Consider the following 57,671-nt stretch of genomic DNA (forward strand, 5'->3'; position numbering starts at 1 on the left):
AACTGATTTTTATTCACGTTCTTACATATTTTCAGCATAAAACGAATTAGAGAATCCCACAAGTGATAACGCCTTCTTTTACCAAAAACCTTTTTACTGTCTCAAAAGCTCTTTTATTTTATCATCAATTAAATTTTTTAAAGCTGTTAATTTCTGTTTATTTATCCTCTGCTTATCTGCTTCTTGTACCTGATAATTATAGAGCAGGCTTTGAATGGCTGGGAGCATGTTCTCCGGAAAATCCTCATATGCTCTCTCTCCTGCTTCCACTTTCGATAAAATACAGCCCTCTTTTAGATACCAATAAAAGCGCAGCATATTAAGCAGCGCGTACACAGGTTTATCCATATAAGTCATCAGACATTCGTTATAATCTGATTGTATCGAGGAAATAAAATCAGCTCTTGGAATTTGGGGGAACACTCTATCTGCCGGAGCCCCTTCCAGAGTGATCCCTCTATTTAACAGCACAGCAATATGTGCAGCCAAATCAGCATCATGCCCCTCACTCTTCTCTGTCACTTGCTTTTTATCTACTTCCATTCGTTCTCTCCAGTACTCACTATAGTGAAAAAGGTAGGAAAAGGGATGCTTCTCCTCCTTTAATTTACTTGCTAACAAAAAACTGACCTCAACCGGATAAGGATGCTTGGATTGAGAAAGAAATAACGCAGCCAGCCTCTGCTTTTGCTGTGTACTTAATGCTTTATTCAGTACAACCAGTAAATCAATATCACTATTTCCGGGCTGAAAGCTTCCCATTGCCAATGAACCATGCAGATAACAGCCAACAAATTGATCACCTGTAATTTGCTTTATCTCAGCCAGCAGATTATCTAAAAAGGATTGGACATATCCGGTAAATATATTTTCTCTCTTCATTTCTTTACCTTCCCTTCAATCATTTATCAATTCTTCATTTATCTAGTAAAATAAAGAAGAAACCATTACCGCAAACTATCCTATAAAAAAAGAGGGATTCACATGAATATAAGTCTTCGTCAAGAGCAACCAAAGGATTATCCAAAAACAGAAGCACTCATTGAACAGACATTTCGAAACGAAGAAATGAGCGATCAGCAGGAGCATCTTCTTGTACAGCGTATCCACAGGTCTGATGCCTTCATTCCTGAGTTATCCATTGTCGCAGTCAATCAGCAGAATGAAATGATTGGTCAAATCCTTTTTTCAAAAATAACCATTGAAAACAAAGATCAAGTAACAGAATCGCTTGCCCTTGCACCAGTATCCATACATCCAGATTATCAAAAACAAGGTATCGGGTCTATGCTGATGAACAGAGGATTAGAGAAAGCAAAAGAATCTGGATATACTTCTGTTATTGTACTTGGTCATCCGGATTACTATCCCCGCTTTGGGTTTAAGCCAGCCAGCTTGTGGGGAATCAAAGCACCATTTGATGTACCTGAAGAAGCGTTTATGGCACTGGAATTGGAAAAGGATGCTTTCAAAAATGTCAGTGGTGTGGTTCAATATTCAGAAGCCTTTTCGGAATAACAAATGCTATCATCAACTATATTGTTGTGTATTTAGCTGTTGAAATGAAATATCGTGGCGGGATATAAAGTGCTGATTTGAATGGGGGATTAAAAATACACAGTAAAAACATGACGCTGCCAAGAGAAAAACACAAAAGCCATTAACCACGATTTTTTTCATTTTCAAGGCTAATGGCTTTTCTATCAAATAAAGCATTTCTTAATAATTTATCTTTACTGCATAATAACCTGATTTGTAAATTCAATATCATTTGTAAAAACACCATCCACTCCATACATGATAACCCGCTGCTGTTCAACGAGCTCTGTCCGTTCATCCGTAAAAAACACATGAATCTCTTTCCCATGCTGATGCAGTTTATCAACAATATCCCTTGTAACATTACCTGAATCTACTCCAATAACATCCACATCTGCTGCTAATGCGTCCTCTAAATCAAATTTATCCGTTCCATATAAAAGCGTCAAACGGATTTCTGGCGCTAATTCCTGCAATTTTTGGAGACTTTTCTTTGAGAATGACTGAAAGCTGACATATTTGGGATCTAATAAATCATATTCCTCCAGCAGCTTGATTAATGGCTCCTCCATTTTCGTATCACCATTCACGAGATGCGACTCGAAATAATAATGTTCATTCTGTTCAAATGTCGCTGCTATTTCTTTTAATATCAGCTCTTCCGGAGCTTTTGATTCCGACATTATACGATCTCCAGTATCATGAAATGCAATTAATTCATTATCTTTTGTCATCCCTAAATCCATCTTTATCGAGTCTGCATTAGCATCCGAAGCATTTTTATAAGCTTTCTTTGTATCCTCATTGAGCATACTGTCTGCCCTGGGGTTAGCAATAATTTCTATATCAGCAGAAGCTGCCTCTGGATTCTCCGCTGCTTTCGCGTACAATGCCTCCGCTCCATACAATGCTGTTGTCTGGGGTGCGGTCGGCTTTGCTTCAAAAAATCCCGATATGATAAAGACTGCAATCACAAAACCGAGTAATATTCTACGCCATGGCATAGCGCTCACACCTGTAAAAGACAGCCCGGTCCGGATAATCTGTAATAATTGCTTTTACTTTTATATCGAGCAATTGTTTTAATGTATCCTTATCATTCACAGTCCATACACGCAGCAATCTCTTCCACCTGCCCCAAAGATAAATATGCTTTAAAAACGTATCCACTCCAATGTGCAGTGCTTCCAGGCCAAGAATATCGATATAATCCTCCGGGTGGGAAATCGGCTGGTTAATAATCCATGCAAGACGTGCATCACGGTCATAATGACGTAAACGAATCAATGCAGGCAAGTGAAAGCTGGAGTAAATTACACGATCCTTTATATCAGGAAATCTGTTTACATAGTCTATCAGCCTTTGTTCTATATTTTCATATAAATATTCGTCTGTTTTTAATTCAATATTCAATGCCGCTTCTGGATATGAACTGACTAACTGAAGCACTTCTGTTAAGGAGGGGATTTTTTCTTCCTCCCAGCTCTTGTCGTAGGTTGCGAATGATGAAAAGCAGGAATGACTTAATTGCAATTCCCGAATTTCTGAAAAAGTATATTCTGATACCGGCCCCGTCCCATTCGTTGTCCGGTTTAGCGTAGCATCATGCATCACCACAAACTCTCCGTCTTTTGTCATGTGTACATCTATTTCCAAGCCGTCTGCACCTGCTTCGAGAGCTTTCTCAAAGCTAAGCAATGTATTTTCCGGATATAGCCCCATCATACCTCTGTGTCCATATACTTTTGTCAATGTAATCCCTCCTTAGAATTAAGTTAATCTTAGATACTTAGCAGATCTATTTTTTTTGAAACATAAATCTTCTTAACTTCCGTTGTCTTACTTTAACACTTTTTCCCTTTAATCTGACCATTTAACTGATTATCTGCTCCTCCCTTCATCTAATTCCATTAAAGCATACCTGTTTCATGAAACGTTGAAATTTACCAAATCCACACCTACACTTTGCTTTCCATTCAAGTACTTTACAATGTCTTAATAAAATTCATATTTACTAAAAATCAATAGCAGAAATAAGAAAAAAAGATTTTCAGGGGAGCATTTATCTCTGCCCTGAAAATCTCTTATCCAATAAATAACTATTTATTTTAATGCCGACTTTAACTTCTTAAACCGCTCATCCAGCATTTCGTGAGCATGAACTTCCTGTGTTGCGGAAGCCTTTGCAGCGTAACTGGCAAAATTCAGTCCGGCTCCGAATATCTGTAGTGCGCCATCTCCAAGATTGCCATTTTTTAAATCCTCTATACCATCTCTTAAGAAATTATTGCTTTCATCTAAATGACAGTCAAATACCTCTTTTTTTCCTTCACTGGAAAGCTTTAAGTTTTCCAATATTTTATTTGCAGTTTCTTCTGATATACCTGCATCGACCTCACTTAACATATCATTAATCGGTTCCACAAGCTTTGCATAGACACTGTCGTACTCCTGACAATATTGCTTGATTTGTTCTCTGCGTTCTCTTGCTTCCATTACTGTACCTCTTTTCTTTTATGCAGGATTAAAATATTATGTAGCTGTCAATTCCTTATAAAAGCATGACATAGCTGCATATCCGAATCCTGAATCCATTGTTTTGATAACCTGATGTTTGCGTTGCGTGTCTCAGGACAGCAAAGTACTGCCCCTGGTAAATGCCTTCATGCTGTATCGTCATATTAAACAATTCTGATGCGGATTCATATTCTTCCCTATCTTAATACGTTTATTACTCTTTTGTGTAAAAACAAAAAGCGAATTCATTCATCTTTTCTGAGATCATACTTCACCATGCCTGAATTTTACGCTTCATTCCAACCTATCCATATCATTGTATCAAATTTTTTCATAAATTATCATGGTCTTACCCAGAGTTATGTGTTGAACACAATTTCGCTTCAATAATCAAATTCGCCCGAATTTCATAGTGAACATCCAATAAAAGTAAGTCTGCATTACTTCCAATGCAGGATAATAGTCCAATTCTTTATTTTTTCTCAACTTTACTTTGACTTTAATGTTTTAATTCGATAAGCTAACTATAGTAAAATATGGATAGGAGTAAAGACTATAATGAAAAAAACAGCTTTTAGAATTACCGGATTATTATTTTTATTGATTGCTACTTTAGGATTGGCGGCTTGCGGATCTGAAGAAACAGTTACCCTTCAAGGTGATCAAATGGGAATGAGCATGGAAGTTACACTCGATGCTAAAGATGATGAAGTAACACATCAAACCGTCAAAACAGATATACCTTATTCTACGATGATGCTTGAATCAAAGGAAGAAGCTGAAGAATTGGATGAACAAATTCGTTCAGAATTCAAACCATTTGAGGATATAGAAGGCATCGAATTTGAGATTAAATATGGAGATGACGCACTTACACAAACCATTTCTGTAGATTTAACAGCTGTTGATATGGAGGAATTAAACAGCATCCCTGGTGCCAGCCTTCCAGCTATTGAAGACGATGAGTATATTAGCTTAGAAGAAACAGTTAAAGAATTAGAAGATGCAGGATTGGAAGTAGTAGAATAATATAATTACTCACGTAACATATAACCGTACCGTGCGTGGTGCGGTTTTTCTTATGTTTTCTTCCAGTAACACTCTAATACTATCCTACCATTCTATTACTCATGGGAAACTCTTTTGACTTTCCCGTTTTAAAAGGTAGGGGAATAGTAAATATGGAAGCAGGGTGCATAGCTCCATATCTATACACCCTGCTTTTTTAATGCTCATCTATATCTTTCCCGTTACAAAAAAATCACTTTTCCCATCCATCGTTAAATTATTGAAAATTTCCCTTAACACTTCATCCGTTAATGGCACCTCGCTCAAGAAATGCAGGTCATCAAAATGACAGGATTTTTCTGCATCATGGGGATTGATCATATAGATGGTATATTCATCATCTGTGAAACGAAGCATTCCTAATACCTCATCCGTATGGAAAAGAACAAAATCACCATATTTTAATGTGTTATTTTGTTTTCTTTCAGCTATCCATTTTTGACAATGATTGAAAATATCCTGATCGATATCCTCCCACGGGAAGAATTTGCGATTATCCGGATCCTGTTCTCCTGTAAGGCCAGCTTCGTCTCCATAATAAATACAAGGAATTCCCGGAGCAATCAGTAAAAAGCTCAGCGCTAGCTTCAGCCTTTCCTTATCCTCTCCTAAAAAAGTATAAATTCGTTTCGTATCATGTGTACCAATATTATTTAGATTATTGAACAGGACATCCTTCGGATAATTTTCATGAAGCTGTGTCAGCCTTTGACAAAGCTCCTGTGGAGATTTTTCCAATTGCAGCAGGTCTAACACTGTATTTCGGAATGGATAATTCATCACACCGTGCAGATGATTTCCTAAAATATATTGACGCCGCTTTTCATAGGCAATTTTATTGGAAGCATCCTCCCAGACTTCACCAATAAGTACTTTTTCCGGATATTGGTCCAGCTTATGGCGAATGCCTGCAATAAATTCATCTGGAAGCTCATCTGCAACATCTAATCGCCATCCATCCACACCCAGCTTGCTCCATTTATCAATGACACTGCTGTCATCCTGGTAGATATAGTCTTGAAATTCTTTGTTTGATTTATCTACTTCCGGGAGGTCATCAATTCCCCACCAGGATGCATACTTATCAGGATATTCACTGAAGCTGAACCAAGGATAGTATGGACTATCCTTGCTTCGGTATGCTCCCTTGTCTTCTCCAAAAGTGCCGTCATAATTGAAATAGATACTGTTTCTCCCGACATGACTGAATACGCCATCTAAAATAACATGGATTCCTTCTGCATGAAGGTCTTCTATAATTTCCTGAAATAACGCTTCATCACCGAGCATTGGATCAATCTTCATATAATCCGCTGTATCATAACGATGATTACTTGCTGCCTGAAAAATCGGGTTCAGATAAATCGCATTGATGCCTAAATCCTTCAGATAAGGTATCTTCTGTCTGATTCCTTCTAAATTCCCGCCATAAAAATCCCAGCGCAGAATTTCACCATTAGACCCGCGTACATACATCGGAGTATCACGCTTATCACCATAGATAAAACTGTTCCGCTTCGGTTTATTTACCTTCCCGTCTTGATTTCCGTTATAAAAACGGTCCGGGAAAATCTGATAAAATACAGCTTCCCGATACCAATCCGGTGTCTGTTCTTCCTTTTCAAAGCAGGTTAACTGGTATGGAATGACTTCATGCTGCTCTTGATACAGCCGTCCTTCTCCTTTTACAGCTGACGCACCCCAATACGCTGTTAATTCCCCGCCATGATCATCCTTCCACTTCACAGAGAAATAATAAAAATACAGACCCTTTCCTTCATGAGGTGAATAGATACAGGAGAACCGATTGTCCCCTATATCCTCCATCTGATATTTTTCTTCCTCACGACTTCCATTTTCTTTTCGAATAATAAATTGTGCTTCTATCACTTGATTTTCATGGATATCCATAGAGAATGTAACCTTTTCTTCAATCTGTACAGCTCCAAATGGCTTTTTATATTCACTTATCCATGAATTATAATAAACATGTGGCATAATACTATCCTTTCTCAGTAACAAATGAATCTTTCGGCTCTATTTTCCAAATATCCTCAGCGTAACGACGGACCGTCTCATCAGAAGAAAATCTGCCTCCATTGGCAATATTGATTAAGCTCATTTTTTGCCAGAAGGTTTGATCTCCATAAGCTTTATCAATTTCCTCCTGTGCTTTTACATAGGAATCAAAATCACGCAGTAAGAAATACTCATCATTATACTTAATGAGTGAATCAAAAATCTCCCGTCCTTCATAAACGATATTTGGAATGGTTCCATCAATAAACGCATTTAAAACACGGCGGATAATTGGATTTTCATCATACAGCTGTTGCGCAGAATATTCCTGATTCTCATAATATTCATAGACCTCTTTCTCTGTGAGACCGAAGATATAAATATTATCATCACCGACTGCATCCCTGATTTCTACATTGGCACCATCCAACGTAGCAAGCGTAATAGCTCCATTCAGCATCAGCTTCATATTACTTGTACCGGAAGCTTCCTTAGAAGCAAGCGAAATTTGTTCACTGACATCTGCAGCAGGAATAATCTTCTCTGCCAGGCTGACATTATAATTCGGTAAGAAAACGATCTTTATACGATCTTTGATATCCGGATCATTATTAATTAAATTAGCTGCTTCATTAATACACTTAATAATTACTTTTGCATAATGATAGCTTGGTGCTGCTTTTGCTCCAAAGATAAATACACGCTTTTGCATATCTAAATCCGGGTTTTCCTTTAAATCCTGATAAAGCTTGATAATATGCAATAGATTTAACAGCTGGCGTTTATATGCATGCAGCCTTTTAATTTGAACATCAAAGATAGCATCTGTGGAAACTTTAATTTCCGTTGTTTCCAAAATATAATCAGCAAGTACCTGTTTGTTTATTTTCTTTGCTTCAGCTAATTTTTCTAAAACTGCTTGGTCCGATTGATAGTTCATCAGCAATTTTAAATCTCCTGAATCCTGTCTCCATGTCTTTCCAATCGTTTCATCTAATACGCTTGACATTGGTTCATTCACAATCTGCGACCATCTGCGCTGCGCAATTCCATTCGTTTTATTATTAAAACGGTCTGGATAAATAATATAAAAATCATGTAAAACAACAGATTTTAATAAATCCGAATGTAATTTTGCCACGCCATTGGTACTGTGACTGCCGATAATAGACAAATGCGCCATATGAACCTGTCCATTACGAATAATCCGGGTGCGTTCTACCAAATCATGCGGATGCAGCTCCTGCATAGTCTGTACATAACGCGCATCAATCTCTTCAATAATTTGATACATTCGTGGTAATGTGCGCTGCATTAAATCAATCGTCCATTTTTCTAATGCTTCAGCCATAATTGTATGGTTTGTATAACTCATTACTTTTACGGTGACATCCCAAGCCTGCTCCCAGGATAAATCTTCTTCATCAATTAAGATGCGCATCATTTCCGGCACACATAAGGCAGGATGCGTATCGTTAATATGGATAGAAATATATTCACTGAGATTAGAGATTGGCTTCTGAACCCGATTTTTATAGTGGCGGATAATACTTTGAATTCCTGCTGATACAAAGAAATATTCCTGCGTTAAACGGATTAAACGTCCATGTTCATTGGAATCATCTGGATAAAGAACCGCTGTTAAATCCTCCAGTTCTCTGCGTCCTTGGATACTTTGATATTTACCCTCCTCAGAATCAGGGATTTCTACAGACCATAGCCGCAGTGTATTCACCACATTATTCTCATAGCCTACCATTCCTGTATCATAAGGAACTGCCCGAAGTATACGTTCATTCTCGTACACCGGCTTTAATTTTCCTTCCATTGTTTCTGCTAAGTACACATGCCCGCCGACACGGACATCGACAGCTTTACTTTCTCTGCGTATCTCCCATATGTTCCCGCTCTGCAGCCACTCATCCGGAAGCTCTACCTGATAGCCGTCCACGAACCGCTGCTTAAAAAGTCCGTAATCGTAGCGAATTCCATTTCCATTCCCAGGAAGGCCGCAGGAAGCAATCGAATCCATAAAACAGGAAGCTAATCGTCCAAGTCCGCCATTTCCTAATGCCATATCCTTTTCCACTTCTGCCAGACTTTCTAAATTAATACCGAGATCTGTTAAAGCTTCTCTTGCCGTATCCAGCAATCCCAAATTCAATAAATTACTTTTCAGCATTCTGCCAGGTAAAAATTCAATTGAAAAATAGTAAACCTGCTTTTTATGTTTATCCACATAATACTTCCATGTATCTCTCCAAGCATCAGAGTAACGCGCCTTCACCAAAGCTCCTAATGTATAGAAAATCTCTTGCTTACTCGCGTCCTCCAGCTCTCTTGCATAATTCTCTCTCAGTCTCTGCTTTAATTCTTCTTTGAATACTTCTTTATCTAAAGCCATGTATTAAGCCTCTTTTCTGCATTATCTAAGTTCAGCTGCAAGCACTGCTTTTAAGAAATCAAATTCCAAACAAGCATATCACCTTTTTTCTTAAAAAAGCTGCTTATTCCACTTAAACTGATGCTGCTATGTGTTTTTTTCAATTTATAAGAAGGTGTTCAAAAAGCTCAAGGAAAATCACACACTGAACTTTTTGAACACACTTTTTCTATAAGTGCGTGTTCAAAAAGTCCGATAAATAGGACCAAGAAGTTCAAGGCGACGAGCTTTTTACGAACGGGCTTCCACAGGATGTGGTGACTTCTGTGTTGTCCACAAATGTTTTCGGTGGGACGAGTAATCGCAGTCCCAGGACGTGGACGGTCTTAACAGAAGTTCCTCTATGCTTTATAATACGTGAGTATCGGAAAAAGCTCGTCAACGCACTTCCGCAGGATGCGGTGACTTCTACGTTGCCCACACGACGTGGGCGTTCTTAGTAGAAGATCCTCTTATCGCCGTGTCATTTTTATTGGACTTTTTGAACATCCTCTATAATATTTCTTTGTAAAGCGCATGGTACTGTCCGCTGGATGTTTCCCAGCTGAAATCCTGTGACATTGCTGTATGCATAAGATTTCTCCAAACATCCTGCTCATCCTGATAAACATGCACTGCTTTTTTCAATGCGTCCATCATGTAGTATGGAGTAAATAAGGAAAAACCAAACCCGGTGCCTGTTTTTTCAATTGGATTATACGGTTCTACTGTATCCTTCAATCCGCCTATTTCATGAACCACCGGCAGGGTTCCGTAACGCATAGAAATCAGCTGTGATAACCCGCACGGTTCAAATTTAGATGGCATCAGGAACATGTCAGCTCCGGCATAAATCTTTTGCGCAAGTGTCACATCAAATGTAATATTTACTGCACACTTATTTGGGTACCATTCCGAAATCAATCGAAAATGGTGTTCAAATGATGGATCGCCGGTCCCCAGCAGAACAAACTGAACATCATATTGCAGCAGATTTTCCAGTTCTTCCAGGACAAGATGAAAACCTTTCTGGTGTGTCAGACGGCTGACAACCGCAATCACCGGGACCTCCTCCCGTACAGGCAGCCCCATTAACTCCTGTAATTCTTTCTTACAATCTTTTTTGCCTTCTAAGCTGGTTAAAGAATAGTTAGATTTCAACGCCGGATCTGTTTCCGGATTATTAATCTCATAATCTATTCCATTAACAATGCCGGACAGTTTTCCTTGCTCCTGTCTGAGAATTCCCTCTAAGCCGTTACCAAATTCCGCGGTTTGAATTTCCGCCGCATAAGAATGGCTGACAGTATTTACCTTGTCCGCATACACAATACCCGACTTCAGAAAGTTAATATCATTTTCAAAACGAATTGTTCCATCATGGTATTTCCTATCGCCAACTCCAAACAAATCAGATAGCACTTCCGGGTTGTATCGTCCCTGAAATTCAATATTATGAATTGTCAACACTGTTCGAATAGATTGATAAGCTTCCACCCAATGATATTTTTCTTTCAGGAGAAATGGCACCATAGCTGTATGGAAGTCATTTACATGGATAATATCAGGAATATAATCGACTGCTTCCATCATCTCAATCAGGGCAAGCTGAAAGAAAGCAAAGCGTTCTCCATCATCATAAAAACCATATAAATCATCCCGGTTAAAATAATACAGGTTATCAATAAAATAATAGGTGACATTGTCCATTTCTAAACGTTCAATACCACAATATTGATTTCTCCAGCCTACATCTATGGATAAAGCGCCTACGTGCTCACAGCGTTCCCTGTACGCAGCCGGCATCTTTTTGTGAAGTGGCAGTACGACTGCCACTTCTATATCTTTCTTTGCTAATTCCTTTGGTAGCGCACCAATCACATCTCCGAGACCGCCTGTCTTAAAAAACGGTGCACATTCCGCACTAGCAAATAATAATTTCATGTATATTTTTCCCCCTATCTCTCTATATCGCTGACTGCTACTCCATTTGCGAGGATATCATTGGTTACATGCTGGTATTTTTCAATAACAACCGGGTTTTCTCTTGTTCCAATTATCTGTACACCCGGATCCACGACCACCTCTTTATCCAGAATAGCGTTCTGGACCCTCGCGCCAGCACATATTTTTGCATTCGGCATAATGATAGAGTCGATGACTTCTGTTCCTTTATCCAACACTGTACCACGGGATATGGAGGATCCTTCTACCTTACCTTCAATAATACATCCTGTGGCAAAATGGCTGTTATTTACTTCTGATGAGTCTGAATAATATGTTGGAACTTCATTTTTTAATTTGGTATATATTTTTTGATTAGAATAGAGGAGAGAACTGAATTTTTGTTGATTAAGCATATCAAGTGATGCATTATAGTACGAGTTAATGTCAAAAATATTACTTAGATAACCCGTGTGTTCATAAGTTGAGCTTTTTACAGTATGAATTTTTTTGCGAAGAAAATCTTGGATGTCGGCTGGAGTTCCCTCCTGCTGGCCTTCCTTCAACTGCCGGATCAGCCAATTTGTCTGAACAATATAAATATCCATGCAGAGATTCTCCTGATCCGCAGTCTGCAAATGCTCCATATACGGACGCACTTCTGTAATCTGCCCATTTTCAGTCAAAGATAATACGGCATCTGTCTGACATATTTTTTCAGATTCAACCTTTTTATAAACAACTGTCATTTCATTATTTTGCTGCTGATGAATTTTTAAAACGGCACGTAAGTCAATATTACAAATCATTTTACTGCTCATATAAACCGTATACTCTGATTTAGATTTTTCCAGATAATCAATCAGTGGACGGTAATAGCTTTGATTATGTGCTTTTAATTTCAAAAAGTCCTGGTAAAGATGAATAAAGAAACGGTTATGCACGCCATCTAAATTCCATTCTTTTCCCCCGCCGATATGATCGAATACAGATTGTGTTTCACCTTCATTAAAAATCATATAAACTGTATTTATATTGGCATTAACAATACTGGAAAGCGGAAAATCAATCAGTCTGTATTTGCAGGCAAACGGTAATGTTGCTAATGGCCTCTCATTGGTTAATGGAAGTAAAGCGTTATAGCGTTGAATATTCCCTAAAACAGCACAAATTTTATTAGCCCTCATCCATCGTCACTCCAATCACTTCAGAATAACCTACTACTCCTATATCTTCCGTTCCATCAATTACTGTATTATCGCCAACAACCGCATCTTCCCCGATAATTGCCCGGTGAATACTTACATTCCTGCCAATACTTGCTCCCGGCATAATAAAGCTGTCTGTAATTTGCGATCCTTCTTTTACCTGCACATCATTTGACAGAATACTATTTTTAATACTTCCTGCAACATAGCACCCATCAACAATTAAAGAATCCGTCACAGACGCAGTGTCTGTTAAAAAGTTTGGTGGTGAAATGGTATTTCTCGAATACACGCGCCATGATTTATCCCGGATATTCAGATTCATCTCAGGATTAATAAATTCCATATTTGCTTCCCATAGGGAGTCAATTGTTCCAACGTCCTTCCAATAACCGTCAAAGCGGTAAACAAATACATTCTCACCGCTTTCCAAGTAAGAAGGAATAACGTGTTTTCCAAAATCCAGCATATGATCGTCTTTGGAATAACTGCTTAATAGAACTTCTCTTAATCTGCTCCAATCAAAAATATAGATTCCCATTGATGCGAGGTTACTTTTTGGATTCTCGGGTTTTTCTTCAAACTCAATAATACGGTCGTTTTCATCTGTGTTCATGATTCCAAAACGGGAAGCTTCTTTTTCAGGGACTTTCAGTACTGCAACAGTTAATGAAGCCTCATTCGCTTTATGCGTTTCCAGCATCTCTTCATAATCCATCTTATAAATATGATCTCCAGATAACACAAGCAGATATTCAGGATTCATCTCATCGATATAAGCAATATTCTGATAAATAGCATGAGCTGTACCTTCAAACCATTTACCGCCCTCTGAACCGGCGTAAGGCTGAAGAATTGTCACACCGGAATTAATTCCATCAAGTCCCCAGCTTGTCCCATTATCTACGTGGTTATTTAATGCCAACGGCTGGTACTGTGTCACAACACCTACATTTTTTATCCCAGAATTGGCGCAATTACTTAGAGTGAAATCAATTATACGATACCTTCCTCCAAACGGAACAGCAGGTTTAGCAATATTTTTTGTTAATTTCCCCAATCGTGACCCTTTTCCTCCTGCAAGAATCATTGCTAGCATCTCATTTTTCATATACGCGGTGAAAGCAGCCTTTCACCTGTCCCCCTTTCAACTACTCTTCTAAATTTGTTGTAAAAAATGAAGCATGTAATTCAGCTTATATATATTGGAAAATCACTTAGCCGCCGGTGGTTTTCTTGATACTTTAATACTCTCAGGACGCAGAATTAACGCTCCCAGCGCGGGTACAACAGTTTTTATGCGGTAAGGATACTCCTTAAAAGGAACGTCCTCTGTCAATTGATCAGGGTTATGCTCTTCCCATGTACCGCCAAATTCTTTCATTTCTGTATTCCATATTTCTTTGTAGCTTCCTTGATAGGGAACGCCGATATGAAAATCCTGACGCTCTACAGGGGTCATATTTAAAACAATAATCAGAAAATATTTTTTCTTCTTACTTTTCCGAATAAAACTAAGCACAGAATCGTTATGATTATCTGCATCGATAATTGAAATGGTGTCATAGCTCTCTTCCAGCTCCCATAGTGCCGGCTGTTCTTTATAGAATTGGTTCAGACTGGAAGTAAAGTGCTGCATTCTTTTGTTCATTACGTCGTCTAAATCGCGCCATTCCAAGCCTTCATCATACTTCCATTCTAAAAATTGTCCCCATTCACTTCCCATAAATAAGAGCTTTTTTCCTGGATGGGAGATCATATACGTATACAAATTGCGCAATTGCGAAAATTGTTTGTATCTGTCGCCCCACATCTTATGCATCAAGCTCTTCTTTCCATGAACTACCTCATCATGCGAGAGCGGCAGAATATAATTTTCCTGCATCATATACATAAAGGAGAAAGTAATTAAATTGAAATGGTCCTTTCGAAATGCCGGGTCCATTTCATAAAATTTAAGCACATCATTCATCCAGCCCATATTCCACTTATAATCAAAACCGAGTGCACCTGTCTCAGCCAGTCCTGTAATCTGGGTATCAGAAGAACTCTCCTCTGCAACCATAATAGCTTCTGGATGTGCCAGCTTGATAACTGCATTCAGTTTCTGCAGAAAATAATATCCTTCATAATTTCTGTTTCCACCTTCATGATTCGGCTCCCAAGGACCATCATCATAATCTAAATAAAGCATGCTGGAAACTGCATCAACACGGATACCGTCAATATGGTACATCTCCAGCCAAAACATTGCACTTGAGATGAGGAAGGATTGCACCTCCGGCTTGCCTAAGTCAAAATTAACAGAACCCCACCGGACATTCGCTGCCCGATCCGGGTTCTGATATTCAAATTGAGAGGTGCCGTCATACTTTGCAAGAGCATCATCGTTAATGCAGAAATGCCCGGGAACCCAATCCACAAACACTCCGATATTATTCTTATGGCATTCCTCTACAAAGTCCTGAAACTCCTCCGGTTTGCCATAGTAAGAGCTTAAAGCAAAATATCCTATCAGCTGATATCCCCAAGATGCACCCAATGGATGCTCCATGAGCGGCATGAATTCAATATGGGTATACCCCATTTCTTTTACATAAGGAATTAATTCTTCCTTTAGTTCTGCAAAAGAATAAGGGGTCCCATCTTCACGATGCTTCCAGGAGCTGGCATGTACCTCATAGATATTTATGGGGCGCCTGAAGAAATTAGAACGCTTCTTTCTGCCGTACCATAAGCCGTCCTTCCATTTTTTTTGCGGAACATGATGAATGACAGCAGCATTGTCCGGGCGTTTCTCAAAAGCAAAGGCAAATGGATCAATTTTATAAACCTCTCTGCCATCTTCCTGGCGCACCTTATATTTATATAAATCATTTTCTGCAGGCTTTGTGGTGAATACCTCCCAATAACCATATTCTTCATTTTTTTGCATCGGCAAGGATTCATCCCAATTATTAAATGTTCCTACCAGCCATATCTGTTGTGCGTTAGGAGCCCAGACACGGAAAACAAAGCCTGTCCCCTCGTCCCGCTCTTCCTGGTGATAACCGAAAACATGCTGACTATAAAAATTTTCGCCAGTGTGAAACCTTTTTATTGCATCTTCTGTTTCCAATTCCAAATACTCATTTGTATGCATTTCTTCACCCCGCTACTCATTAAAGCTTATTCTTGAGGAGACTTTCAGCTGGTTACATTGGTTACTTCCGAAATAGCTGCTGAAAAAGCTTTTATTTTTTCCTCTGCAGCCTCTTCACTTCCTGCTTTCACACCGATATAGAACTTGATTTTAGGCTCTGTCCCGGAAGGCCGTGCCGCTATCCAGCTCTCATCCTCCAAAAAGTATTTCAATACATCTGAAGCCGGTGTGTTCAATGAGGTTACTGAACCATCAGCGTGTACTTTTTCCTGTGTTTTATAATCTTCTGTACTGACAACCTTTATTCCTCCGAAAGATGCCGGAGATTCTTCCCGCAGCTGCCTCATTAAAGAAGCTATTTTCGCTGATCCTTCTAAACCGCTCATTGTAATAGAAATTGTTTTTTCCTGATAGCAGCCATACTCAGCAAAGATTTCCTGCAATGCATCGTATAAGGTTTCATCTTTCTGCTTGTAGTAGGTAGCAACTTCAGCAATCAATACAAGCGCCTGAATGGCATCTTTATCCCTGACAAATGGTTTTACCAGATAGCCGTAGCTCTCTTCGAACCCAAACATAAATGTCTGCGATCCATCCTCCTGATACTGCTGAATTTTTTCAGCGATAAATTTAAAGCCTGTAAGCACATTGACCATTTTAGTTTGATATTTTTCAGCAATTGCTGTAGAGAGCTCACTCGAAACAATCGATTTTAATACCACAGCATTTTCCGGAAGCGTATTTGCTTCTTTCCGTGCTTTCAAAATATAATCCAGCATCAGCGCTCCAATTTGGTTACCGCTTAACACTTTATACGTTTCGTCCGGAAGCTTAACAGCGACACCCAGACGGTCGGCATCCGGATCGGTTGCCACCAGCAAATCTGCACCTTCTTTTTCACCTAAAGAAATAGCATATTCGAACGCTGAATGCTCCTCCGGATTAGGTGATTTGACAGTAGTAAAGTCAGGATCAGTGACACTTTGTTCAGGGACAAGAGAAAATCCTTTAAACCCGGCTTGTTCTAATGCTTTCTCTCCAAGCATTTTCCCAGCACCATGCAGCGGTGTAAAAACAAGCTTTAAATCCTTCCCTTCTCTTGATACAAGTTCCCTGTCAATTGTTACTGTATCTACTTCCTGTAAATAAGCATCATCTACTTCTTTACCAATGATTTTCAGAAGACCTTTTTCTTTTGCCTCTTCTTCCGATAATACTTCTATTTGCAGCGGATTCTCTACAGAGCGGACATATTCTGTTAACGCATCTGCATCTTTCGGCGGCATTTGTCCTCCGCTTTCTCCATAAATTTTATAGCCATTATAATTTGCGGGATTATGTGATGCAGTAATCATAATTCCTGTAAATGTATTTAAATGTCTTACAGCAAAGGATAATTCAGGAGTTGGACGCAGTGATTCGAATACATAGGCCGGGATCCCGTGACGTGCAAGTGTCCTTGCAGCTTCCAGAGCAAATTCAGGAGACTTATGTCTGGAATCGTAGGCAATCGCTACCCCCCTGGATTTATTCTCTTCTGTCTGACTTTCCATAAATCGGGCCAGACCTTCTGTAGCCTGTCTCACCGTATAAATGTTCATTCGATTAATTCCCGGGCCAAGTATTCCACGCATGCCGGCAGTACCAAATTCTAAGGGATGTGAGAAAGCATCTTCTAATTCTGTTTCATTTTTTAAGAGACTTTCTAATTCTGTTTTGAGCTCTCTATCAAGAGCTTCTTCATTCTTCCATTGTTCATAGGTGCTTTGATATGACATAAACATTCCCCCTTCAACATTAAAAACAATGCACTTCTCTCACTGCTATTTAGAAATAACTTTATATTTTCCAGAAAATACTAGAAATTGGTACAAAAAAACATCGCTTTCCCCCATTATTATATATTGTTAATATATGGAATGGTTCTATGTTATACATGATAACATGACTGCGATGTTTACGTTTTGTTTAAAAATATTCCCTTGAAATATATTCTATTTTGCTCTCCGGCCGCTTTTCAAGCTGTCTAAAAATGACAAAATATTCTAAATTTTGGAGATGTAGACAAATTTCCTGCACAGCCAAATAGCACTCATTTCTATTTAACAGCAAGAAGGTTATTTGAGTTCATTATACTATAAATCCTTACAGAATTATACATTGAATTTAAGAAAAAGAGATTAATTTCATAATTTATTCAGATAAATATAAATGAAGTTATTTTTATTGCTTATCTACTCAACTTTCGCACTTTAAAAAGAAACTTCCTATCCATAGGAATAGGGGTTGATCATTTCTTCCGTATATCTGTTGATAAAGATAGAAGGTAAGGTGTAAAGCTGTAAAGCGACCGCTACGGCGGACCGTTTTGCTTTCCTAGGGGCACGCTCTTCAGCTAACTTTTGCCAAGAAGAGCACTTGGCAAAAGTGGATCTTCAGATGGTGCTTAATCCCTCAGGAGTCAAAACGGTCCGCCTCCGCTAGCAGGGTGGGTTCTATACTGAAATAACTGGACAAATAAAAGGCAGATCTAACAGAACAAATTTTTTGTGTTAAATGGTAAACATGCCTAGTAATCCTTATTTCTGATGCATGAAAGCTATTCTCGATATGAATTATTCATGCTGTCATGATTTGAACTGTTAAAAACCATTTGAAACATCAGCATGATTGTTTATTTAGGCTAAAAAACGATGATTTCATTTTACTTTATCAGGATATTATTTCTTCCTTGTGCTGTAGAATCCTATTAGAGCGCAGGCCAACCACGTAGACTCCTATGGGAACAGGGCGAGCTGAAGATCCACTTGAAAAGCGGGTTTCTTTTCAAGTTAGCTGAAGCCGTCCCCATGGAAAGCGGAGTGGTTGGCCGGAGCGGAAGCTATACACAATAATCTGTTCAAAAAATAAAAAGATGAATTAACTAAAAACAAGCATGATAATAGAGACCATGTACAGCCTGGAATAGCAAGGTCAGTGTATTTATTCTTAGGTGCGAAAGTTGAGTTATCTATAAAAAATATAAACTCTTATAATAGAATAACTTTCTATTTAAATATGGTCCCTGAAGATGCGAACAATCAGATAATCCCTCATTATTTTTCAGTTAAAACTCTGTTATGATTAAAATAAATAACAGAAAGAAAGGAGATTTGCATATTGTTACATGCTCTGGCAAAGACAGCCGATATATTAAATGAAAATAATATAATCTGGGGACTTGGCGGCTCATTAATGCTTCATATGCACGGGATAATAGATAATCCAAATGATATTGATCTCTTAGTTTCGGAAAATCATGCTCCTCTTGCCGGAAAAGTGCTGGATAACCTGGGGGAAAGAAAAGAAACGGTTCACTCCCCGCCTTTTAAAACAGCATTCTTTGCTAAATATAGAGTAGAAAATACACCAGTTGATTTAATGGGCGGTTATTCTATCATACATGAGGAAGGTACTTATAAACTTGCGTTTGAGAAAAATAATATTGCAGATAGCACAAGCTTTAATGGGAAAACCATATACTTGTCATCTTTGGAAGACTGGTATGTATTATATAGTTTAATGCCGAACAGAGAAGAAAAGGTTCATCTCATTGAACAGCACTTTAAAGAAAAAGGAATTAACCACCCCGATCTGCTCATAAAAGCATTAAGGCAGCCTTTACCGGAACCGCTAAGAAATAAAATACAGTATTTTCTATCATTAGAAGACAGTTAAAAAATTCAAATAGAAAAAACCTGCATTCTCTGTGCAAATACAGAAAATACAGGTTTCTTCTATATTATTGTGCCAACGCTTGTGAATGCGCAGAGGAGGCTTTTTTGCCATGCAGAGCAGCGTATAATCCTGCAGTTGCCAGAACAACGATACCTAACACGATGTAAAGTGTGCTGTGTCCAATAGCCGGCGCAATAAGACCAAGCAAGTATGGTCCAAAACCTAATCCTCCATCTAAGAAGATAAAGAAGGTGGATGTAGCCAGCCCCATACGATGCGGCGGTGTCAATTTGACCGCAATAGCCTGTGTACAGGATTGCATATTACCAAAACCCAGCCCAATTAATACACCAGCCAGTAATAATGTGAATCCGCTATGCGCAAATCCCAGCACAATCATACCGATTGTAAACAGAACAAACGCAGGATACATCACGATATTGGCTCCTTTTAAATCTATTAAACGGCCGGTAAATGGACGTGAAAGTAATACAGCAATGGAATAAACAAGGAAGAATACACTNTCTGTTCAAAAAATAAAAAGATGAATTAACTAAAAACAAGCATGATAATAGAGACCATGTACAGCCTGGAATAGCAAGGTCAGTGTATTTATTCTTAGGTGCGAAAGTTGAGTTATCTATAAAAAATATAAACTCTTATAATAGAATAACTTTCTATTTAAATATGGTCCCTGAAGATGCGAACAATCAGATAATCCCTCATTATTTTTCAGTTAAAACTCTGTTATGATTAAAATAAATAACAGAAAGAAAGGAGATTTGCATATTGTTACATGCTCTGGCAAAGACAGCCGATATATTAAATGAAAATAATATAATCTGGGGACTTGGCGGCTCATTAATGCTTCATATGCACGGGATAATAGATAATCCAAATGATATTGATCTCTTAGTTTCGGAAAATCATGCTCCTCTTGCCGGAAAAGTGCTGGATAACCTGGGGGAAAGAAAAGAAACGGTTCACTCCCCGCCTTTTAAAACAGCATTCTTTGCTAAATATAGAGTAGAAAATACACCAGTTGATTTAATGGGCGGTTATTCTATCATACATGAGGAAGGTACTTATAAACTTGCGTTTGAGAAAAATAATATTGCAGATAGCACAAGCTTTAATGGGAAAACCATATACTTGTCATCTTTGGAAGACTGGTATGTATTATATAGTTTAATGCCGAACAGAGAAGAAAAGGTTCATCTCATTGAACAGCACTTTAAAGAAAAAGGAATTAACCACCCCGATCTGCTCATAAAAGCATTAAGGCAGCCTTTACCGGAACCGCTAAGAAATAAAATACAGTATTTTCTATCATTAGAAGACAGTTAAAAAATTCAAATAGAAAAAACCTGCATTCTCTGTGCAAATACAGAAAATACAGGTTTCTTCTATATTATTGTGCCAACGCTTGTGAATGCGCAGAGGAGGCTTTTTTGCCATGCAGAGCAGCGTATAATCCTGCAGTTGCCAGAACAACGATACCTAACACGATGTAAAGTGTGCTGTGTCCAATAGCCGGCGCAATAAGACCAAGCAAGTATGGTCCAAAACCTAATCCTCCATCTAAGAAGATAAAGAAGGTGGATGTAGCCAGCCCCATACGATGCGGCGGTGTCAATTTGACCGCAATAGCCTGTGTACAGGATTGCATATTACCAAAACCCAGCCCAATTAATACACCAGCCAGTAATAATGTGAATCCGCTATGCGCAAATCCCAGCACAATCATACCGATTGTAAACAGAACAAACGCAGGATACATCACGATATTGGCTCCTTTTAAATCTATTAAACGGCCGGTAAATGGACGTGAAAGTAATACAGCAATGGAATAAACAAGGAAGAATACACTTGCTGTACTTACTAGATCCAGCTCTATCGCATAGGAATTAAGGAAGGACAGAACACTGGAATAGCAAAGAGCTAAAATAAGAGTGATAATTGCAATCGGCACAGCTCTTGGCTCTACAAATTGAGCAATAAAACGTCCTTCTTCTTCTTTTTCTATCTTTTTCTCTTCCTCTGTCTCCACAATAACTGGGATTTTCACAAAAAAGATAGTGAAGAAACTGATAATACCTATTGCTAAACAGAGACCAAATATCCCTTGCATACTGGTGTGCTGGCTCATATACAAACCGACGAACGGTCCTAAAGCAGTGGACAGGGTGGCACTCATACTGTAGTAGCCGATCCCTTCGCCCTTTCTTTCGGCCGGAATAATTTGAGCTACAATGGTACCAGTCGCTGTGCTTGCAAAACCGAGTCCAATACCATGAATAAACCGGTTAAGGAGTAAAAAGCCGATACCAAAATTAAAGAAATATAAAGCAGTAGCTAAAATAAATATAATAGCTCCGATAAATAATGTTCTTTTCTGACCAAATTTTTCAATATAACGGCCAATAAAAAGACGCCCAATCAGTGCGCCGACAATAAATATACCAACAACTAATCCTGATTGACTTGCAGATGCATTAAATTCTTCTGCTGCATAAACTCCCATCACAACAACAAGAAGATAAAAAACAAGTGTCAATAAAAAATTAACTGCGGAGACGATAATAAAATCTTTTGTCCATAACTTCGATTTGTTACTCACTATAAAACCCTTCTTTACTTTATATATTATCTTGAATCTTCATTAAAAATTGAAAAGCAGTCTGCTGCTCTTCTTCCGATAGCCCCTTAGAAATATGATGCTCTAAAGCTGTGATCTCTTCCCTGCATATTTGATAAATATGTTTCCCTTCAGTGGTCAACTCCATAATTTTCTCTCTGCGGTTGGCACTCGGAACTTCTTCAATTAAACCTAGCTCCTGCAGCCGATGGACACGTCTTGTAATGCTCGGCTTCTCAACTTGGTAATAATTCGAAATATCAACCAGCGTGGAGGTTCCTTCATCTTTTAAGTACACAATAACCTGCCATAATGAATAAGAGAGCTGATATTTTTCCAGCAGCTCATTCAGGCTTTTCATTAACGGCCGGTAAATTCTTATATATTGCCGGAATAAACCTTCCATATTATTTCCCTCCGAAAAATAATTAACTAGGGTAACTATTAACCTAGGTAACTATACATCTTATTTTTATGTTTGTCAAGACCTCCTTTTCATGTAAACGCACACATGAAAAACACCTATTTTCTTCTTCTTTACAGATGCCTATGATAGCATAAGGTAAGAAAGAGAATAATTTCTTCTTTTAAAGAGTAAAGGAGGGTTTCCTATTGCGTGCGAAAGCTTATTGGTTAACAAATGCTACACTGGAAACAGGATATCAGGTGCAGCATGGAATAATTTCCGGTACACAGACAGATACATTTCATATACAGATTGAGAATGGAAAAATAAAAGAAATTTTACCAGCTAAAGTATCAATTGCATCTGACCTGCCCAAATACGATGCAAAGCAATATCTGATGCTCCCATCATTTAGAGACATGCATATCCATCTGGATAAAACCTATTATGGCGGAAAGTGGAAGGCTCCTTCTATTCCTAAAAATGGCATTTGGACAAGGCTGCAGGAGGAAGAGAAGCTGATTCCTGAACTACTTCCTCAAGCAGCTGACAGAGCAAAGAAATTAATGGATTTACTTCTATCTGCGGGGACGACACATATCCGTTCTCACTGTAATGTAGGACCAATTGAAGGACTGCATCATTTGGAAGCACTTCTGCGTGCTGCAGAGGACTATCAGGATAAAGCCTTTGTAGAAATTGTTGCTTTTCCGCAGCAAGGTATGCTCAGAAGCAATGCAGCCAGCTTTGTCCGGGACGCATTGCGAAATGGTGCCGGTTATGTGGGAGGCGTTGATCCAGCCAGCATTGACGACGATATAGAAAAATCCTTACAAACAGTTATGGAACTTGCTGTAGAAGGAGACGCGAAAATTGATATTCATCTGCATGAAACTGGACAATTAGGTATTTTTACAATGAAACGATTAGCGGCGCTGACAGAGGAAGCTGGCTGGCAGGGAAGAGTAACACTCAGTCACGCATTTGCACTGGCCGATATTCACGGAAATGAACTTGATGAAATGGCAGAAATCCTTGCACAGCAAGGTATATCTATTGCTTCTTCTGTTTCATTATCAAAAACGATTCCTATCCCTTTCTTACATCAAAAAGGTGTTGAGGTATTCTTAGGTGATGATAGTATTATCGATCATTGGTCGCCATTCGGAAAAGGCGACAGCTTAGAAAAGACGGGTCTGCTTGCAGAACGTTTCGGCTTAAGCGATGAACGCGCTCTTGGACAAACCCTTCAATATATTACTGGCGGTATTACACCTCTTGGCAAAGACGGTGAACAAGTATGGCCAAAACATGGAGATACTGCCAGCTTTGTATTAGCAGATGCAAGCTGCTCTGCTGAAGCTGTAGCCAGAAGAGCACCAAGAAAAGCAGTGTTTTATCAAGGAAAGCAGATCACAGGCAGTTTACGTTGATAAATCTATCATGAAAGGAAATGAACAGAATGCATACAAGCCAGTGGATTAAAAATGTACAGCTAGAAAAAAACTATAAAGAAGAAGATGGATATATTACCGGGGCAGAAACAGAATTATCTCACCTTCTCATAAAAAGCGGGAAAATAGAGCAGATTATTTCTGCTGACCAAGCAATTACCGATAATATTCCCCAAATAGACGCAAAAGGATTACTGGCTCTCCCTTCCTTTATCGAAAAGCATTGCCATTTAGATAAAACTTTATTGGGTGATGAATGGCGCCCTGTGATTCCGACCAAAAATATTTTCGAACGTTTCGAAGTAGAGAAAAGAGTACTGCCTACATTGGCAACAACAACCCGGGAAAGAGCGGAAAAATTGCTGGATATTTATTCTCACGCCGGTGTAACAAAAGTCCGGACACATGTTGATCTGTATCCAGAAGCAGGATTGAAGAATTTGGATGAGGTAAAAAAAGCTCTGCACAGCTATGAAAACAAGCTGGCTTCAGAAATAGTCGCTTTTCCACAGCATGGATTACTGCGTTCCGATTCGAAGCATCTAGTAAAAGAAGCTCTCAGACAGGGAGCCGGCTATGTTGGCGGTGTTGACCCTGCAAATGTAGACGGAAATATTGAAGCTTCCCTGCAAACAATGATTGAGCTGGCTGTGGAAGCAGAAGCCGGCATTGACTTACATTTACATGATGCAGATCATTTAGGAACCTTTACCATGAAACGATTGGCAGAGTTGACCATGGAAGCTGGATTACAAGGAAAAGTGTACATCAGCCATGCATTCGGCCTTGGCGATGTTTCTCTGAATCAGGCGGAGGAGTTAGCAGAGATACTTGCTGATGCCGGTGTCGGCATTATCAGCAGTGTTCCAAACAACCGGAAGTTTCCTCCGCTCGAATTGTTAAAAAATAAAGGAGTTGAGACAGCAGTCGGCTGTGACAATATCTTTGATGTCTGGTCTCCTTTTGGAAATGGAGATATTTTAGAACGTTTAGGTCAGCTGGCAGAAATATACCGCTGGGTTGACCAGCCCTCACTGTGTATTTGGCAAGTAAAAAATGTATGAAATGGCATTTAAAAATGCATGCCACTTGTCGCCTCCAATTATTGCTGTATTAATGATTCTTTATAACGAAAACTCTCACCGTTAAAAAGTAGTAAATGTGAATGATGAATAAGTCGATCAATCACAGCCTCTGTTAATATTGGATCCCCAAAAACATGATTCCATTGTCCAAATTGAAGGTTGGTAGTAATCACCAAGCTTTTGTTTTCATAACACATAGATATCACCTGAAACAATAACTCTGCACCTTCTTTGTGAAGAGGAATATAGCCTAGTTCATCTAATATAAGTAAATCCAGTCTTTCAAGCTGTTTAATCAGCCTGGGGAGGGAACCATTTTGGTTCGCCTCTATTAATTTATTTGCTAAAGATGCCAACGTAAAGAACTTCACTTTGGTGCCATACCTATGTATGGCATTTAAGCTAATTAATGTTGCCAAATAAGTTTTCCCTGTGCCGACTCCACCATATAAAATCAGATTTTCCTTTTCATGAATAAATTCCCCTTGGAGGATCTTATCACGATCAATCCCTTGAGGGATTTGAATATGTTCCCATTGAAAAGGTTGGTCGCCTGTCTTTGGTAATTGTGCTTGCTTTAGTAATAAGTTCACTTTTCTTTCCTCTCTATTTTCAACCTCCCTTTCAAATAATTGAAGAAGATAGTCATAATTATTTTCAGCTTTAATTTCATGGTAATGCTCTCTTATCCAACTTAACTTCAAGCGTTTGGCATGTGCTTCAATTTGCTCTTTCATCAAGATACACCTCCGCTTTGAAGTAAAGAATCATAATGAGAAAGCCCTCTGGTTGCCGCAGGCATAGTTGGTAGATTAATAGCTGGACTTATCTCCTTATATGTATTGCTTTGATTTATTACAGTGTAAAAACAATGCTTGATTTGATCCGTACTTGGATGGCCATGAGATGAAGCCATCGTAAGAGCTTCATTGAGTAATGAAAAATCATCATTCTTTAAAAGTTCTCCTAATAGGCGTAAAGCATTTTTTTGTTCTTCTTCTGTACAGTTCTTTAAATAGTCCGTCCAAATAGATGGAAACTGGTTGTAAATACTTGAATATTTTATAGCTCTTGGTCGTTTGGACAATAAATCTAGATAAGGCTGCCAAATCATAGATTTCCGCCTTACACCATAGAGTCTGGTGTGTTTGGCAATCACTTCGTTATCTTCGTTCAAAATGGCAATTTCGTTATAAGTAATACGGACTCTAATTTTTTGTTGCGCAAACCTTGGAGATGTCGAATATTGTTTTGTATCTACATTGACGATTCCATATTTGTCTGATTTCAATTCCTCATATCGAGCACATTCAAATCCCTTTTCAGGCAACATAAGAAAGCTATTTAAATCCTCTTCNTCACTGACACAGTCATTAGGCTACATTACCGGCGGGAAAACAACATTAACGAAAGCTGGAAAACAAGCCTGGCCAAAAGCCGGTGATGAAGCAAATATGGTATTTGTTAAGGCTTCTTGTTCTGCAGAGGCTGTTGCAAGGCGGTCCGAACGTGTAGCAACAATGTTTAAAGGAAACGTGGTTGCTGGTGAGTTGTAATCATAGGCCTAGATAAATAACATCTTAAAAGAGACACAACATCAGGATAGGTCCCTACTCCCTGATGTTGTGTCTCTTTTTACATATCCTTATTTAAAATTCTTGATGTAAAAACTGCTTTGGAGGCATTCCAATATACTTTTTGAATACCTGACTGAAATATTTATACTCACTAAAGCCTACCTCTTCTGCTACCTCATAAACTAAAACCTTATCATTTTGAAGCAATTCTACAGCTTTCAGCAGCCTGTATCTATTTAAAAAATCATTTAGACTATAGTTTGTTTCACTTTTAAATTTGGCGCTTAAAAATACATTTGAAACCCCTAAATTATCACATAAATCTTTAAAGTTTATCTTAGTTGCATAATTTTTTTTAATAAAATCAATTGTGTCTATCACATAACTTGAGGTTTCAGCAACATTAAGATTAATATTCAGCAGTTCTTTATATAATAATGAATTAACTTTATAATTATCCTTCGCTTTTTTCTCCTCAATTTTAAAAATCAGATCTTTAATTACCTCTGCCAATTCCTCCATATCTACCGGTTTTAATAAATAATCATGAACACCCAGTCTGATTGCCTGCTTCGCATAATTAAATTCGTCATAACCAGTCAATATAATAGCTTCAAATTTATTATTTTCTACTGTTTCCTTCAACATTTCTATTCCATCTTTAAAAGGCATTCTTATATCGGTTATGACTATATCTGGTTTTAATTTATCTATCATTTCCTTTCCCATATCTCCGTTATCTGCACATCCCACCACCACACAATTTAATTGTAACCAGTTCATTTTATATTGGAGACCTTTTTGAATAATAGGTTCATCTTCAACTATTAATACCTTATTCAATATTATTCGCTCCTTTTAATGGAATGTCTAAAGAAAATTCACTTCCTTCATTGTAAGAGCTTTCAATTTTTAGTCCATATTTTTCACCATAGAGCAGTTGAAGTATACTTTGCGTACTTTTCAAACCAATTTGCCTGACTTCATCAACATCCTCAGCTTTATCATAAATTTTCTTTTTCAGGTTTTCTAATTCAATTTCTTTGATTCCTAAACCATTATCAATCACTTTTATGACTAAATGATCACCTGACTTCTGAGCAGTTAATATTATTTTTAAACTGTTTTTATAATCGATGTTATGTTTTATTGCATTCTCTATTAAAGGCTGTAGAATAAGCTTTGGGATAGGTATCTCTAACAAATCGCCAGGAATGTCAATCTCGAATTCTAGTCTTCTTCCATAACGCAGCTTTTGTATTTCACAGTAATTTATAAGGTATTCCAGATCTACCTTTAACGGAACTAACGTATTTCCGAAATTGGTATTATATCTCATTAGTTTTGCTATTTTAACAACAATATCAGATGCATTTTCTGGGTTTAAAGTAATTTCATATTTAATCATTTCCAATGCGTTATATAAAAAATGCGGATTAAACTTAGCTTCTAAATGTTTAATTTCCAATATCCTTTTCTTTTCGGTTATTTCTTCATTTTTTTGAATGAGATCTCTTATTTTCTCTATTTTGCTTGTATACTCCTTATAAATCACATTTAACTCGACTACCTCAGTTGATTTATTAAATATATCTTTATGATTTCCGTTAGAAATAATAGTGATTAAGGCATTCAATGGCTGTAAAGTCTTTTTAAATATTTTAGGTATAATCACTCTGGCTATCAAAAAGATAATAAAGCTACTAATTAACATGGTTGCCATACCAAATATCAAGATATTTCTATATACATTGATAATAGATAAGGTGATGATATTTAGCTGATTATTCATTGCAGGCTGTTTATTCATATAGAAGTAATTTTCATCTATTTTTACCAGTCTTTGATTATTATCCACAAAGAATTTGCCGAGCGAATCAATATGATAATTGTTCGTTTTAGCAATAACATTATCGTATTGGTCTGTTATATAAACCAGTTGATTATCAACACTGCTATCAATAAAATCATCTATGAAAAAGATAATATAGCCTATATTCTCACTGCCGTTTGATATAGCAGTTGAAAAATAATAGGAATAGCTTCTTGATTCGCCGAAAATCCGGTTATGAATCGTCTGCTCCTTATAATGTATTTGATTTAATTCATTCGCCAGTAATCTAAGAAATACATGACCGGAAAGAATTTCTTCATCATCCTGATGAAAGCTTGTTGACACAATTTCTTCATTACCATTTATCAAAACAAAATTCGATGAGATATTTCGGCTGTTTTTAAATTCATATAACAATTTATTCACATGCGAATCTACCTCGTTGTTTTCCAGAGCTTGAACAATCTTCTTATTTAGCGACAGTTCTTTAATACCTTCCCTATATCCTTCAAATTCCTCTATTAATTCATTCTTTAACGCTTTTCCTGCTTCTCTGTTAACCTTCATAACCGAATAATTAAAGACAACATACAGCGAGATTAAAAATACGAATAATAATAAGAGAATAATAATCACTGTATATTTTAAAAATGTTTTTTTCAAATAGTCCTTTATCGATTTACTCTGTTTCATGGTTAATAACTCCTGCTAATCATGATTAGATATAAAGATTGCTCCAATAATTGGAAAATTGGAACAACCTTTAAATATCATTTCTATAAATCTACCTCTTTTTTACCAGTAAGCTTAAAGAATATTAACAGAGATAAAATAGAAGTAACGGTTAAAACAGCCGAATATGCAGAAGCGTTGCCAAAATTCCCTCTTATTACTTCTGTATAAATAGACACAGCTAATGTTTGTGTCTCTGTTGAATACAGGATGATAGATGCGCTTAATTCTCCGAGTATGGTAACCCAACTCATAATTGCACCGGCCAATACTCCTGGCAGCATCATCGGAACAATTATCCGATAGAATGTTTTTGTTTCAGATGCTCCGAGACTGATAGCTGCTTCTTCTATGCTGGGACTAATTTGACTGATGATAGCAGTGCTGGAGCGAATCGTATATGGCATCCTTCTAATAACAAATGCAATAACCATAATCAAAACTGTCCCCGTAATAAATATCGGTTCATCACTAAATGCAAAAACTAGAGCTATACCCAGTACAGATCCCGGAATGACAAACGGGAACATTGATAATGTATCTATAACAGAATTCATTAAATTCCTTTTTCGAACTGTTAAATAAGAAATAAAAATCCCGATAATAATAATGATAATAATCGCATAGAATCCCATTTTATAAGTATTTATAATCGCATTTAAATCTCTGTCAAAAAGAATATTTTTATAGTTTTCAAGTGAGAACCTGCCTGTATAGACCTGACCGCCTGATGTCTCTAAAAATGATGTAAAGATGACAACCAGCTGAGGCAATATCCCGATAAAGGTAATAAAATAAACAGCGATATGACTTAAAATATTTTTGGTTCCCGAAAGAGTTTCTGCCTGCATCGGCTTTAGCGCTGACATAGAATAAGAATACTGCCTGGACAGAATTCTTTGTAATAAAAATAAAGTAACTGTAATTATTACAAAAATAGTTGCAATTGCAGCAGCAAAACCAGCATCACCGCCAACCTCACTTAAAAATTGCTGATAAATTAATACTGGCATGGTCCGATACCCTTCACCAATTAACATTGGCGTGCCAAAATCTGCGATAACACGCATAAATACAAGTAATGAACTTGCTAAAATTGTCGGCATTATTAAGGGGATTATAATTTTTGTCATTCTTTGAAAATTTGAATACCCAAGACTTTCTGCTGCTTCTACTAAAGAATTATCAAGATTTTTCAATGCTCCCATGATATAAATAAACACAAGAGGAAATGATTGTAATGTCAATACAAGAACAATTCCTGCAAACCCATAGATCCCATCAAAATTCAACTGAAATGTATCATTGATAAACTTGGTGATAACCCCACTTCTTCCCAATAGTTGAATCCAAGCGTAGGCTCCAATAAACGGCGGTGATATATAAGATACAATAACGATAATCTGAATAAATCTACTGCCGAATATTTTTATCTTTCTTAACATATAAGCTAAAGGCAGTCCAATTATAACTGCCAATATGGTACTTACAATCGTAACCTTAAAACTGTTTAATATCGTTATATAATAAAATTTCCTCTCAAAGAAATGGATAAAATGACTAAATGTAAACGCTCCTGTTTCACTATTAAATATACCTTTACCTAATATTAAAAAAAGAGGATAAATGATAAAGATTAACATTAGCAGAAGGATAATAACAGAACTGATATTCCATAAATTAAACTTATTTTTGTTCATCATGACCACCTGCCTTGATTAACGTTTCCTTCGTATCGGCATGGTAGATATTAATTTTTTTACTTTTTATATTTAAGTTAATATCTTTTCCTTCTGGTAAAATTTCTTCTTCTTCACTATCTTGAATAACCTCAACCCGCTCTCCTGAATCAAGATTTACAAAGTAATGCGTATTTAGCCCAAGAAACATGGTACTGTCAATCTTACCTTTGATACCGCTTTCTTCATTGGTAATGATAAACTCCTGAGGTCTTACAGATACTAATACTTCTTGTTTATCCACTATTTCATCCTGCTTCAAGTTATTCATTTTTACTGCATACATATCATTTAAATGGACGTATAAACCATCCTCTTTCTTCTTAATTATACCTTTTATTATATTAGAAGTACCTATAAATTGAGATACAAAGACGTTAGCAGGACGGCTGTAGATTTCTTCAGGTTTTCCTATTTGCTGAATAATGCCTTTATTCATTACTGCGATTCTATCAGAAATAGCCAGCGCTTCTTCTTGATCATGTGTAACATACACAGTCGTTATTCCAACCTCTTGTTGAATATTTTTAATAGCATTCCGCATTTCAATTCTTAATTTTGCATCTAAATTGGATAACGGCTCATCCATTAATAATACTTTAGGGTGGATAACAAGCGCTCTTGCTAATGCAATTCTTTGCTGTTGGCCGCCTGATAAGTTTTCAGGTTTCTTCGTTTTATGCTCCTCGATCCGAACTGTTTTTAAAATATTATCAATTCTTTCGGTCATTTCCTCTTTTCCAATTTTATTGACTTTTAATCCAAAAGCAATATTTTCTTCTACTGTCATATGTGGAAAGATAGCATAGTTCTGAAAAACCATTCCCATTTTTCTTTTATTCACTGGAATATGATTAATTACCTTGTCATCAATTTTAATTTGACCATCATCAATGGAATGAAACCCTATAATCATTCGTAATAAAGTTGTCTTTCCACAGCCAGATGGCCCCAGTAAAGTAAAAAGCTCCCCTTTTTGAATGTCCAGAGAAAGCTTATCAATAACTTTATCCTCTCCAAATTTTTTTACGACTTTATCTATATTAACGGAAACACTCACTCCATATTACCTCCCTTAAAAGCATGAACGGTAACTTGTGATAATCTGCAGTTACCACAAGTTACTCGATAATTATTTTCATTAAGCCTAGTCTAATGATTTTTCCAGTAAATCAACATATCTTGCAGTTATCTCATCTGTATTCTCGATAACCCACATTTCATCATATTCTTCAAATAAGTTGATTTCATCCTGAGGTATCATATAATCCGCCAGCTCAATATCTTCCCTTAAAGGTCTTACCGTTAATTCCTGGCCTGCCTGCGTCTGAATTTCTTCAGAGAGAAGATAATCTACAAATTTTTGAGCATTCTCCATGTTTTCTGCCCCTTCTATAATCTGGACTGCCTGGCCAGGGAAAATAGCTCCTTCTTCCGGGAAAACAACCTCAACTGATTCACCATTTCTGATATAATGGACTACTGGATCTTCCCATGTTAATCCAACAACGTATTCTCCATCTGCAACACCTTTATGAACCTGACCAGAGCTTCCTTGAATTTTTCCATCCAAATTAGCTATAAATTTTTCAACGAAATCCCATGCTTCATCAGATAAAGGATCTCCGTCACCTGCTGCATATAGCATCGCCATTAAAGATTGAAAAGCAGAGCTGGAATTAACGGGATCTCCAAATGCTATTTTTCCTTTTAATTCAGGGTCCAACAAATCTTCAAAGCTAGTAATCTGCCCTTCCCCTCCAGTTAAATCTGTATTGACTATAAAAACAGTTGGATCTGCAAAAGCCGGGGAAAAATATCCTGTTTCATTTCTGAATTCCTCCATCATATTCTCGTCTTCAGGAGACACATATTCTGCAAATAAATCTGTTTTATCATGTAACATTGTTACATCTGCAGCCCATAAGATATCTCCTTGGGGATTGTTTCTTTCAGATTCGACTCTTGTCACCAGCTCTCCGGTACCTGCTGTAACGGTTTTTACTTTAATACCTGTTTCATTTTCAAAACTTGGGATAACTAATTCATTTAAGCTTTCACTTCTTGCTGTATAAACAACTAATTCCTCTCCATCTCCCGAGCTGTTATTTGAACAACCTAATAATAAAAAACTTATAACTGTAAATAAAGCCATTAATTTAAGCGCTTTCATAAATTTACCTCCTGTAATGTATTTTCAACTTTATCTTAAGCGATGTTATTTTATAATTGAATCCTAAAAAAACTAAAAAACATCCTAAAATTTATTCCTTATAAAAACCATACTTTTATAAGCAAAATGACTCCACCTAAAATACCACAGCTAAACAGCTGTGGTAAAAACAGAAAACCTCATTCTGAAATATTCATTTTGTTCTTTAATATAAACCTTTATAAAATATTAGCTTAAGATAAAAACAGAAACGCTAAACTGTTTTCATCTATCAGGTGTACTGTCATTATCTACTTCTCTCAACACCCTGCTGATTCCCCTGATATCCTCAGGGCCCGTCCGGCAGCAGCCCCCGATAATCCTTGCTCCTTTTTCAGCCCAGCCTGCAGCAGCTGTGTTAACATGTACATGTTCCTCTCCATACCATGTTTTGGTCTCCGGATCATAGTTTTCACCAGAGTTCGGATAAATGATAATAGGCTTTCGTGTACAGGCATTCAATTCTTGGACAGCATCACTGATAAACTCTGTGGTGACACAATTCACGCCTATAGCAACAATCTGACTGCATGTATTTAAGAATTCTGCACATTCTCTTAACATTGTTCCTTCACTGATATGTACCGCATCCTTCAGCGTAAATGTCATCCATGCTGATATATCAGGAAATTCTTTTAACAAATCACAAATAACTTTTGCTTCCTGCAGCGAGGGGATTGTTTCAGCTGCCAATAAATCTGCACCGGCTTCAACCAAAGCTTCTATACGCGGTTTATGAAAATCATATAAAATCTGATCGCTGACTCCATAATTACCAATATACTCTGAACCATCAGCCAGATAAGCTCCATATGGCCCGACAGACCCGGCCACCAATGGATAAGGTCGATCGGATCTTCTTTCCTCCTGCCAGTACTCCTCCCGCGCCTGTTTTGCCAGCTCTACTGTTTTTCTGATTAATGCTTTTGCTTCCTTTTCGTTTATACCGTGCTTTTTAAATCCTTCTATACTCGCTTGATAGCTTGCTGTGATAGCAATATCCGCACCAGCTTCAAAATAAGCATAATGAACCTTTCTGATTTTTTCAGGCTCATCTAACAAAACCCGGGCAGACCATAAAGGATCGTCCAGATTACAACCCAGCTTTTCTAATTCTGTGGCCAATGCCCCGTCTAAAATTAACGTTTCAAATTGATTCAGCAATGGATCAATTGGATTTATTTTTGTCATTCTCTGCAGCCTCCGTTCATTTTATATACTAGCTTACCGTATTTTATTAGTTCTGCAAATTCATTCGGCCAGCAGGTTATTTTTAAATGCTTTTAAATCATACATTGATAATATAATCCTCCTGCCTCCCCATCTTTTTTATAAAATATAACTGCGCATGACGTGTAAATCATGCCGCACAGTGGTATGTTATAAATAAAATGATTGTGAGGGATTATATATGAAGCTTGTACTGATTAGACATGGTCAGAGTGAATGGAATCTGGCCAACCTTTTTACCGGATGGACAGATGTAGACTTAACTGACCATGGTGCTGCGGATGCAAAGCATGCAGGACAGGCATTGAAGCAGCATGGATTCCATTTCGATGTAGCATATACATCTTATTTAAAGAGAGCCATTAAAACACTTAATTATGTATTAGAGGAAACAGACAATTTATGGATTCCCGTGCATAAATCCTGGAAGCTGAACGAAAGACATTATGGTGCATTACAGGGATTGAATAAACAGGAAGTTGCTGAAAAATACGGAGCCGATCAGGTACATATCTGGCGCCGCAGCTTCGATGTAGCTCCACCATTTTTAGAAAAAGAAGATGAACGTTATCCCGGACATGAGGAAAAGTATAAAGAAATACCTGAAGAGAAAATTCCTCTTGGTGAAAGCCTGGAAACAACCATTGCACGCGTTATTCCTTATTGGGAGGAAGAAATTAAGCCGGCAGTAAAAGCAGGAAAAAGTGTGATTATCGCAGCACATGGAAACAGTCTAAGAGGCTTAATGAAATACCTTGAAGATATCAGTGATGAAGATATCGTAAATGTATCCATCCCTACTGGTGTTCCGCTTGTTTATGAATTAGATGACAATTTAGTACCTGTTTCAAAATATTTTATAGATCAGGAAGAATAAATAAAAAATGACATTCAGCAGTAGCTCTATCTCTGCTGAATGTCGTTTTTTATTACAATCTGCGTGCGCTGGTATCTGGTCCAATATATATATTACGTTTGCCTCTTCCAGTTTGTATTGTCACGACATTTGGATACGGCTCTGCTAAGATATCATAAGTTAAGCCGCCAAAAGCTGCAGGAGTAAGACTCCAATCACTATTTTTCTTTACAGGTTTAACATTTAGCGGATATGTGCGCCAGGTAGACGCAGATGCCGGCAAATGCACACGCTTTGCTGATGATTTGGAGGAATTATTCGAAGGTTTTCCAGAGCTGACTGCTTTTAGCAGACGTGTATTCTGTGCAGCTGTTCCTGTATAATTTGAAATACCGTAAGATTTCGCTAACTTAGCGCGATTCGCAAAGCTCGAATCCTCTCCAATTGATTTCAAATAGTCTACAATGGAATGGATTTGTTTTTTAGATGTGGATGTTTTTCCTTGATTGTTGGAGCTGCTCGAAGCCCCCGGACTGCTTTTAGCGGATAATTGGAATACTCTCGCAATCCCTCTTGCATGGCCTAAAGCAATTTGTTCCAAAAATGCATCTGATTTCAGTTTTGCTGCATCTCCTGCATGATCAATAAAACCATTCTCTGTTAAAATAGCCGGCATGACTGATTCCCGCAGTACATGAAAATTAGCCTGCTTTCTGCCGCGGTTTTGAAGGTTTACCTGCTTTATTATTTCTTCATGCATGATTTGCCGGTATTTTCCTGTTGTTCCTTGATTGGAAAGACCTGAATGAATATAATCCTCATAGCCTGCCCCTCCTCCGGCGTTAATATGAATAGAAACAAAATAATCTGCACCCCACTGGTTCGCTTCATTCGTCCGTGCTGCCAGCGATACAGTACTATCTGTCGAACGGCTCATCCGAATTTGATGCCCTTGATAACTGTTGTTCAAGATATTTCGTATTTTTAAAGCAATTGCTAACGTTACATGCTTTTCTTGCAATTCTTGTCCTACAGCTCCTGTATCACTTCCTCCATGTCCAGGATCTAAGTAGATTTTCACCATAAAAATATACCCCCTCTATTTTAAAATATTGAAAAAAGAGCTTGCCCGTATAGACATGCTCCTTACGATATTTGCTGATTTTTTTATAATAAAGGGAATTTATCACTAATTTTTATAGAAAAAGCCTGCAGACAGTTCTGCAGGCTTTCAAAAATAGATAATAATCTTTATTTGGCACTCACAAGAATTTTGGATTGGCTCTTGTCATTAAGCAATAATTCAAATCCTTCTTTTACAACATCATCTAATTTAATTTTATTAGTCACTACTTTTTCAGCAGGAATTTGTCCGCTGGCAATCAGATTGATCACACGATCGTATATATTGGCATAGGCCAGGGAGAATTTAATGTTTGCTTCTTTAACTGTAGAAGCAAATGCATTGATTTCCGGATTTTGTCCAAAGATGGCAACCACACAAACGGTACCTGTACGTTTGATGGCTTCTAGACATGTATCAAATGTCGGCTGAACACCTGCACATTCTAATGCCACATCAACGCCGTCTCCATTGGTATCTTCCATAATTATACCAATTACATCATCTTCCATTGGATTTAAGGCTTTTACAAATCCAAAAGACTCAGCTAATGCTAAACGCTCTTTTGAAACATCACTGACGAATACTTTACTTGCACCGGCTGCACGAGCTGAGAGAACAGTTAATAGACCAATTGGGCCTGCGCCGGTAACCAGTACAGCGTCTCCCGCTTTCACGCCTGCCAAATCGACACCATGATAGGTTACGGCAGTCGGTTCGACAAGTGCTGCCTGCTCTAATGTCATATTATCCGGGATTTGGTGACAATATTGTTCATCCATGACGCAGTATTCTGCAAATCCGCCATCATCGGCAAGTCCGATAAATGCTGCATTACTGTTTCTGCATAAATGATAATTTCCTTCACGGCATTCCTTACATTCCCCACAGCGAAGATTCGGTTCGATACAAACACGGTCACCAGGCTGGAATGCTGTTACATCGCTGCCTACTTCCGTTACTGTTCCACTGAACTCATGGCCCAATGTCAGTGGAGCTTGTCTTTTTGATATTGGATGCTCCTCTGTCGGAATACCAATAAAATGAGAATAAGCATGTAGATCTGAACCACAAATTCCTGTCCATGCTACTTCCACTTTCACATCTTTTGCCCCGACTTCTTTTACTTCGACGTCCTCCACGCGAACATCTTTTTCAGCATAAATTCGTGCTGCTTTCATAAAAAATCTCTCTCCCATTCTACAAATAAATTATGAAAGGCAGAGTTTACTTTCCCTAAATGGAAGGGTCTGACTAGTCTATATTTACTTGATCCTTCTGGCGAATACACTCTGTCTACAATTCTATTATACTACCCGGCCAATAAGGATGCACTCAAAAAGCACCACATCCTATAGAACAGTATCTCATTTTGATTTATATGGATCAGTCCAAACCAGTAAATAACCATTGATAAGCTGAAAGATTTCTATAAAAATATCTTTAGACTAAAAAACCCGCATCCGCAGATACGAGTTTTTGATGCTTATTTTAATTTCCTTCATTTAAATCAATTGCCTGCTTCAGAACTTTATCACCCTGCATCATTCCATAAGCCATCTGATCAATGACAGCAACCTTTACACCCTGCGGCTCCAGGCTTTCTTTAATTTTACCTTCCAGATAACGGACTTGCGGACCAATAAGAACAACCTGTAAGGATTCGAGATGATTCTTCAGCTGCGACTCTGCTACTGCTTCGATATCCGCTTCAAAGCCCTGTTTTTCTGCAGCTTCCTTCATCTTCTTCACAAGCATTGACGTAGACATTCCCGCTGAACAAACTAAACGTATCTTCATATTACTTCTCCTCCAGACGATTTATTTTTTTATGCATATCTATCATTTCAACGGCTAAATCTTTTACCGTTAAAGCATTCATTAAATGATCCTGCGCATGAATCAGAATAACGGAAAGCTCCGTTGTTTTCCCATTTGCCTCATCATGTAAAAGATCTGTTTGTATATGATGGGCCTCTGCAAATGCTTCATCTGCTGATTCCATCTTTTTAGCTGCTTCTTCAAATTTTCCTTTTTTAGCCAGAATCAGAGCCTCCATTGCGTCTGATTTTGCATTCCCGGCATGTAAGATAATTTGAAACGAAAGCATTTGCACTTCTTCTTTTGTCATTGTCATTACCTCTCTCCCATTTTCTCTTTCATTGCACGTACACCTGCCATTACAAATGGAACGTATAGCAGTATAGCGACTGTTAAGTTGACCAGCTGAAGGATAATTCCTTTAACACTGCCGCCAGTTACTAAGTAACCGCTCAATATCGGCGGGATATTCCATGGAACAATTGCTACTGTTTTTGGTACGAGTCCCCACGATAAAGCAAAGTATGAAATAATAGTCAAGGTTACAGGTACGATAATAAACGGGATTAAGAATACTGGATTAAGCACAATTGGTAAACCAAATATTACTGGCTCATTAATGTTAAATATTCCTGCAGGTGCAGATAATTTTGCCACCTCACGATACGGATGGTTCTTTTCCCGGCGAATCACGATAAATATTGCTATTAATAATGCCAGTGTAGTTCCTGAACCACCCATGAAAACAAAGGAATCCAAGAATGGTTTTGTAACAATGTTCGGTACATCGAATGCGGACATCCCCTGCTGGAACAGGTTTGCATTTTGCTCAATAAGCGGCAGATAAACCGGCTCAATAACAGATCCGATAATATTTGTACCATGCAGGCCAAAGAACCATAGTAAATGATTTAAGAATGCAACAACTAATGCTGCTGGCAGTGTATTTCCAAGTCCCTGCAGCGGCTCTTGAATAAGATTAAAAATAACTTCAAAAACACTTATTTCTACAAATGCGCTTACAATTGCCTGGAATAAACCTACAAATGCAAGGATAATCATTGCCGGGATTAATGCAGCAAAGGAGCGGGTTACACCCTCAGGTACTCCCTCAGGCATTTTAATTGTAATATTTGCCTGAATAAGCAGACGAAATAGTTCTGTTACAATAAGCGCCACGATAATTGCTACAAAAAGCCCTTGCGTACCCAGCCAGTTCATATTCAGACCAAAATCCTCTGTAACCGGTACAAGCATAATATAAGAAGCTATCGATATTAGACCGGCAGATAAACCATCTACTTCATAGGACTTAGCTAAATTATAAGCTATCGTAAACGAAATGAGTAGTCCAATAACTGCGAACGTGGCATTCCAAATGCTTCCCCCAACGGTCTGCCAGTTTCCTTCTCCAAAAATATTATTTAAAATATCTACAATACTAAAGCTGCCAAACGCAGGAAAATTATTGATTAAAACAGCTAATGACCCAATAATAATTAAAGGCATTGTTGCTACAAAACCATCACGAATAGCGACTAAATGACGTTGTGAACCAATACGGCCAGCAATTTCAATAAATTTTTGCATAAATTTATTATTCATCTTTCTTCCCCCTACCGGTTAAATTGTGGTAAATAATCTTTATGTGCTTTTATAAGTTCATCTAAAACAATTTTTGCTTTTTTCTCATCCTGAATCAATGGATTTACTAAAAATGCATTATAAGCATCCTCATAATCCCCAGAAATACTCGCTTTAATCACCAGCTCTTCCATTGCTTTCATATTCTGAATCATTCCCCGCATCGGTGTTGGAATTTCTCCGATCGAGATTGGTTTTGGCCCATTTTTTGTGATGACACAATTTGCTTCAATCACCGCATCATAAGGTAACTCAGGAATGGTGCCATGATTCCAGGTATTTACCGTTTGAATGTCTTCTTTATTATTATATATGGAATCCATCAAACTGCAGGCAACCTGACTGTAAAAAGCGCCACCCCGCTTTTCTAATTCTTCCGGTTTCTCCCGGAGACTCTCTTGCTTGTACAGTTCGAAAAGGGACGCTTCCAGTTCTTGAACAATTTCTGCGCGTGTGCCGTTTTCTTCATAAGCTTTTAAATCCTTCTCCAATACTGTTTCTGATTGGAAATAATATTGATGATATGGATTTGGCAACAGCTTGGTAGATTTAATAAATGTTTCTGACCAATCTAACGGCATAATATTTGCCGGGCTGTAATCAAACTCCTTTTGAATCAGCTTCTGGAATACATCCTCTGTGCGATCCTCGCCGCCGACATAGACACGGTCTCCAAATACAAAGTGGTTCAACCCGATAAACCTGATGGATACATCCTCTGGAGGCACTTGTAATAATTCTGCAGTAGAATGACGCATATTAAATGGAATATTGCAGACACCAATGACCTTTTTATGTGCTGAGTGGTTTAGCAGTGCTTCTGTAACCATACCTGCCGGATTTGTAAAGTTAATCATCCAGGCATCCGGACAAATCTCGTGTACTTCCTCGGCCACTTCCATTAAGACCGGAATTGTTCGAAACGCTTTCATAATTCCTCCGGCACCATTTGTTTCCTGGCCAATTAAACCATGTTTCAGCGGAATGCGTTCATCTTGAGCTCTTGCAGCTAATCCGCCAATCCGGATCTGCGTGGAAACAAAATCTGCACCTTGTAAAGCCGATTTCCTGTCCAACGTCCAGGATAATTTAATATTCACTTCAGCTTCTTCAATCATTCTGTTTCCTAATTGACAAATTGTCTCTACCTTTTCCTGCCCTTCCTTAACATCAACCAGAACAATTTCTGAAACTGGAAATGTAGGCTGCCTTTGAATAAGTCCTTCTAAAATTTCTGGAGTATAGCTGGAACCTCCACCGATAATTACTACTTTTAAAGACATGATTAATTGCTCCTTTATTTCTATTTTGTAATCGCTTTAATTGTTTTTTGAATTAATTCGATTTAAATGTATCATACAAATATTTATTTGTCTATACAAAATAAAATAAATTTGTTACTACAATTGTTTTTTTAGTTATTATCTTGTAAACTATCCTTATAACGGAATCTTTTATTTTCTGTTTTCAACAATAATCAGATGTATATGAAAGCAATTACAAGTCTTTAGTCCTATTCAATGTTTTATCCCTTGTGCTTTTACACTTAAAAGGGTATGATTTTTTAAAAGTGTCGTTAAAGGAGTACGGAACCTATGGAGAGAAACCAATCACTACACACTTATATCAAGGAAGAATTGTTACATCGAATTAAAACAAACCAATACCAGCCTGGTGAAAAAATTCCTCCTGAATTGGAATTATGTAAAAGTTTTAATGTAAGCCGCACTACCGTTCGTACTGCATTAAATCAGCTTACACTAGAGGGATATTTATTACGTCAGCAAGGACGAGGTACTTTTGTAGCCGACAAGAAAGTAAACCAGGCCTTATCACAAACCGTCAGACGGTATAGTGATCAATTAGCCGATCAGGGAAAACATCCGGAAATTGAAGTATCAGATATTTCTGTCGTCGCCGCAAATGAATTATTATCTAATCAACTAAATGTAAATCTGCAGGATCCAATTCAACGTATCGAACGTATCCGCAAAGCAAATGGAGAGCCGACACAGTATGAAGTAGCTTATGTTCCCTGGTCTGTTGCCCCTGGAATTACAATAGAACATGCTGGTAATTCTTTATACAAATCATTAGATGAGTTCTTTGATGTATGGGTTTCGAAAACCTCAGAAAATATTGAAATAGCCTTTGCAGATGAGCAGATATGCAAATTTTTAGAATGTGAACAAGGGCTTCCCTGCTTTTATATTGAAACATTGGCTGAGGATGAACAAGGGAAGAAAGTCGAATTTTCCAGATCCTTCTTTCGGGGTGATAAGACTAACTTTTCTATTGAACGTTCCTATAACAAGGAAGAACCAAAAGCGTAATACACCTGTTCCGAAACATATATTCCTAAACTGACTCTATTCAGGAGTGATTTAACGTTCGGTGTTTAAAGCTGGACATAGTTATTCCTGAATAAGAATTCAATCATAAAAACTATTATATTTTCCTATTTAACTAAAAATCTATCAGGGGTGTTTTTTATGAGAATAGAAATTAATGCAGATGATTTCGGACTGACAAAAGGCGTTACAGACGGAATCATCCAGGCACATCAAAACGGCTGTGTCACATCAACAACATTAATGATGAATGGACTTGCCACCGATTATGCTGTAGAAAAGGCAGCAGAAAATCCCGATTTAAAAATTGGCATTCACCTTGTATTAACCTGGGGCAGGCCCCTCCATCCAGCTGTTCCAAATCTGGTGAAATCAGATGGAACCTTTAAATTCACCAGCAGTTTTCGTGATATGGAGCCTCCGAATCTTTCTGAGGTAGAATCAGAGTGGCGTGCACAGCTGGATGCTTATGCAGCTACAGGGTTAACCCTGGATCATATCGACAGCCACCATCATATTCATGGCTGGCCTCCTTTAAAAAATCTGGTTATGAAGCTTGCTGAAGAATACAATGTTCCTGTACGATACGTTGATTCCTTAGCAGACCACCCGGAAGTATGCTGGACAGATACGCTATGGACAAGCTTTTACAAAGAAGGTGTCACCGATAATTTATTCGATGTCCTTCAAAAAGAAAACGTATTATCCATTGAAGTAATGACGCATCCTGGACAAGTGGATGAAGATTTGAGAAGGGTCAGCTCCTATACGGATGACCGTGAGAAGGAAATAGAAATCCTCAGCAGAATAGAAGTACCCGCGTGGGTAAACTCAAAGTAAATAAAAGAAATCCAAACATTTATCAGCATTCTTCCAATAGAATTTGATGTGTTTGGATTTCTTTATTATTTGGATGATTTCTTATGTGAACAAATAACTGATGATTGCCAGCAGCAAAGAAAAGCCCATGATACAGCTCACAATCAGAAAATGCCGCCGGCGCCCCATAACGACCACAGCGATATATTCTCTGACCATAGCATTCGGCCAATAATAAAAAGCTGTTTTTGAACCAATTCCCTGGCTGTCCAAGCCTGCTTTTCTTGCATAAATCCCGGCACGGAACAGATGAAAATTGTTTGTCGCAAAAATACTATGATACTTCCCTTCGTCCTTCATCTGATCCATAATTTTTTTGGAAAATTTCATATTTTCATAGGTGCTGACAGATTTATTCTCCTGAATCGTATCTTCGATTGGTATCCCTTTTTCCACTGCATAGCTTTGCATTGCTTCAGCCTCAGAAATCCCCTCGTCCGGCCCCTGTCCGCCGGAAAAAATAATTTTAGGAGGAGCCGTAACCTTTTTCTGGCGATGGTAAAAATCAATTGCTTTATCAATTCTGCTTGCCAATAACGGCGGGACACGATCATTGATTAACCCGCTTCCTAATACAATAATAAAATCCTGATCCCACTTCGGCCGATTCCATTGATTCAATCCGTAGGCTGTCAAAAAATTAAACATATGTAATAACACATAGACAACAACCAATCCAGCTCCTCCAAAAAGCGGCTGTAAATACTCCGGGAAAAATTGCTCCGGATTAACGATATTAACAATAATTAAAGTAAGTATGACGATGGCCATTATTAACGTTAAAGAATTCCTAAACCTTTTTCCTTCCTTATCCATCAGCACTTTTGCATTATAAAATAAGCCGGCAATCAAAGCGAGCACTCCAAACGGTATCAGAACAATTAACAGCATTAACGGAAAAGCTAATACAACATATTGATAGGGCCCATCGATGTATATATAAAAGAATGCACAAAAGAAAAAGAATGTGATTAAAAATCCATTAAACAAAAGCCCGTTAATTAGTTTACGCGGATCCCGTAAATAACTGATTAGAAAAAGAATTAAAAATAACAACGGGACGGAAGCAATAAAATATAACAAATAAATTCACCTCTTTTTAATCTCCAGGTTGGTCGGCTCCCCTGTCTGAAATGATGAGATTCTTTTATTATAAGCTTTTATGCAAATGAAATCACTATTTGTCTAAAGTGTTTTTTATGGTAGGATGGATATCTAAAAGACATACCGAAATCCGTGTTATTGTTGGATAAGCTAACATGAATTACAAAAGCAGATGCCGACAGAATAAACAGACAGACCCAGTCAACACCAATACGCAACGGAGGATTTTTCATGTATAAATTTAATTTTTTTATATCTTTTTTTATGCTTTTCTTTCTTTTAACAGCTTGCACGCAATCTCCTGAAGATAACACAGGCACCTCCCATTCCACGAGGGAGAACTCCCAGACGGTTAAAGAAACGGATGAGATTGACCCTAAAGTTACCGTTGCTGCCATTGGAGATATATTAATTCATGACCGCGTCTATGACGATGCCTGGGATGGAAAAAAATATGATTTCAAACCGATGCTGGCTGAGGTCGCAGATTATTTAAAAGAACCCGAAATCACTGTTGCCAATCAGGAGACCATTATGGGTGGCGAATCAATTGGTTTATCAGGATACCCAAGCTTCAACAGTCCATTCGAAATTGGAGACGATTTGCAGGATGCCGGCATCGATATGGTAACCATGGCAAATAACCACACCTTAGACAGAGGCGAAGAAGCGATTCAAAATGCAATTGCCTACTATGAAGAAATCGGCATGCCCTACACCGGAAGTTTTAAAAGTGAAGAAGATCAATCTGAGATTAGGGTTTTAAAAACTGACCAGGATATTTCTGTTGCTTTTCTAAGCTATACATATGGAACAAACGGCATATCGGTGCCCGCCGGGAAACCTTATCTCGTTAATTTGATTGACCGTGAGCAGATAAAAAAGGAAGTCGAAAAAGCGAATGAGCTTGCAGATGTAACTATTGTCAGCTTACATTTTGGCATAGAAGAAGAGAGAATGCCTAATCAAGAGCAGGAGGATTTAGCACAGTATGCTGCTGATCTTGGTGTGGATGTCGTGATCGGTAATCATCCACATGTTCTCCAGCCGGTCGAATGGCTGGAAGGAAAAGAAGGAAACAAAACATTAGTTGCGTATTCTTTAGGAAACTTCCTGTCAGGGCAATATCAATTTTACAATCGTATTGGCGGGATTTTTGAATTTGATCTGGTAAAGGAGGAAGATGAGGTACTGGTCAAGACGCCCCGTTTCCTGCCAACCTTTGTAGAATTTGAAGAAGATGGAGATACGATGACAGATGTCCATGTAGTTCCGTTAGAAAAAGCATCTGAAGAACAAATTGAAAACCCGGATGCAGTTCTGTCCGAAATCAAATCCCATATGACTCAATGGATGCCGGAACTAGAATGGATAGAGTGATCAGGCTGGCATAAAACATAAAAGGAAGGATTTTCTCAATGGGATATCCTTCCTTTTACAATATGCTAAGCCTATCGAATCAGTCTTAAAAATCGTTGTGTTCTTTCTTTGTCCGGCTCTCTGAAAATTTGTGCCGGTTCTGCCTTTTCAACATGCTTTAATAATTTGTCAGATATTGCTCCCGCTCCCAAGGATGAACAGCGGTACGGAACATATCCCATTCAATATCCTTCGCTTCCATAAAGTGTTCGAACAAATGCTCACCCAAAGATTCCACGAGTACTGAATCTTCCTCAAGTTTGCTCATCGCTTCTTTCAGAGTAGCAGGAAGGTCTTTTACCCCGTTTTCTTCCCGTTCTTTTTTATTCATCACATAAATATTACGATCAACCGATTCCGGTATTTTTAATTCTCGCTTGATGCCGTCTAAGCCTGCAGCCAATAGAACTGTTAAAGCCATGTACGGATTAGCGGACGGATCAACACTGCGCACTTCAATACGTGTACTTAATCCACGGGAAGAAGGAACACGGACTAATGGACTGCGGTTTGAGGCAGACCAGGCTACATAACAAGGCGCTTCATAACCGGGAACAAGGCGTTTATAGGAGTTCACTGTCGGATTTGTTACTGCTGTGAAGTTTGTTGCATGATCAAGAATACCAGCAGTAAATTGATATGCCGTTTTACTTAACTGCAGCTCTGCACTCTCATCAAAAAATACATTTTCCTTTCCTTTAAACAGAGACATATTTGTATGCATCCCGGAACCATTTACACCAAATAAAGGCTTTGGCATAAATGTAGCGTGCAGGTTATGCTTTCTGGCAATTGTTTTTACTACTAATTTAAATGTTTGAATATCATCCGCATGCTTTAATGCATCAGAGTATTTAAAGTCAATTTCATGCTGTCCCGGCGCAACCTCATGATGAGATGCTTCAATTTCGAAGCCCATTTCTTCAAGCTCCAGCACAATATCACGGCGGCAGTTTTCACCTAAATCCGTCGGCGCTAAATCAAAATATCCGCCCTGGTCGTTTAATTCTAATGTCGGCGCTCCTTTTTCATCTAATTTGAATAAGAAGAACTCCGGCTCCGTACCAATATTAAAGGCATCAAAGCCTAATTCCTCCATTTTTTTCAGATTACGCTTCAGATTATAACGCGGACAGCCTGCGAATGGAGTACCATCCGGACTATAAATATCACAAATAAAACGAGCAACTTTTCCTTTTTCAGAAGTCCAGGGAAAAATCACGAATGTATCTAAATCCGGATATAGAAGCATATCTGATTCTTCAATACGCACAAACCCTTCTATACTGGAGCCATCAAATGCCATTTTATTATCCAATGCCTTATCTAATTGGCTTAAAGGAATTTCAACATTTTTTATTGTTCCAAGCATATCAGTAAATTGAAGACGGATAAAACGCACATTCTCTTCTTTAATCTGTTTTAAAATTTTTTCTCTTGTTAATTTTTCTGCCATTTGTTCCCCTCCTAAAAATATCTTTGGTAATTATGAAAAGAAAGCTTGCGCTGTTTTTTTCAGCGATAACTCTTTTTTGATTTGAAATCAGTGTCTACAAAGAAGCATGCAAAATCTCTTTAACTTATACTTATTTTTCAACCTTTTATAGACAGATTAGCTTATCATGTTTTCTTTGTTTTTTTATATTACACTAATGTTAGTTTTATTGTCAATAAAATGTTAGGTTTCATAACAAATAAATTAATACCTTTTATTCCCATAAAAATACCCTTTCCGATTAATCGAAAGGGCATTTTGTTATTTTAAAGATAGGAATTTATAAAATTGTATGAGCGAAAAACAGCTACTGTATCTCCCAATTAACTAAAGTCAAAAAATTTTTTACCAGATTGTATGAAAATCGCCTTCTCTGTCGACACGCTGGTACGTATGCGCTCCAAAATAATCGCGTTGCGCCTGAATCATATTTGCACCGCTTTTCGCAGAACGATAGCTATCATAATATACTAATGAAGCATTAAAGCATGGCAGCGCGAGGCCTGTTTCCATTCCTTTTATCACTACTTTACGCATAGCTTCCTGATAATTATTAAGCTTGCCTTTGAAGTATGGAGAAAGAAAAAGATTTGACAGCTCCTTGTTTTCCTTAAATGCAGCACTGATTTCATTTAGGATACCTGCACGAATAATACATCCCCCGCGGAAAATCAACGCAATCTCATCCAGCTGCAGCTCCCAGTTATATTGCTCAGATGCTTGTTTATATTGATAGAACCCCTGCGCATAAGTGCAGATTTTCCCCATAAATAGAGCCTGACGAACCAGTTCAATCCACTCTTTTTTATCAGCTTCTTCCATAAATGGATTAGGGCCGGCCAGCTCTTGCTCTGCAATCATCCGTTCTTCCTTTATAGTTGATAAAAAGCGCATAAATACTGATTCCGTAATAATGGATAAAGATACACCAATATCCAATGCATTTTGACTTGTCCATTTGCCGGTCCCTTTTTGCGCTGATTTATCTAAAATCACATCAACCATAGGAAGATTCGTCTCCTCATCAACATGTGTTAAAATAGCACTCGTGATTTCCATCAGATAACTTTCCAGCTCTCCTCTATTCCACTCTTCAAAAATAGCTGCAATTTCATTAACATCAAGGCTTAATCTTTCCCTTAAGAATTGATAGGCTTCTGTAATAAGCTGCATATCAGCGTATTCAATTCCGTTATGAACCATTTTCACATAATGGCCGGCGCCTTCTTTCCCAAGATATGAACAGCACGGCTTGCCATCTACCTGCGCAGCAATTTTTTCTAAAATTGGAGCAGCCTGCTGATAGGCTTCTTTATCTCCGCTCGGCATTAATGCCGGTCCATTCAAAGCACCCTTTTCCCCGCCTGAAACACCAACACTGATAAAATGGAGCCCTTCTTCTTTTAAGTACCTATTTCTCCTGTTAGAATCCTGAAAATTAGAGTTTCCCCCGTCCATTATAATATCTCCTTGATCTAACAACGACAGGAGGCTCGCGATAACAGAGTCCACTACTTGCCCGGCAGTAACCATCAGAAAGATTTTTCTCGGTTTTTCCAAAGAGTTTATAAAACTCTCCAGCTGATAATGCGCTTCTATATTTCTATTTTGATGCTTGGCTTGAAATGCGTCTGTTAAATCAGATGTATAATTATAGATTGCTACTTTCTCCTCGTGATTTGCCATATTCATAGCAAGATTTGCTCCCATAACACCTAGTCCAAAAACGCCAATCGAATTCATTTTCTTCATTCCTTCCCTTAAAAGAATGCTCAAATTCCCATGAATAAAAATGACACTGCAGGAATTTGAACACATGTAATACTTTGTATAAAATTTTAGCTCTTTCTTCACTCGGACGATTAGTACCCGCTCCAATTCCAGTGCGGCAAGCCAGTATCTTTTAAAACCCGTCCTGCCGCATTTTCCTTAAATAAATAAGCTGAATAATAGAGTAAATACAAGACCTGATACAGAGATTATTGTTTCCAGTAATGTCCATGTTGCAAAGGTTTCTTTCATAGATAAATTAAAGTATTCCTTGAAAATCCAAAATCCTGTGTCGTTAACATGGGAAGCAATTAAGCTTCCTGCTCCTGTAGCTAATACCATCAATGCCAGATTCACGTCAGAACCTTCCATTAAAGGAATAACCATTCCAGCAGTGGTTAATGCAGCAACCGTTGCCGAGCCTAATGACACTCTGAGAATAGCTGCAATTAACCAGGCCAGGAAAATTGGAGACATATTCGTGCCAGAAAAGATATTAGCTACCGCATCACCGACACCACCGTCGATTAATACCTGCTTCAAAGCACCGCCGCCTGCAGTAACCAGCAGAATAATACTAATTCCACGAGCCGATTCCTCTGCCGAACTCATTAACGTCTTCATTGGGATCTTGCGTGCTATTCCCATTGTATAAATAGCAAATAGCAAGGAGAGCAAGAGAGCCATTGTCGGATCTCCAATTGTACGTACGATTTCAAAAAATAGATTATCTGTTATATTGCCGATTTCCTGAATCAGCTGCACGATAGTTGTAACCGCCATCAAAATCACTGGAGAAAGTGCAGTTAAGGCGCTGATACCAAATCCAGGTGTTTCTTCTTCTTTAAAGGTTTTCGTATTACCAAGAGATCCAATATTACCAATTCTCGAAAAAGCTTCCGGCACTAATTTTTGAGATATTTTTGTAAAAACCGGACCTGCAATAATAACAGTTGGAACAGCAATGAAAATACCAATTAACAGCACCATACCAATGTTTGCTTCATACTGCTGGGCAATCACTGTCGGGCCGGGATGAGGCGGCAAGAACCCATGTGTTACAGATAATGCAGCCGTCATCGGTAAACCAAGATAGAGCAATGGAAGTTTGGTTTCTTTTGCAATCTGGTAAACAATCGGAATTAATAAGACCAGTCCCACCTCAAAGAACAATGCGATACCAATGATAAATGAGGCAATAACCACCGCCCATTGGATACGCTTTTCGCCAAATTTATTAATCAGTGTTAAAGCAATACGCTGTGCACCGCCGGCATCAGCTATCAATTTCCCTAACATGGCTCCAAAAACAAAGATAAGCGCAATATCGCCAAGTGTGCCACCAAGCCCCGCCTGTACGGTATCAACAATTTCTCCTAGAGACATCCCTAATGCCAATGCAGTCAGGAGCGCAACAACAACCAATGAAATAAATGTATTTAAGTTCCACTTCATAATCAGCAGCAGCAACGCAGCTACTGCCAAAGCAACAATTATAAGCGGATAAATATTTTCCATTTCTCTTCATCTCCCGTTCTATTTCTTTTGATTTTCTAATGATTTCCTTTCTTGATAAGCTGCAATCTGTTCATATTCCTGTTCGAGTGAGCGGGAAATATTAATAAAAATTGGCATTAATTCCCGATAAGCTTGAACATGCTCTGGATTGGGTTCATGCTGATGGGTAAAACCAATCAAATCTTCCACGACATCAAAGGAATCAATTTTTCCTTCTGCGTACAACCCGAGTAAACAAGCTCCCAGACAAGAAGATTCATAGCTTTTTGGAACGATGACATTCTGATCAAAAATATCTGACATCATTTGGCGCCACAGCTCTGATTTCGAAAATCCTCCTGTTGCCTTGATAGACCTCACTGGTACATCCATTACTTCTACCAATGCCAGGAATACTGAGTACAGATTAAAAATTACACCTTCTAAAGCAGAGCGGACCATATGCTCTTTTTTATGATTTAGAGTTAAGCCGATAAATGATCCACGGACATTGGCATTCCAAAGCGGTGCACGTTCCCCCGCTAAAAACGGATGGAATAAAAGGCCGTTAGCCCCCGGCTCTACCTGCTTTGCGATAGCAGTTAATACTTCATAAGCATCAATATTTAAGCGTTTTGCTGTCTCCACTTCACTTGCAGCAAGCTCATCACGAATCCAGCGCAGCACCATTCCTCCATTATTTACCGGTCCGCCAATCACCCAATGATCCTCTGTTAGCGCATAACAAAAGATACGCCCTTTTTGATCTGTGCGAGGTTTGGGAATAACGGTGCGGATTGCCCCGCTCGTACCGATTGTAATGGCAACGTCTCCTTCTTTAATTGCATTCACTCCAATATTAGACAGCACGCCGTCACTTGCTCCAATAACAAACTTAGTATCTGGAACAATCCCTAAATCTGCAGCGATTTCGTGCTGGCAATCTGTAAAAATTTCCGTAGTAGGAACCAGTCTTGGCAGTTTATCTTCTGAAATCCCGGCAATCTGCAGAGCTCCTTCATCCCAGGATAGCTGCTCCAGGTTCATCATGCCTGTAGCAGAGCCAAGAGAATAATCCATGACATACTCACCGAATAATTGATAGAAAACATATTCTTTAATACCGACGTATTTCTTTGTCTTTTCGGCTACTTCCGGGCGCTCCTGCTCCAGCCATGTAATTTTACTAAGTGGTGACATGGGATGAATCGGTGTACCTGTCCGCATATAAACATCATTACCGTTCCATTCATTCTTGATTTTATTTGCCCAATTTAAGCTGCGGTTATCTGCCCAGGTGATACATGGTGTAATTGCTTTATTATTTTCGTCCATCGCAATTAAGCTGTGCATGGCGCTGCTAAAGGAAATAAAGGAAAGATCCTTTTTATCTATCTCTGCGTCCTTGATTGTTTCCCTGATCACATAAAGCACTGCCTGATAAATTTCTTCCGGATTCTGCTCAGCAGTCCGAACATCTGGTGTATGCAAATCATAACCCTGGCTGCTTTGCGCAATAATCTCACCAGTTTCCCGATAGAGCACTGCTTTTGTGCTTGTTGTACCAATATCTACGCCGAGCATAACTTTATTTTGATTCACTTTTATCCCTCACAATCTTTTTAGGAACACGCACATTCCTTAAAATATCCTGCTGTCATTTATTAAATGTACTTATACTTCTCTAATTTATTATAATAAAGGGCTTTCAAGGTATGTATATTTTATATGAATACTTGTATACAGGTATACTAACACGTATTTTTTGTTTTGTAAACGCTTTTATTATATCTTTTCATAAAAAATCTAATTTAGGTGCATTGAATAAATTACATGTAATATTTCAATCTGTTTCAAACTGATAAAGATATCCTCATCCTCCCTCCACCTGAATTAAAAACCCTCCTGCCGAGCAAGATTTATCTCACTCAGCAGGAGGGTTCATCTATTATTTCTTCAATTTTCCCCGTGCTATATCCTGCAGTTTAAATTTCTGAATCTTACCTGTTCCTGTCAGCGGCCAGTCCTTCGCTTCCACAAACCAGATATGACGAGGTATTTTAAAGCGTGCCACATGCTCACGGCACAGCTTTCTGACCTCCTGCTTCGTGCAGGTTTCGCCCTGCTTTAACTCAATAAATGCGGCACCCGTTTCTGTTGTTAATTGATCCGGCACGCCGACAATATAGACCTGATTCACTGCCGGATGCATGGAAATCACATCCTCCACCTCTTTCGGAGCCACTGTTTCTCCGGATACCTTATACAGGTCTTTACTTCTGCCTAATAAGCGGATATATCCATGCTCATCGATCGTTCCCAAATCCCCGCTGCGGATGTATCCTTCCTTATCCTTTGCAGAAGCTGTCTCCTCCGGCTTTTTATAATAGCCCTCCGTGACAACATTCCCCCGTACTGCCAGTTCACCGACAGAGCCTTCCGGTAATGTTTCCCTTGTGTCTGGATCAATAATTTTGTAGATGACACTTTTATCTCCAAATTCTGGATGACCGGCAATCCCTGCTGTTTTTACCTTTCCTACCGTTGTCGAGATTATTTCCAAAGGATCATCAATTTCAGTAAGCATCGTTGTAGAGCCGGCCTCTGTAGCCCCGCAGCCCGTACCGATTTCTGTTACTCCTAATTCCTCTACAGCTCTTTTCCATAATGGAACTGGAGAAGGTGCTGCACAGCATAATAACGCATAAAGATGATCCAAATTTGTATTTTTAACTTCCGGACGATTCAATAAGGCGACAAGCATCGATGGTACTGCCAGAAAATCATGAACCTGATATTTTTCCATCAGCTGGAGTGATTGCAGCGGCTGGAAAGCATGACATGTCACCATACCTCCTCCTACAAAGGAAGCTGCAAATAATCCTTCCTGCAGAAAATAAACATGGTACATCGGCAATGGTGCATAAATCCGTCTTCCCACTTCATATCCTCTTGTAAGACACGTCGCAAAACCAGAGCGAAGCAGCATATCATCTGTCAGCATAACTCCTTTTGGCAATCCGGTTGATCCAGATGTATAAATAATTGCCGCACAAGCGTCCGGATCATCTGTTTCTTTCCAACGATTGTTTAAATCGGGTTCTTTTATCATTTCTGCTCCCTGTAAAAATACGTCCCATTGTATATAAACATTTGGAATCTCTGTATCTTTATTCGGTATACAAACTGCCTTTTTAAAAGGGCTCTCTGCATCCTCTTGGAGTTCAGAAACAACATCTTTTAAAGCTTCGGCATGACTTTGTTTACCGGCAAATTGATGGGTAATCAGCCAATTGGTATCAGATTGACGAAGCATATAGGTCAATTCTTCTTTTTGAAGCTGTGTATTCAAGGGGACTACAACTGCCCCAACCATAGAGGAAGCAATAAATAGAGCTGTATATTCGGGTTCATTTTCCATCAAAACTGCCACATGATCGCCCGGTGCAACCCCTAAATGCACCATAGCCTTTGCATAGTTACGCGCTGTCTTCCACATTTCTCCGTAGGTCATAACCTTATCCGGCATCATAATTAATGGGGACTTGCTATATTGCTGACATTGCTTATAAAAATGCGTCGCAATTGTCCGCTTTTCCCAGCTTGGATACATTTTTTCCAGTGCTGCTTGTCTATCCTCCACACTTTTATGACCCTGTTGTTGTTCCAGCATGGTTATCTCTCCATTTCATTATTCGTTTCATTTTTTCCCTATTCATCTAAGCCTGAGGCGCCTGCCAAATCACAATTCCGTTTTGACCGCCGAAGCCAAAGGAATTACTCATCGCTGTCTTAATTTGCTGCTTTCGGCTTGTATTTGGAACAATATCCTTTGGTGCCTCCTCGTCCCGTGTTTCGGAATGAAGCGTTGCCGGTAAAATCCCCGTCTCTATAGCCTTAATGCATGCAATACTTTCAATCGCCCCCGCAGCTCCTAACAGATGTCCGACACTGCCTTTTATCGAGCTGACCGGCATGTCATCCAGCCTCTCTCCAAATATCATTTTTAACGCTTTCGTTTCAGCAATATCACCAGCTGGTGTAGATGTTGCATGCGCATTAATATAATCAATATCTGACGAATCCAGCTGCGCTGAACGGAGCGCACGCTCGATTGCCAATGCGGCGCTTGTTCCTTCCGGGTCCGGTGATGTATCATGATAAGCATCATTGGAGGCTCCATATCCTTTTAAGGTTGCATAGATATGTGCTCCCCTTGCTTTGGCACGCTCCAGCGGTTCAAGGACAAACAAGCCTGCCCCTTCACCCATTACCATTCCTGTCCTTGTAGCATCAAACGGGCGGGACCACGTTGAAAAATCCTCTGGTCCTTTTGCTGCCAATGCACCTGCATCTCCGAGTCCAGATAAAAAGACATTGGACCACAGGCTGTCCACACCTCCAGCAAGGATATAATCCACGTCATCACGGAAAAACCAGTAGGCAGATTCTCCAATGGCATTTGCCGAAGCTGCACAAGCTGTTACATATGTATTTGACGGTCCCCTAAATCCATACTGAATGGAAATCGTACTTGCCGCTGCATTCGGAATTGATTTAGAAATCATACGTGGCCCTACTCTTTTCGCCTTCCCCGTCGCTAATTTTTCAGAAGCCTGCTCCAAGGACTGAATTCCTCCAAAAGCCGTCCCAATTGCTGTTCCAAACCGGTTCCTGTCTACATCATCTATAAAGGATTCGCCATCACTTTTAAACAATCCTGCATCCCTTAATGCTTCATCTGCTGCAATTAGTGCCAGCTGGGTAAAATAATCAGTATTTCTGACTATCTTTTTAGAAAGAAAATCGGAAGCTGCAAATGCAGGTACGCGCGCGCCCACCTTTGTCCATTTGCTTACATTTTCATCTGTTATTTCCCTTACTGCAGAACGATTCGCAATTAAATTGTCCCAAAAAGTTGAAACCCCCATACCGAATGGAGAGACAGCTCCCATTCCTGTTACTGCAATCTCTATCTGCTTCATCACTCATACTCCTCTGCATATTTTTAGACAATATCTTCCCCTGCATTCTGTCTATATTATGAACATAATCAGCTACAATTTCAAAGCTGTCATATAGTTTTTAATTCTCAGTATCATTATAGAGTAAGTGCATATTTTCCTCAAACTATCTAAATCAATATTCGCATTTCCAGACGAAAAAATCCTCGTTATCCAACAAATGATAACGAGGATCTCAGCTCTTATTTAGAAACAAATTTATTACCGGCAACCCAAAACCGATATGGATAATCCCTTGCCTCACCAGAATTATCTATGCCAATCCGCGGACCGCTGCTGATTTTCTCCGGTTTCTTTCCTTCTGCAATAAATAGCGGCGGCTCCATGAGAGATCGTCCATAATCTCCCATATTAATATCTAATGCCTGCGTCAGCTTGCCCGGTCCGCTTGTTAAGTTTTGAAATTTTTTCACCGGTCGGCGGACCAGCATCTGATCGACTCCCGTATAAGGCTCCACTGCCCGGATTAATACACTTTCCGGCACTTCTTTTTCCGCGCTGACGACATTAATCAGACAATGATTATGAATGAGATGGGTATATGTCATACCAGCTTCAGCATAAAGAATTTCCGTCCGTTTTGTCCGCCGGTTTCCAAATCCATGTGCTGCTCTATCAGCACTTCCCAGATATGCTTCTGTTTCTACAATAAATCCAGAGCTCGTTCCTTCCTCCGTCTGCTTTACTAAAACGCACCCAAGCAGTTCCTCTGCTAATTGTAAGGTGGGGGATTGGTAAAAAGTTTTTGGTAAAGGGGTTAAATTTAGATCCTGATTCAATGTATACACTCCTTACATTCTCTCTACTCTAGTCTACCCTATTTTATAATATTTCGATCATTAGATTATACAAAAAAATGCGTTACATGTTAATTGAACTATTCCTCCAACAATGAAATAATATAAATAATACAAATCTGATTAACATACTTTGTCTTTTTCAAGGAGGAGTACCTGCATGACTATTTTAGCAGAATTACAAACAAAAGAAGATAGAACCCAGCTTTTATCAAAAACCATTGAACCCTTTGGAGAGCGTGTTCGTCAGCTTCCAGATGGCGCTTTTCCCTATGAAAACTTTAAAGACCTGCAAAAAATCGGCTATCCTTCACTCACTACCCCAAAAAAGGATGGCGGAGCAGGTATTTCACTTGATGAATTACTTACCTATCAGCAGCTTATCGCTCAGGCAGACGGTTCAACTGCATTGTCTATCGGCTGGCATATGGGGATTATGAAGCATTTGGGCGAAAGCAGGCCTTGGGATGAAGATGTTTATAAAAAAGTTATCAAGGATGTTATCGCAAATGGCGCATTATTAAACAATGCTGCTACCGAACCGGCAACAGGTAGCCCGACTCGCGGTGGAAAGCCGGAAACAACAGCAGTAAAAACAGATAACGGCTGGGTAATTACCGGCCGGAAAACCTTTACCACACTGTCACCAATCTTAACTTATTTTGTGGTCAGTGCATCTATTGATGGAACAGATGATGTCGGTAATTTCCTTGTGAAGCATGATTTGAAAGGTGTTAATGTGGAAGAAACATGGGATTCTATCGCAATGCGCGGCTCCGGAAGTCATGATCTTGTTTTAGAAGAGGTTCATTTAGATAAAGAGGATCTTGTTGAAATTACATCGAATCAGAAAAGAAAACCAGCGGGCTGGTTATTGCATATTCCGGCATGCTATCTTGGGATTGCCCAGGCTGCCCAGAAAGATGCTGTTGCCTTTGCAACAAGCTATTCGCCAAACAGCATCAAGGGAACCATTTCTGAACTGCCTAACGTGAAGCAAAAGCTTGGAGACTTGGAGCTTCTTTTGCTGGAATCACAATACTTCCTGCATGCAGTTGCCGAAAAGTGGGATAACAGTGATGAAGAAACCAGAAATACTATAGGCCCTGAATTAGGAGCTGTGAAGCTGTCTGTCACCAATAAAGCCGTGCAGGGTGTAGATCTTGCCATGCGTGTTGTCGGTGCACAAAGCCTCAAGCTGAAAAATAATTTTGAACGCTATTACCGTGATGTCCGGGCCGGTCTGCATAATCCGCCAATGGATGATATGACGATCATGCAGTTAGCAGATAAGTCCATACGGGAGCTGTAAAGTATTTCATTGTCACGTTTTTAAAGATACTAAACGAATGATAATAAACGAAGCACTTTTAATGAAAATAAGCTATATGAAACTAGTTTTTCATAT

46 protein-coding genes and 2 pseudogenes are annotated in these 57,671 nt (G+C 38.6%); 12 read left to right on the forward strand and 36 right to left on the reverse strand.

Going from position 1 to position 57,671, the window contains the following annotated elements; genetic code table 11:
- Positions 1-93: 93 nt before the first annotated feature.
- Positions 94-882: an aminoglycoside adenylyltransferase domain-containing protein gene (locus tag BN1068_RS20775; protein WP_077604725.1), complete on the reverse strand. Its 789-nt coding sequence runs from the start codon at positions 880-882 to the stop codon at positions 94-96.
- Positions 883-984: 102 nt separating this feature from the next.
- On the opposite strand from BN1068_RS20775, the gene BN1068_RS20780 reads away from it, so the two are divergent.
- Positions 985-1,518, forward strand: coding sequence for a GNAT family N-acetyltransferase (locus tag BN1068_RS20780; RefSeq protein ID WP_077604726.1), 534 nt, complete (start codon positions 985-987; stop codon positions 1,516-1,518).
- A 215-nt stretch (positions 1,519-1,733) separates the two neighbouring features.
- Here the strand turns inward: BN1068_RS20780 and BN1068_RS20785 are convergent, their stop codons facing one another.
- The 3 genes from BN1068_RS20785 to BN1068_RS20795 form a co-directional block, all read right to left on the reverse strand.
- On the reverse strand, positions 1,734-2,543 hold the full coding sequence (locus tag BN1068_RS20785; RefSeq protein ID WP_077604727.1) for a glycerophosphodiester phosphodiesterase: 810 nt from the start codon (positions 2,541-2,543) through the stop codon (positions 1,734-1,736).
- Positions 2,530-3,291 (reverse strand): glycerophosphodiester phosphodiesterase family protein, encoded by a 762-nt coding sequence (locus BN1068_RS20790; RefSeq protein ID WP_139344902.1) that lies wholly within the window; start codon positions 3,289-3,291, stop codon positions 2,530-2,532. The genes BN1068_RS20785 and BN1068_RS20790 overlap by 14 nt, the downstream gene beginning before the upstream one ends.
- 351 nt (positions 3,292-3,642) lie before the next feature.
- Positions 3,643-4,035 carry a hypothetical protein gene (locus tag BN1068_RS20795; RefSeq protein ID WP_077604728.1) on the reverse strand — a complete coding sequence of 131 codons (393 nt, stop codon included), beginning with the start codon at positions 4,033-4,035 and terminating at the stop codon, positions 3,643-3,645.
- A 579-nt stretch (positions 4,036-4,614) separates the two neighbouring features.
- On the opposite strand from BN1068_RS20795, the gene BN1068_RS20800 reads away from it, so the two are divergent.
- On the forward strand, positions 4,615-5,085 hold the full coding sequence (locus tag BN1068_RS20800; protein WP_077604729.1) for a DUF1307 domain-containing protein: 471 nt from the start codon (positions 4,615-4,617) through the stop codon (positions 5,083-5,085).
- Positions 5,086-5,292: 207 nt separating this feature from the next.
- On the opposite strand, the gene BN1068_RS20805 is transcribed toward BN1068_RS20800, so the two are convergent.
- From BN1068_RS20805 to BN1068_RS20835, 7 genes are all read right to left on the reverse strand, one after another.
- Entirely contained in the window at positions 5,293-7,122 is a 1,830-nt protein-coding gene (locus BN1068_RS20805) for a glycoside hydrolase family 13 protein (protein WP_077604730.1), read from the reverse strand.
- 4 nt (positions 7,123-7,126) lie between these two features.
- The gene (locus BN1068_RS20810; protein WP_077604731.1) at positions 7,127-9,547 is read right to left on the reverse strand and encodes a glycogen/starch/alpha-glucan phosphorylase; all 2,421 of its coding nucleotides are present in this window, start codon (positions 9,545-9,547) and stop codon (positions 7,127-7,129) included.
- Between the two features lie 531 nt (positions 9,548-10,078).
- The gene (gene glgA / locus BN1068_RS20815; protein ID WP_077604732.1) at positions 10,079-11,509 is read right to left on the reverse strand and encodes a glycogen synthase GlgA; all 1,431 of its coding nucleotides are present in this window, start codon (positions 11,507-11,509) and stop codon (positions 10,079-10,081) included.
- 14 nt (positions 11,510-11,523) lie between these two features.
- Positions 11,524-12,696, reverse strand: coding sequence for a glucose-1-phosphate adenylyltransferase subunit GlgD (glgD, locus tag BN1068_RS20820; RefSeq protein ID WP_077604733.1), 1,173 nt, complete (start codon positions 12,694-12,696; stop codon positions 11,524-11,526).
- The gene (locus tag BN1068_RS20825) at positions 12,686-13,828 is read right to left on the reverse strand and encodes a glucose-1-phosphate adenylyltransferase (protein WP_077604734.1); all 1,143 of its coding nucleotides are present in this window, start codon (positions 13,826-13,828) and stop codon (positions 12,686-12,688) included. The genes glgD and BN1068_RS20825 overlap by 11 nt, the downstream gene beginning before the upstream one ends.
- 102 nt (positions 13,829-13,930) lie before the next feature.
- A complete protein-coding gene (glgB, locus tag BN1068_RS20830) occupies positions 13,931-15,859 on the reverse strand; it encodes a 1,4-alpha-glucan branching protein GlgB (RefSeq protein WP_077604735.1) in 1,929 nt (642 codons plus the stop codon).
- Between the two features lie 44 nt (positions 15,860-15,903).
- Positions 15,904-17,637 (reverse strand): phospho-sugar mutase, encoded by a 1,734-nt coding sequence (locus tag BN1068_RS20835; protein ID WP_077604736.1) that lies wholly within the window; start codon positions 17,635-17,637, stop codon positions 15,904-15,906.
- A gap of 1,381 nt (positions 17,638-19,018) precedes the next feature.
- On the opposite strand from BN1068_RS20835, the gene BN1068_RS20840 reads away from it, so the two are divergent.
- Complete coding sequence (locus tag BN1068_RS20840; protein WP_077604737.1) at positions 19,019-19,576, forward strand: nucleotidyltransferase family protein; 558 nt, start codon at positions 19,019-19,021, stop codon at positions 19,574-19,576.
- A 64-nt stretch (positions 19,577-19,640) separates the two neighbouring features.
- Here BN1068_RS20840 and BN1068_RS20845 read toward each other — a convergent pair.
- Positions 19,641-20,099: pseudogene (locus tag BN1068_RS20845) on the reverse strand (MFS transporter); the annotation flags it as partial.
- Positions 20,100-20,365: 266 nt separating this feature from the next.
- Here BN1068_RS20845 and BN1068_RS20850 point away from each other — a divergent pair.
- Positions 20,366-20,923 (forward strand): nucleotidyltransferase family protein, encoded by a 558-nt coding sequence (locus BN1068_RS20850; protein WP_077604737.1) that lies wholly within the window; start codon positions 20,366-20,368, stop codon positions 20,921-20,923.
- 64 nt (positions 20,924-20,987) lie between these two features.
- Here BN1068_RS20850 and BN1068_RS20855 read toward each other — a convergent pair whose 3' ends face one another.
- Both BN1068_RS20855 and BN1068_RS20860 read right to left on the reverse strand, forming a co-directional pair.
- Entirely contained in the window at positions 20,988-22,199 is a 1,212-nt protein-coding gene (locus tag BN1068_RS20855) for an MFS transporter (protein ID WP_077604739.1), read from the reverse strand.
- 16 nt (positions 22,200-22,215) lie between these two features.
- On the reverse strand, positions 22,216-22,620 hold the full coding sequence (locus BN1068_RS20860; RefSeq protein ID WP_077604740.1) for a MarR family winged helix-turn-helix transcriptional regulator: 405 nt from the start codon (positions 22,618-22,620) through the stop codon (positions 22,216-22,218).
- Positions 22,621-22,826: 206 nt separating this feature from the next.
- Between BN1068_RS20860 and BN1068_RS20865 the strand changes: the two genes are divergently transcribed.
- Together BN1068_RS20865 and BN1068_RS20870 are read left to right on the forward strand one after the other, a co-directional pair.
- Entirely contained in the window at positions 22,827-24,053 is a 1,227-nt protein-coding gene (locus BN1068_RS20865) for an amidohydrolase (protein WP_077604741.1), read from the forward strand.
- A gap of 29 nt (positions 24,054-24,082) precedes the next feature.
- Positions 24,083-25,138: an amidohydrolase gene (locus BN1068_RS20870; RefSeq protein ID WP_077604742.1), complete on the forward strand. Its 1,056-nt coding sequence runs from the start codon at positions 24,083-24,085 to the stop codon at positions 25,136-25,138.
- 38 nt (positions 25,139-25,176) lie between these two features.
- Here BN1068_RS20870 and istB read toward each other — a convergent pair whose 3' ends face one another.
- Positions 25,177-25,896 carry an IS21-like element helper ATPase IstB gene (istB, locus tag BN1068_RS20875; RefSeq protein WP_064467641.1) on the reverse strand — a complete coding sequence of 240 codons (720 nt, stop codon included), beginning with the start codon at positions 25,894-25,896 and terminating at the stop codon, positions 25,177-25,179.
- Entirely contained in the window at positions 25,896-26,492 is a 597-nt protein-coding gene (locus BN1068_RS23460) for a Mu transposase domain-containing protein (protein ID WP_139344903.1), read from the reverse strand. Before BN1068_RS23460 ends, istB begins: the two co-directional genes overlap by 1 nt.
- A gap of 25 nt (positions 26,493-26,517) precedes the next feature.
- Here BN1068_RS23460 and BN1068_RS24120 point away from each other — a divergent pair.
- A pseudogene (locus tag BN1068_RS24120) lies at positions 26,518-26,715 on the forward strand (deaminase); the annotation flags it as partial.
- 93 nt (positions 26,716-26,808) lie between these two features.
- Here the strand turns inward: BN1068_RS24120 and BN1068_RS20890 are convergent.
- The 6 genes from BN1068_RS20890 to mmuM form a co-directional block, all read right to left on the reverse strand.
- Entirely contained in the window at positions 26,809-27,579 is a 771-nt protein-coding gene (locus BN1068_RS20890; protein ID WP_077604745.1) for a response regulator transcription factor, read from the reverse strand.
- On the reverse strand, positions 27,572-29,263 hold the full coding sequence (locus BN1068_RS20895; protein WP_077604746.1) for a sensor histidine kinase: 1,692 nt from the start codon (positions 29,261-29,263) through the stop codon (positions 27,572-27,574). Before BN1068_RS20895 ends, BN1068_RS20890 begins: the two co-directional genes overlap by 8 nt.
- Before the next feature lie 83 nt (positions 29,264-29,346).
- Positions 29,347-31,002, reverse strand: a complete 1,656-nt coding sequence (locus BN1068_RS20900; RefSeq protein ID WP_077604747.1) for an ABC transporter permease — start codon at positions 31,000-31,002, stop codon at positions 29,347-29,349.
- Positions 30,989-32,101, reverse strand: a complete 1,113-nt coding sequence (locus tag BN1068_RS20905; RefSeq protein ID WP_077604748.1) for an ABC transporter ATP-binding protein — start codon at positions 32,099-32,101, stop codon at positions 30,989-30,991. Before BN1068_RS20905 ends, BN1068_RS20900 begins: the two co-directional genes overlap by 14 nt.
- An 87-nt stretch (positions 32,102-32,188) precedes the next feature.
- Complete coding sequence (locus BN1068_RS20910; protein ID WP_077604749.1) at positions 32,189-33,214, reverse strand: extracellular solute-binding protein; 1,026 nt, start codon at positions 33,212-33,214, stop codon at positions 32,189-32,191.
- A gap of 264 nt (positions 33,215-33,478) precedes the next feature.
- Positions 33,479-34,444, reverse strand: coding sequence for a homocysteine S-methyltransferase (mmuM, locus tag BN1068_RS20915; protein ID WP_077604750.1), 966 nt, complete (start codon positions 34,442-34,444; stop codon positions 33,479-33,481).
- A 220-nt stretch (positions 34,445-34,664) separates the two neighbouring features.
- Between mmuM and gpmA the strand changes: the two genes are divergently transcribed.
- The gene (gpmA, locus tag BN1068_RS20920; RefSeq protein WP_077604751.1) at positions 34,665-35,360 is read left to right on the forward strand and encodes a 2,3-diphosphoglycerate-dependent phosphoglycerate mutase; all 696 of its coding nucleotides are present in this window, start codon (positions 34,665-34,667) and stop codon (positions 35,358-35,360) included.
- Between the two features lie 52 nt (positions 35,361-35,412).
- Here gpmA and BN1068_RS24455 read toward each other — a convergent pair whose 3' ends face one another.
- The 6 genes from BN1068_RS24455 to BN1068_RS20950 form a co-directional block, all read right to left on the reverse strand.
- Complete coding sequence (locus BN1068_RS24455; protein WP_077604752.1) at positions 35,413-36,423, reverse strand: N-acetylmuramoyl-L-alanine amidase; 1,011 nt, start codon at positions 36,421-36,423, stop codon at positions 35,413-35,415.
- A 167-nt stretch (positions 36,424-36,590) separates the two neighbouring features.
- Positions 36,591-37,643 (reverse strand): 2,3-butanediol dehydrogenase, encoded by a 1,053-nt coding sequence (locus BN1068_RS20930; RefSeq protein ID WP_077604753.1) that lies wholly within the window; start codon positions 37,641-37,643, stop codon positions 36,591-36,593.
- 310 nt (positions 37,644-37,953) lie between these two features.
- Positions 37,954-38,262, reverse strand: coding sequence for a PTS sugar transporter subunit IIB (locus BN1068_RS20935; RefSeq protein ID WP_077604754.1), 309 nt, complete (start codon positions 38,260-38,262; stop codon positions 37,954-37,956).
- A 1-nt stretch (position 38,263) separates the two neighbouring features.
- The gene (locus tag BN1068_RS20940) at positions 38,264-38,599 is read right to left on the reverse strand and encodes a PTS lactose/cellobiose transporter subunit IIA (protein ID WP_077604755.1); all 336 of its coding nucleotides are present in this window, start codon (positions 38,597-38,599) and stop codon (positions 38,264-38,266) included.
- Positions 38,599-39,888: a PTS sugar transporter subunit IIC gene (locus BN1068_RS20945; RefSeq protein WP_077604756.1), complete on the reverse strand. Its 1,290-nt coding sequence runs from the start codon at positions 39,886-39,888 to the stop codon at positions 38,599-38,601. The genes BN1068_RS20940 and BN1068_RS20945 overlap by 1 nt, the downstream gene beginning before the upstream one ends.
- Before the next feature lie 11 nt (positions 39,889-39,899).
- Positions 39,900-41,210 carry a 6-phospho-beta-glucosidase gene (locus tag BN1068_RS20950; protein WP_077604757.1) on the reverse strand — a complete coding sequence of 437 codons (1,311 nt, stop codon included), beginning with the start codon at positions 41,208-41,210 and terminating at the stop codon, positions 39,900-39,902.
- Between the two features lie 312 nt (positions 41,211-41,522).
- Between BN1068_RS20950 and BN1068_RS20955 the strand changes: the two genes are divergently transcribed.
- Positions 41,523-42,260: a GntR family transcriptional regulator gene (locus tag BN1068_RS20955; RefSeq protein WP_077604758.1), complete on the forward strand. Its 738-nt coding sequence runs from the start codon at positions 41,523-41,525 to the stop codon at positions 42,258-42,260.
- A 159-nt stretch (positions 42,261-42,419) separates the two neighbouring features.
- Positions 42,420-43,118 (forward strand): chitin disaccharide deacetylase, encoded by a 699-nt coding sequence (gene chbG / locus BN1068_RS20960; RefSeq protein WP_077604759.1) that lies wholly within the window; start codon positions 42,420-42,422, stop codon positions 43,116-43,118.
- 81 nt (positions 43,119-43,199) lie between these two features.
- On the opposite strand, the gene BN1068_RS20965 is transcribed toward chbG, so the two are convergent.
- The gene (locus BN1068_RS20965; protein ID WP_077604760.1) at positions 43,200-44,240 is read right to left on the reverse strand and encodes a YdcF family protein; all 1,041 of its coding nucleotides are present in this window, start codon (positions 44,238-44,240) and stop codon (positions 43,200-43,202) included.
- 252 nt (positions 44,241-44,492) lie between these two features.
- Here BN1068_RS20965 and BN1068_RS20970 point away from each other — a divergent pair, with 252 nt between their 5' ends.
- Complete coding sequence (locus BN1068_RS20970; RefSeq protein ID WP_077604761.1) at positions 44,493-45,641, forward strand: CapA family protein; 1,149 nt, start codon at positions 44,493-44,495, stop codon at positions 45,639-45,641.
- Between the two features lie 157 nt (positions 45,642-45,798).
- On the opposite strand, the gene glnA is transcribed toward BN1068_RS20970, so the two are convergent.
- The 7 genes from glnA to BN1068_RS21005 all read right to left on the reverse strand — a co-directional run bounded on the left by glnA (position 45,799) and on the right by BN1068_RS21005 (position 56,245).
- Positions 45,799-47,136 (reverse strand): type I glutamate--ammonia ligase, encoded by a 1,338-nt coding sequence (gene glnA / locus BN1068_RS20975; protein ID WP_077604762.1) that lies wholly within the window; start codon positions 47,134-47,136, stop codon positions 45,799-45,801.
- Between the two features lie 384 nt (positions 47,137-47,520).
- Positions 47,521-48,918: an NADP-dependent phosphogluconate dehydrogenase gene (gndA, locus tag BN1068_RS20980; protein WP_077604763.1), complete on the reverse strand. Its 1,398-nt coding sequence runs from the start codon at positions 48,916-48,918 to the stop codon at positions 47,521-47,523.
- 186 nt (positions 48,919-49,104) lie between these two features.
- Positions 49,105-50,463 (reverse strand): gluconate:H+ symporter, encoded by a 1,359-nt coding sequence (locus tag BN1068_RS20985; protein WP_077604764.1) that lies wholly within the window; start codon positions 50,461-50,463, stop codon positions 49,105-49,107.
- A gap of 18 nt (positions 50,464-50,481) precedes the next feature.
- Positions 50,482-52,026: a gluconokinase gene (gene gntK, locus BN1068_RS20990; RefSeq protein ID WP_077605188.1), complete on the reverse strand. Its 1,545-nt coding sequence runs from the start codon at positions 52,024-52,026 to the stop codon at positions 50,482-50,484.
- Between the two features lie 364 nt (positions 52,027-52,390).
- Positions 52,391-54,115: a class I adenylate-forming enzyme family protein gene (locus tag BN1068_RS20995; RefSeq protein WP_077604765.1), complete on the reverse strand. Its 1,725-nt coding sequence runs from the start codon at positions 54,113-54,115 to the stop codon at positions 52,391-52,393.
- Between the two features lie 46 nt (positions 54,116-54,161).
- Positions 54,162-55,427, reverse strand: coding sequence for a beta-ketoacyl-[acyl-carrier-protein] synthase family protein (locus BN1068_RS21000; protein ID WP_077604766.1), 1,266 nt, complete (start codon positions 55,425-55,427; stop codon positions 54,162-54,164).
- 221 nt (positions 55,428-55,648) lie between these two features.
- Positions 55,649-56,245 (reverse strand): DNA-3-methyladenine glycosylase, encoded by a 597-nt coding sequence (locus BN1068_RS21005; RefSeq protein WP_077604767.1) that lies wholly within the window; start codon positions 56,243-56,245, stop codon positions 55,649-55,651.
- A gap of 178 nt (positions 56,246-56,423) precedes the next feature.
- Between BN1068_RS21005 and BN1068_RS21010 the strand changes: the two genes are divergently transcribed.
- A complete protein-coding gene (locus BN1068_RS21010; RefSeq protein WP_077604768.1) occupies positions 56,424-57,575 on the forward strand; it encodes an acyl-CoA dehydrogenase family protein in 1,152 nt (383 codons plus the stop codon).
- The last annotated feature ends 96 nt before the right edge of the window (positions 57,576-57,671 follow it).

Origin of the sequence: Oceanobacillus sojae, assembly GCF_900162665.1 — a bacterium.
GTDB lineage: Bacteria > Bacillota > Bacilli > Bacillales > Amphibacillaceae > Oceanobacillus > Oceanobacillus sojae_A.

Bases quoted from the DNA above. Each gene is read 5' to 3' on its own strand.
- BN1068_RS20995 (WP_077604765.1), bottom strand. From the start codon at position 54,115: ATGCTGGAACAACAACAGGGTCATAAAAGTGTGGAGGATAGACAAGCA.
- mmuM (WP_077604750.1), bottom strand. From the start codon at position 34,444: ATGACAAAAATAAATCCAATTGATCCATTGCTGAATCAATTTGAAACG.
- gntK (WP_077605188.1), bottom strand. From the start codon at position 52,026: ATGCTCGGCGTAGATATTGGTACAACAAGCACAAAAGCAGTGCTCTAT.
- BN1068_RS20895 (WP_077604746.1), bottom strand. From the start codon at position 29,263: ATGAAACAGAGTAAATCGATAAAGGACTATTTGAAAAAAACATTTTTA.
- BN1068_RS20835 (WP_077604736.1), bottom strand. From the start codon at position 17,637: ATGTCATATCAAAGCACCTATGAACAATGGAAGAATGAAGAAGCTCTT.
- gpmA (WP_077604751.1), top strand. From the start codon at position 34,665: ATGAAGCTTGTACTGATTAGACATGGTCAGAGTGAATGGAATCTGGCC.
- BN1068_RS20930 (WP_077604753.1), bottom strand. From the start codon at position 37,643: ATGAAAGCAGCACGAATTTATGCTGAAAAAGATGTTCGCGTGGAGGAC.
- BN1068_RS20970 (WP_077604761.1), top strand. From the start codon at position 44,493: ATGTATAAATTTAATTTTTTTATATCTTTTTTTATGCTTTTCTTTCTT.
- glgB (WP_077604735.1), bottom strand. From the start codon at position 15,859: ATGCATACAAATGAGTATTTGGAATTGGAAACAGAAGATGCAATAAAA.
- BN1068_RS20805 (WP_077604730.1), bottom strand. From the start codon at position 7,122: ATGCCACATGTTTATTATAATTCATGGATAAGTGAATATAAAAAGCCA.
- gndA (WP_077604763.1), bottom strand. From the start codon at position 48,918: ATGAATTCGATTGGCGTTTTTGGACTAGGTGTTATGGGAGCAAATCTT.
- chbG (WP_077604759.1), top strand. From the start codon at position 42,420: ATGAGAATAGAAATTAATGCAGATGATTTCGGACTGACAAAAGGCGTT.
- BN1068_RS20955 (WP_077604758.1), top strand. From the start codon at position 41,523: ATGGAGAGAAACCAATCACTACACACTTATATCAAGGAAGAATTGTTA.
- BN1068_RS20945 (WP_077604756.1), bottom strand. From the start codon at position 39,888: ATGAATAATAAATTTATGCAAAAATTTATTGAAATTGCTGGCCGTATT.
- BN1068_RS21010 (WP_077604768.1), top strand. From the start codon at position 56,424: ATGACTATTTTAGCAGAATTACAAACAAAAGAAGATAGAACCCAGCTT.
- glnA (WP_077604762.1), bottom strand. From the start codon at position 47,136: ATGGCAGAAAAATTAACAAGAGAAAAAATTTTAAAACAGATTAAAGAA.
- BN1068_RS20795 (WP_077604728.1), bottom strand. From the start codon at position 4,035: ATGGAAGCAAGAGAACGCAGAGAACAAATCAAGCAATATTGTCAGGAG.
- BN1068_RS20950 (WP_077604757.1), bottom strand. From the start codon at position 41,210: ATGTCTTTAAAAGTAGTAATTATCGGTGGAGGTTCCAGCTATACTCCA.
- BN1068_RS20800 (WP_077604729.1), top strand. From the start codon at position 4,615: ATGAAAAAAACAGCTTTTAGAATTACCGGATTATTATTTTTATTGATT.
- BN1068_RS24455 (WP_077604752.1), bottom strand. From the start codon at position 36,423: ATGGTGAAAATCTACTTAGATCCTGGACATGGAGGAAGTGATACAGGA.
- BN1068_RS20775 (WP_077604725.1), bottom strand. From the start codon at position 882: ATGAAGAGAGAAAATATATTTACCGGATATGTCCAATCCTTTTTAGAT.
- BN1068_RS20935 (WP_077604754.1), bottom strand. From the start codon at position 38,262: ATGAAGATACGTTTAGTTTGTTCAGCGGGAATGTCTACGTCAATGCTT.
- BN1068_RS20940 (WP_077604755.1), bottom strand. From the start codon at position 38,599: ATGACAATGACAAAAGAAGAAGTGCAAATGCTTTCGTTTCAAATTATC.
- BN1068_RS20910 (WP_077604749.1), bottom strand. From the start codon at position 33,214: ATGAAAGCGCTTAAATTAATGGCTTTATTTACAGTTATAAGTTTTTTA.
- BN1068_RS20860 (WP_077604740.1), bottom strand. From the start codon at position 22,620: ATGGAAGGTTTATTCCGGCAATATATAAGAATTTACCGGCCGTTAATG.
- BN1068_RS20780 (WP_077604726.1), top strand. From the start codon at position 985: ATGAATATAAGTCTTCGTCAAGAGCAACCAAAGGATTATCCAAAAACA.
- BN1068_RS20985 (WP_077604764.1), bottom strand. From the start codon at position 50,463: ATGGAAAATATTTATCCGCTTATAATTGTTGCTTTGGCAGTAGCTGCG.
- glgA (WP_077604732.1), bottom strand. From the start codon at position 11,509: ATGAAATTATTATTTGCTAGTGCGGAATGTGCACCGTTTTTTAAGACA.
- BN1068_RS20825 (WP_077604734.1), bottom strand. From the start codon at position 13,828: ATGAAAAATGAGATGCTAGCAATGATTCTTGCAGGAGGAAAAGGGTCA.
- BN1068_RS20900 (WP_077604747.1), bottom strand. From the start codon at position 31,002: ATGAACAAAAATAAGTTTAATTTATGGAATATCAGTTCTGTTATTATC.
- glgD (WP_077604733.1), bottom strand. From the start codon at position 12,696: ATGAGGGCTAATAAAATTTGTGCTGTTTTAGGGAATATTCAACGCTAT.
- BN1068_RS20870 (WP_077604742.1), top strand. From the start codon at position 24,083: ATGCATACAAGCCAGTGGATTAAAAATGTACAGCTAGAAAAAAACTAT.
- BN1068_RS20785 (WP_077604727.1), bottom strand. From the start codon at position 2,543: ATGCCATGGCGTAGAATATTACTCGGTTTTGTGATTGCAGTCTTTATC.
- istB (WP_064467641.1), bottom strand. From the start codon at position 25,896: ATGAAAGAGCAAATTGAAGCACATGCCAAACGCTTGAAGTTAAGTTGG.
- BN1068_RS23460 (WP_139344903.1), bottom strand. From the start codon at position 26,492: ATGTTGCCTGAAAAGGGATTTGAATGTGCTCGATATGAGGAATTGAAA.
- BN1068_RS21000 (WP_077604766.1), bottom strand. From the start codon at position 55,427: ATGAAGCAGATAGAGATTGCAGTAACAGGAATGGGAGCTGTCTCTCCA.
- BN1068_RS20810 (WP_077604731.1), bottom strand. From the start codon at position 9,547: ATGGCTTTAGATAAAGAAGTATTCAAAGAAGAATTAAAGCAGAGACTG.